At 44.9% G+C, this 56,636-nt stretch carries 57 protein-coding genes and 1 pseudogene (1 of these 58 running past the window's edge); 35 read left to right on the top strand and 23 right to left on the bottom strand.

Annotation, left to right across the window (positions count from 1 at the left end; translation table 11 throughout):
• The 3 genes in view from HQM15_03465 to HQM15_03455 are tightly spaced (at most 27 nt apart) and all read left to right on the top strand, a layout consistent with a single transcriptional unit that may run on beyond the window.
• Positions 1 to 1,592, top strand: the 3' portion of a protein-coding gene (locus tag HQM15_03465; GenBank protein ID MBF0491818.1) for a hypothetical protein. The gene continues 97 nt to the left of window position 1, outside the view; the window shows 1,592 of its 1,689 coding nt (coding positions 98-1,689); its start codon lies off the left edge, out of view; it ends in the stop codon at positions 1,590 to 1,592.
• 9 nt (positions 1,593 to 1,601) lie between these two features.
• A complete protein-coding gene (locus tag HQM15_03460; GenBank protein MBF0491817.1) occupies positions 1,602 to 3,518 on the top strand; it encodes a serine/threonine protein kinase in 1,917 nt (638 codons plus the stop codon).
• Between the two features lie 27 nt (positions 3,519 to 3,545).
• Complete coding sequence (locus tag HQM15_03455; protein MBF0491816.1) at positions 3,546 to 3,953, top strand: hemerythrin family protein; 408 nt, start codon at positions 3,546 to 3,548, stop codon at positions 3,951 to 3,953.
• Positions 3,954 to 4,031: 78 nt separating this feature from the next.
• Here the strand turns inward: HQM15_03455 and HQM15_03450 are convergent, their stop codons facing one another.
• Positions 4,032 to 6,464, bottom strand: a complete 2,433-nt coding sequence (locus HQM15_03450) for an enoyl-CoA hydratase/isomerase family protein (protein ID MBF0491815.1) — start codon at positions 6,462 to 6,464, stop codon at positions 4,032 to 4,034.
• A gap of 149 nt (positions 6,465 to 6,613) precedes the next feature.
• Positions 6,614 to 7,756, bottom strand: a complete 1,143-nt coding sequence (locus tag HQM15_03445) for a thiolase family protein (protein MBF0491814.1) — start codon at positions 7,754 to 7,756, stop codon at positions 6,614 to 6,616.
• A gap of 168 nt (positions 7,757 to 7,924) precedes the next feature.
• Here HQM15_03445 and HQM15_03440 point away from each other — a divergent pair, with 168 nt between their 5' ends.
• The gene (locus tag HQM15_03440) at positions 7,925 to 8,275 is read left to right on the top strand and encodes a cytochrome c (protein ID MBF0491813.1); all 351 of its coding nucleotides are present in this window, start codon (positions 7,925 to 7,927) and stop codon (positions 8,273 to 8,275) included.
• 297 nt (positions 8,276 to 8,572) lie between these two features.
• Here HQM15_03440 and HQM15_03435 read toward each other — a convergent pair whose 3' ends face one another.
• On the bottom strand, positions 8,573 to 9,223 hold the full coding sequence (locus HQM15_03435; protein MBF0491812.1) for an MBL fold metallo-hydrolase: 651 nt from the start codon (positions 9,221 to 9,223) through the stop codon (positions 8,573 to 8,575).
• A gap of 50 nt (positions 9,224 to 9,273) precedes the next feature.
• Between HQM15_03435 and HQM15_03430 the strand changes: the two are divergent.
• From HQM15_03430 to HQM15_03410, 5 genes and pseudogenes are all read left to right on the top strand, one after another.
• Positions 9,274 to 9,473: pseudogene (locus HQM15_03430) on the top strand (type II toxin-antitoxin system HicB family antitoxin).
• A gap of 105 nt (positions 9,474 to 9,578) precedes the next feature.
• Positions 9,579 to 9,800: an addiction module protein gene (locus tag HQM15_03425; protein MBF0491811.1), complete on the top strand. Its 222-nt coding sequence runs from the start codon at positions 9,579 to 9,581 to the stop codon at positions 9,798 to 9,800.
• On the top strand, positions 9,790 to 10,083 hold the full coding sequence (locus HQM15_03420; protein MBF0491810.1) for a type II toxin-antitoxin system RelE/ParE family toxin: 294 nt from the start codon (positions 9,790 to 9,792) through the stop codon (positions 10,081 to 10,083). The genes HQM15_03425 and HQM15_03420 overlap by 11 nt, the downstream gene beginning before the upstream one ends.
• A gap of 21 nt (positions 10,084 to 10,104) precedes the next feature.
• Entirely contained in the window at positions 10,105 to 11,787 is a 1,683-nt protein-coding gene (gene ilvD, locus HQM15_03415) for a dihydroxy-acid dehydratase (protein ID MBF0491809.1), read from the top strand.
• A gap of 130 nt (positions 11,788 to 11,917) precedes the next feature.
• The gene (locus tag HQM15_03410; GenBank protein ID MBF0491808.1) at positions 11,918 to 12,331 is read left to right on the top strand and encodes a twin-arginine translocase TatA/TatE family subunit; all 414 of its coding nucleotides are present in this window, start codon (positions 11,918 to 11,920) and stop codon (positions 12,329 to 12,331) included.
• Here the strand turns inward: HQM15_03410 and HQM15_03405 are convergent.
• A complete protein-coding gene (locus HQM15_03405; protein ID MBF0491807.1) occupies positions 12,328 to 12,960 on the bottom strand; it encodes a hypothetical protein in 633 nt (210 codons plus the stop codon). The two genes, HQM15_03410 and HQM15_03405, sit on opposite strands and share 4 nt — an antisense overlap.
• 50 nt (positions 12,961 to 13,010) lie before the next feature.
• Positions 13,011 to 14,429, bottom strand: coding sequence for an Asp-tRNA(Asn)/Glu-tRNA(Gln) amidotransferase subunit GatB (gatB, locus tag HQM15_03400; protein MBF0491806.1), 1,419 nt, complete (start codon positions 14,427 to 14,429; stop codon positions 13,011 to 13,013).
• 132 nt (positions 14,430 to 14,561) lie between these two features.
• Here gatB and nth point away from each other — a divergent pair, with 132 nt between their 5' ends.
• From nth to HQM15_03385, 3 genes are all read left to right on the top strand, one after another.
• The gene (nth, locus tag HQM15_03395; GenBank protein MBF0491805.1) at positions 14,562 to 15,191 is read left to right on the top strand and encodes an endonuclease III; all 630 of its coding nucleotides are present in this window, start codon (positions 14,562 to 14,564) and stop codon (positions 15,189 to 15,191) included.
• Positions 15,192 to 15,256: 65 nt separating this feature from the next.
• On the top strand, positions 15,257 to 15,532 hold the full coding sequence (locus tag HQM15_03390; GenBank protein MBF0491804.1) for a type II toxin-antitoxin system Phd/YefM family antitoxin: 276 nt from the start codon (positions 15,257 to 15,259) through the stop codon (positions 15,530 to 15,532).
• Positions 15,516 to 15,914, top strand: a complete 399-nt coding sequence (locus HQM15_03385; protein MBF0491803.1) for a type II toxin-antitoxin system VapC family toxin — start codon at positions 15,516 to 15,518, stop codon at positions 15,912 to 15,914. The genes HQM15_03390 and HQM15_03385 overlap by 17 nt, the downstream gene beginning before the upstream one ends.
• 4 nt (positions 15,915 to 15,918) lie before the next feature.
• Here the strand turns inward: HQM15_03385 and gatA are convergent, their stop codons facing one another.
• Genes gatA through HQM15_03370 form a run of 3 tightly spaced genes read right to left on the bottom strand, consistent with a single transcriptional unit; the run spans position 15,919 to position 18,038 of the window.
• Entirely contained in the window at positions 15,919 to 17,379 is a 1,461-nt protein-coding gene (gatA, locus tag HQM15_03380) for an Asp-tRNA(Asn)/Glu-tRNA(Gln) amidotransferase subunit GatA (protein ID MBF0491802.1), read from the bottom strand.
• Between the two features lie 14 nt (positions 17,380 to 17,393).
• Positions 17,394 to 17,678 (bottom strand): Asp-tRNA(Asn)/Glu-tRNA(Gln) amidotransferase subunit GatC, encoded by a 285-nt coding sequence (gene gatC / locus HQM15_03375; GenBank protein MBF0491801.1) that lies wholly within the window; start codon positions 17,676 to 17,678, stop codon positions 17,394 to 17,396.
• A 36-nt stretch (positions 17,679 to 17,714) separates the two neighbouring features.
• Positions 17,715 to 18,038, bottom strand: coding sequence for a zf-TFIIB domain-containing protein (locus HQM15_03370; GenBank protein ID MBF0491800.1), 324 nt, complete (start codon positions 18,036 to 18,038; stop codon positions 17,715 to 17,717).
• A gap of 29 nt (positions 18,039 to 18,067) precedes the next feature.
• On the opposite strand from HQM15_03370, the gene HQM15_03365 reads away from it, so the two are divergent.
• The 11 genes from HQM15_03365 (at position 18,068) to HQM15_03315 (ending at position 27,487) form a co-directional block, all read left to right on the top strand.
• Positions 18,068 to 18,871: a prepilin peptidase gene (locus tag HQM15_03365; protein ID MBF0491799.1), complete on the top strand. Its 804-nt coding sequence runs from the start codon at positions 18,068 to 18,070 to the stop codon at positions 18,869 to 18,871.
• Between the two features lie 170 nt (positions 18,872 to 19,041).
• Positions 19,042 to 19,299 (top strand): XRE family transcriptional regulator, encoded by a 258-nt coding sequence (locus HQM15_03360; GenBank protein MBF0491798.1) that lies wholly within the window; start codon positions 19,042 to 19,044, stop codon positions 19,297 to 19,299.
• Positions 19,292 to 20,461 carry a chorismate synthase gene (gene aroC / locus HQM15_03355; GenBank protein MBF0491797.1) on the top strand — a complete coding sequence of 390 codons (1,170 nt, stop codon included), beginning with the start codon at positions 19,292 to 19,294 and terminating at the stop codon, positions 20,459 to 20,461. The genes HQM15_03360 and aroC overlap by 8 nt, the downstream gene beginning before the upstream one ends.
• A gap of 6 nt (positions 20,462 to 20,467) precedes the next feature.
• The gene (locus HQM15_03350; protein MBF0491796.1) at positions 20,468 to 20,995 is read left to right on the top strand and encodes a shikimate kinase; all 528 of its coding nucleotides are present in this window, start codon (positions 20,468 to 20,470) and stop codon (positions 20,993 to 20,995) included.
• A gap of 21 nt (positions 20,996 to 21,016) precedes the next feature.
• Positions 21,017 to 22,078: a DUF1016 family protein gene (locus HQM15_03345; protein ID MBF0491795.1), complete on the top strand. Its 1,062-nt coding sequence runs from the start codon at positions 21,017 to 21,019 to the stop codon at positions 22,076 to 22,078.
• A 26-nt stretch (positions 22,079 to 22,104) separates the two neighbouring features.
• Positions 22,105 to 23,196: a 3-dehydroquinate synthase gene (aroB, locus tag HQM15_03340; GenBank protein MBF0491794.1), complete on the top strand. Its 1,092-nt coding sequence runs from the start codon at positions 22,105 to 22,107 to the stop codon at positions 23,194 to 23,196.
• Between the two features lie 96 nt (positions 23,197 to 23,292).
• On the top strand, positions 23,293 to 23,754 hold the full coding sequence (locus tag HQM15_03335; GenBank protein MBF0491793.1) for a hypothetical protein: 462 nt from the start codon (positions 23,293 to 23,295) through the stop codon (positions 23,752 to 23,754).
• Positions 23,755 to 23,768: 14 nt separating this feature from the next.
• Positions 23,769 to 24,191: a type II 3-dehydroquinate dehydratase gene (aroQ, locus tag HQM15_03330; protein MBF0491792.1), complete on the top strand. Its 423-nt coding sequence runs from the start codon at positions 23,769 to 23,771 to the stop codon at positions 24,189 to 24,191.
• Between the two features lie 3 nt (positions 24,192 to 24,194).
• Positions 24,195 to 24,968: a hypothetical protein gene (locus HQM15_03325; GenBank protein ID MBF0491791.1), complete on the top strand. Its 774-nt coding sequence runs from the start codon at positions 24,195 to 24,197 to the stop codon at positions 24,966 to 24,968.
• A gap of 60 nt (positions 24,969 to 25,028) precedes the next feature.
• On the top strand, positions 25,029 to 26,291 hold the full coding sequence (locus tag HQM15_03320; protein ID MBF0491790.1) for a histidine--tRNA ligase: 1,263 nt from the start codon (positions 25,029 to 25,031) through the stop codon (positions 26,289 to 26,291).
• 50 nt (positions 26,292 to 26,341) lie between these two features.
• Complete coding sequence (locus HQM15_03315) at positions 26,342 to 27,487, top strand: ATP-binding protein (protein ID MBF0491789.1); 1,146 nt, start codon at positions 26,342 to 26,344, stop codon at positions 27,485 to 27,487.
• A gap of 10 nt (positions 27,488 to 27,497) precedes the next feature.
• Here HQM15_03315 and HQM15_03310 read toward each other — a convergent pair whose 3' ends face one another.
• Positions 27,498 to 28,571, bottom strand: a complete 1,074-nt coding sequence (locus HQM15_03310; protein ID MBF0491788.1) for a right-handed parallel beta-helix repeat-containing protein — start codon at positions 28,569 to 28,571, stop codon at positions 27,498 to 27,500.
• 151 nt (positions 28,572 to 28,722) lie between these two features.
• Complete coding sequence (locus HQM15_03305; protein MBF0491787.1) at positions 28,723 to 29,646, bottom strand: ParA family protein; 924 nt, start codon at positions 29,644 to 29,646, stop codon at positions 28,723 to 28,725.
• A 101-nt stretch (positions 29,647 to 29,747) separates the two neighbouring features.
• On the opposite strand from HQM15_03305, the gene hemW reads away from it, so the two are divergent.
• The 4 genes from hemW to HQM15_03285 all read left to right on the top strand — a co-directional run bounded on the left by hemW (position 29,748) and on the right by HQM15_03285 (position 32,283).
• Entirely contained in the window at positions 29,748 to 30,950 is a 1,203-nt protein-coding gene (gene hemW / locus HQM15_03300; GenBank protein ID MBF0491786.1) for a radical SAM family heme chaperone HemW, read from the top strand.
• Positions 30,951 to 30,966: 16 nt separating this feature from the next.
• Positions 30,967 to 31,554: a nucleotide exchange factor GrpE gene (grpE, locus tag HQM15_03295; protein ID MBF0491785.1), complete on the top strand. Its 588-nt coding sequence runs from the start codon at positions 30,967 to 30,969 to the stop codon at positions 31,552 to 31,554.
• A gap of 68 nt (positions 31,555 to 31,622) precedes the next feature.
• A complete protein-coding gene (locus HQM15_03290) occupies positions 31,623 to 31,853 on the top strand; it encodes a hypothetical protein (GenBank protein MBF0491784.1) in 231 nt (76 codons plus the stop codon).
• A 10-nt stretch (positions 31,854 to 31,863) separates the two neighbouring features.
• On the top strand, positions 31,864 to 32,283 hold the full coding sequence (locus HQM15_03285) for a tyrosine-type recombinase/integrase (protein ID MBF0491783.1): 420 nt from the start codon (positions 31,864 to 31,866) through the stop codon (positions 32,281 to 32,283).
• 93 nt (positions 32,284 to 32,376) lie between these two features.
• Here the strand turns inward: HQM15_03285 and HQM15_03280 are convergent, their stop codons facing one another.
• From HQM15_03280 to HQM15_03250, 7 genes are all read right to left on the bottom strand, one after another.
• A complete protein-coding gene (locus tag HQM15_03280) occupies positions 32,377 to 33,129 on the bottom strand; it encodes a hypothetical protein (GenBank protein ID MBF0491782.1) in 753 nt (250 codons plus the stop codon).
• A 12-nt stretch (positions 33,130 to 33,141) separates the two neighbouring features.
• On the bottom strand, positions 33,142 to 33,753 hold the full coding sequence (locus HQM15_03275) for a YdcF family protein (GenBank protein ID MBF0491781.1): 612 nt from the start codon (positions 33,751 to 33,753) through the stop codon (positions 33,142 to 33,144).
• Positions 33,754 to 33,801: 48 nt separating this feature from the next.
• Positions 33,802 to 34,884 (bottom strand): glycoside hydrolase family 3 protein, encoded by a 1,083-nt coding sequence (locus HQM15_03270; protein MBF0491780.1) that lies wholly within the window; start codon positions 34,882 to 34,884, stop codon positions 33,802 to 33,804.
• 161 nt (positions 34,885 to 35,045) lie between these two features.
• On the bottom strand, positions 35,046 to 35,432 hold the full coding sequence (locus tag HQM15_03265; protein ID MBF0491779.1) for a type II toxin-antitoxin system VapC family toxin: 387 nt from the start codon (positions 35,430 to 35,432) through the stop codon (positions 35,046 to 35,048).
• On the bottom strand, positions 35,429 to 35,659 hold the full coding sequence (locus HQM15_03260; GenBank protein MBF0491778.1) for a type II toxin-antitoxin system prevent-host-death family antitoxin: 231 nt from the start codon (positions 35,657 to 35,659) through the stop codon (positions 35,429 to 35,431). Before HQM15_03260 ends, HQM15_03265 begins: the two co-directional genes overlap by 4 nt.
• A 65-nt stretch (positions 35,660 to 35,724) precedes the next feature.
• Entirely contained in the window at positions 35,725 to 36,033 is a 309-nt protein-coding gene (locus HQM15_03255; protein ID MBF0491777.1) for a hypothetical protein, read from the bottom strand.
• A gap of 303 nt (positions 36,034 to 36,336) precedes the next feature.
• Complete coding sequence (locus tag HQM15_03250) at positions 36,337 to 39,912, bottom strand: thrombospondin type 3 repeat-containing protein (protein ID MBF0491776.1); 3,576 nt, start codon at positions 39,910 to 39,912, stop codon at positions 36,337 to 36,339.
• Between the two features lie 369 nt (positions 39,913 to 40,281).
• Here HQM15_03250 and HQM15_03245 point away from each other — a divergent pair, with 369 nt between their 5' ends.
• From HQM15_03245 to HQM15_03220, 6 genes are all read left to right on the top strand, one after another.
• Positions 40,282 to 41,193, top strand: a complete 912-nt coding sequence (locus HQM15_03245) for an alpha/beta fold hydrolase (protein ID MBF0491775.1) — start codon at positions 40,282 to 40,284, stop codon at positions 41,191 to 41,193.
• Between the two features lie 10 nt (positions 41,194 to 41,203).
• The gene (locus HQM15_03240) at positions 41,204 to 42,586 is read left to right on the top strand and encodes a YchF/TatD family DNA exonuclease (protein MBF0491774.1); all 1,383 of its coding nucleotides are present in this window, start codon (positions 41,204 to 41,206) and stop codon (positions 42,584 to 42,586) included.
• A 105-nt stretch (positions 42,587 to 42,691) separates the two neighbouring features.
• Complete coding sequence (gene lepA / locus HQM15_03235; protein ID MBF0491773.1) at positions 42,692 to 44,488, top strand: elongation factor 4; 1,797 nt, start codon at positions 42,692 to 42,694, stop codon at positions 44,486 to 44,488.
• Positions 44,489 to 45,107: 619 nt separating this feature from the next.
• A complete protein-coding gene (gene lepB, locus HQM15_03230; GenBank protein ID MBF0491772.1) occupies positions 45,108 to 45,908 on the top strand; it encodes a signal peptidase I in 801 nt (266 codons plus the stop codon).
• 21 nt (positions 45,909 to 45,929) lie between these two features.
• Positions 45,930 to 47,261: a phosphoribosylamine--glycine ligase gene (gene purD / locus HQM15_03225; GenBank protein MBF0491771.1), complete on the top strand. Its 1,332-nt coding sequence runs from the start codon at positions 45,930 to 45,932 to the stop codon at positions 47,259 to 47,261.
• A gap of 5 nt (positions 47,262 to 47,266) precedes the next feature.
• On the top strand, positions 47,267 to 48,583 hold the full coding sequence (locus HQM15_03220) for a DUF1015 domain-containing protein (protein MBF0491770.1): 1,317 nt from the start codon (positions 47,267 to 47,269) through the stop codon (positions 48,581 to 48,583).
• 6 nt (positions 48,584 to 48,589) lie between these two features.
• On the opposite strand, the gene HQM15_03215 is transcribed toward HQM15_03220, so the two are convergent.
• Complete coding sequence (locus tag HQM15_03215) at positions 48,590 to 49,990, bottom strand: aldehyde dehydrogenase family protein (GenBank protein MBF0491769.1); 1,401 nt, start codon at positions 49,988 to 49,990, stop codon at positions 48,590 to 48,592.
• A gap of 44 nt (positions 49,991 to 50,034) precedes the next feature.
• Positions 50,035 to 50,361 (bottom strand): DUF721 domain-containing protein, encoded by a 327-nt coding sequence (locus HQM15_03210; protein ID MBF0491768.1) that lies wholly within the window; start codon positions 50,359 to 50,361, stop codon positions 50,035 to 50,037.
• A 192-nt stretch (positions 50,362 to 50,553) separates the two neighbouring features.
• On the opposite strand from HQM15_03210, the gene HQM15_03205 reads away from it, so the two are divergent.
• Complete coding sequence (locus HQM15_03205; GenBank protein ID MBF0491767.1) at positions 50,554 to 50,919, top strand: TraR/DksA C4-type zinc finger protein; 366 nt, start codon at positions 50,554 to 50,556, stop codon at positions 50,917 to 50,919.
• Here HQM15_03205 and gshA read toward each other — a convergent pair.
• Genes gshA through HQM15_03185 form a run of 4 tightly spaced genes read right to left on the bottom strand, consistent with a single transcriptional unit; the run spans position 50,907 to position 56,230 of the window.
• Complete coding sequence (gene gshA / locus HQM15_03200; GenBank protein ID MBF0491766.1) at positions 50,907 to 52,148, bottom strand: glutamate--cysteine ligase; 1,242 nt, start codon at positions 52,146 to 52,148, stop codon at positions 50,907 to 50,909. The genes HQM15_03205 and gshA overlap by 13 nt on opposite strands.
• 4 nt (positions 52,149 to 52,152) lie before the next feature.
• Positions 52,153 to 53,664, bottom strand: a complete 1,512-nt coding sequence (ppcA, locus tag HQM15_03195) for a phosphoenolpyruvate carboxylase (GenBank protein MBF0491765.1) — start codon at positions 53,662 to 53,664, stop codon at positions 52,153 to 52,155.
• A complete protein-coding gene (locus HQM15_03190; GenBank protein ID MBF0491764.1) occupies positions 53,661 to 54,812 on the bottom strand; it encodes a hypothetical protein in 1,152 nt (383 codons plus the stop codon). The genes ppcA and HQM15_03190 overlap by 4 nt, the downstream gene beginning before the upstream one ends.
• Complete coding sequence (locus HQM15_03185) at positions 54,809 to 56,230, bottom strand: hypothetical protein (protein MBF0491763.1); 1,422 nt, start codon at positions 56,228 to 56,230, stop codon at positions 54,809 to 54,811. Before HQM15_03185 ends, HQM15_03190 begins: the two co-directional genes overlap by 4 nt.
• A gap of 176 nt (positions 56,231 to 56,406) precedes the next feature.
• On the opposite strand from HQM15_03185, the gene HQM15_03180 reads away from it, so the two are divergent.
• Positions 56,407 to 56,636, top strand: a 230-nt coding sequence (locus HQM15_03180) for a hypothetical protein (protein ID MBF0491762.1), incomplete at its 3' end; no start/stop codon positions are given.

Below are 56,636 nucleotides of genomic sequence, written 5' to 3'. Positions count from 1 at the left end.
ACCCTAGTTTCACAAAGCCTGGCGAAGCGCTTGAGGCTTTAGTGTTAAAAAAAATCGATTTAAAACAAACCTACTTTGAGGGGGCAATTTTTAATGGGCCTCTCAATTTGCGTGAGAAAATTTTTGAAGATTTTGCCAATTTTGAACATTGCCAATTTTTGGGAAAGGAAACGAGTTTTTACAAATGCCAATTTCTAAAAGGGGCTTTGTTTAACAATTCTGTTTTCAAAGGCAACCGCACTAATTTTGCTCGAGCCCAATTCGAGGGGGATTTTGCTTTATTTAATGCCGTGGAGTTCGAATCTTTCGAAACCCATTTTTATGACACTCAATTCAGGGCCAAACACGTTAGCTTTGCAGGGCTTCGCAGTAAAAGTCAGGAGCTCAGTTTTAAAAAAGCCTACTTTTCAGGAAGTACTTTTTTCAATGAGTCTCAGTTTAACGGGGATCAACTTAACTTTGACGATTGTAAGGTAGAAGGGAACTTGTTTTCCTTTTCGAAGTCAAAAATCGGCGGAAAACTGGCTTCGTGGAATAACTCCATTATCAATTGCCAACAAATTGATTGGAGTGAAACCAACTTTAACAGCGACGAAGTCCTATTCAAAAACCTGCGCTGGACCAGCCCCGAAATTATTTTTCACCACAGTTTTTTTAAAAATCGCTCTCTTTCTTTTTTACAGGCCGAGTTTCAATTTAACTTGCTCAATTTCTGCCATACTTCCTTTCAGGTGCATGAATTCGATTTTTCCGAGACCAAATTTTTGAATGGCGTGGCCGATTTTTCTTATGCCTATTTTCAATCCAAATTTTTAAAGGCTTATCCTTTGTATTTGGAAAATCAGCTTCTGCGCTTTGACAGGACAGAATTTTCTGGAGACGAAAAAAGTATTTATTTTATTAGCTCTCAAAAAACACAAATTTCATTCGTGGGTGTTTTTTTTCACGGAGGGACCACCAAGCTCAAGGGAAACCTCGAAGCGGCTTTCTTTTCAGAATCTTCTCTCGATCAGGTCAACTTTAGTGAGGCTATCTGGGAAAAAAAATTTTCACGTGCTATTTGCATGGACGAGTTGAATGCCATCCAAAGTGCTCAAAAAGAAGATTTTCAGAAGGCGGAAGAAGTGTGTCGTAAAATTAAGAAGTGTTATGAGAATAGTGGAAATTATGAAATCTCCAGCGATTTTTATTATGGAGAAATGGAATGTAAACGCAAAGCCACTCCCCGCGCGGCTCAGAGCGGTTTGCAATTCATGCGCTTGGCTTGCGGTTATGGGGAGAAACCGATTCGAGTGATTTTAACTTCCTGGATAGTTATTTTATTGTGTGCCTTTTTATTTCTTTATGGTGGAGTGAAGACTCCCGATAGAATTATTAACCAGGATTTTTTGTCTGGTTTTCATAATCTCAAGGCACTCTCGGTTGACTTTTTTAATTGTGTTTATTTTAGTGTCGTTTCCTTTACAACTCTGGGATACGGAGATTATCATCCCATAGGTTGGAGTAGGATCGTAGGTGCTTCCGAAGGATTTATGGGGGCTTTTTTTATGTCGATGTACGTATTGACCATTGGTCGTAAACTAAACCGTTAGGAGCAAAGAATGAGCACCACCTTACCCGCCCCATTTGGAAAATATTTTCTTCTGGAAAAAATCGCCACCGGGGGAATGGCGGAAGTCTTCAAGGCCAAAACGTTTGGAGTAGATGGCTTTGAAAAAATTGTCTGCATCAAAAAAGTGCTTTCTCACTGGGCCTCCGACCCGGAATTCATTCAAATGCTTATCGACGAGGCCAAGCTTTCTGCGGCACTGAGCCATCCGAATATTGTTCAGGTGCTGGATTTAGGCTCTTTCGAGAACGCGCATTTCATCGCCATGGAATATGTGGAGGGCTTCGATTTAAAAACCCTCATGTCCCAGGTGGCTGAAAAAAAGGAAAAGATTCCCACGGACATCGCCTGCTTTATTGCCCTGCAAGTATTGGCAGGCCTCGATTACGCCCATAAGAAAACGGATGCGGAGGGAAACTCCCTGCACATCATCCACCGTGATATTTCTCCCCACAACGTTTTACTCTCTCGCAACGGGGAAGTAAAAATCACCGATTTTGGGATTGCCAAGGCCGCTCAGAAGCAAAGCTTCACCACCACCGGAATGTTGCGTGGGAAGTACAGCTACATGTCCCCCGAACAAGTGCGCTCCGAAAACTTAAACGGTAAAAGCGATGTTTTCTCTTTGGGAATCGTGCTGTTTGAAATGCTTACCGGTCAAAAGTGTTTTCCGGGCGATTCTGAGATTATTATTTTAGACAAGATCAGAAGCTCTCAGATGAAACTGGAAGATATTCCTGCCGAGCTTCCGAGTCGATTAAGGGAAATCCTGGCCAAGGCCTTGGCTCAAAACCCGCAGGAACGTTACGATGCGGAAGTCATGCAAATCGACTTGGCCCAATTCCTGGCCACCATTCGTCCTGGCTTTTTAGCCAAAGATTTATCCGATTATTTAAAACCTTATAAGAGGCCCATTATGGTTAGCAACGAAAGTTCTTCTTCCAACACCCAGGCATCTTCTCCCTCTAATAAGACTTTGGCCACTGGAATTGCTCCCCCTCTGGGTGGTAATTCGGGGCAAGTTTCCGTTGCAAAAAAAAGCAATACCCTTGTCTGGATTTTGCTCATTTTATTTATTTTATTTTTCATGTTTGTAGGAGGCGGTTATGCGGCGTGGGTCTTTGTGGTGAAACCGAAATTAAGTCCCAATCTTCAAAATACGCAGAAAAGCATCGATGACATGCTGAAAAAACTACCTGCCAATAACCCCGATTTGCAAAAGCAGATTGATGATGCACAAAAAGCGGCTCAAGGTCTGCTTAATAACCCTGCGCTACAAAAACAAATTGATGATGCACATAAGGCCGCCAACAATCTTTTAAATCAAGTGCCCAATGTAGTGAATAATCCCAATATGCCCGCGAATACAAATGCTCCTGTCAATCCCGTAAATCCAACGCCACCTTTACCGCCAAGTCAGCCAAGTCAACAGACGAACTTGGGCTTAAGCAACAATGGGAACTTGAATCCTGCTCAGCCCACGACTATGCCCAGTTCGCAACCTATCATGATTTCTCAAACCCAGGCGGAAAGCCAGGCTACACCCCCTGTGAATGCGATCAATCCGGTGCCATCTAATCAGGCTCAGGCGTTGATTTCCAGCAATCCTCAAGGGGCCAAGATTTTCATCAATGACCAGCCCACCGGGCTTACCACCCCGGCCAGTGTAGATAAGCTTGTCGTGAATACCCAATATAAAATCCGACTAGAAAAAGCGGGTTACTATAATTTGGAAGGATTTCTTACTCCAACCACCACGGCATTGCAGGATGTGACGTTCCCCTTGAAAGAACTCCCCGCACAAAAGCCAAAACCCAGGTATCGTGAAGAAGGGGATTTCAGGCTCAAGCAACGTCCCCCTCCCGGGGTTGGTGGCTATAACAACAGCCTCCGTAATGGTTATTATTAACAAGGGCAAAGCAAGGAAAGTTTTTATATGGCTCTTATTGTATGGAATTCAGAATATAGTGTTGGCGTCAAGTCAATCGACGAACAGCATAAAAAACTGGTCGGTTTCGTCAACGAGTTGAACGATGCCATGTTGACAGGCAAAGGGCGACCGGTCCTGGATAAAATCCTCCAGGAACTTATTACCCACACTGCAGCTCATTTTGAGGACGAAGATCTGTTCATGCACCAGGCTGAATGTTCAGACTATTTGGCTCACATTGCTGAGCACAAACAGCTTGTGAAGGAGATTCTTGCCTATCAGAAGAAGTTTAGGGAAGGGGGAGTCACGATTAATCCTAACATCATGGAATTTTTTAGAAATTGGCTGACCACTCATATTCTAAAATCGGATAAAAAATCTTTTGCTCAAATGAACAGCAAGGGAATTGTATAGCCGAGTCAAATTCAGAAAGTCTAAAAAAAAACGCCCCAGAAATTGGAGCGTTTTTTTTGATATTACGCGTATCACGAATTAATTCCTCAACGGCTTTCCCGTCATCAGCAGCGATTGCATTCTGGCCTGTGATTTCTCAGTGCCACACAAACGCAAGAAGGCCTCACGTTCCAAATCCAGAATATTTTGTTCACTCATCAAACGCTGGGTAGGGACATCTCCCCCGCAGAAGACGTGAGCTAGCTGTTCTGCGATTAATCCGTCGTGTTCGGAAATCATCCCTTGAAGGATGAATCCTCGAATGGCTGAGAGCATGGCCATTTTACCCCCCACGCCGGGGACCAGAATGTCTTCTCTGGGTGTGCCTTGTACATAATTTTTAGCCAGTTCCAAAACATCCTGTTTGGCATCAAACAACAAACTGTCTTTGTTCAAGGTGATTTTATCTGTAGGTTTCAGATAATCAAACTCAATGCCTTCTTTGGCAGAGGTGGCCACTTTGGCGAAGCCGATTTTTTCAAAGGATTTCTGTACCTTGGGGAAAGGCCCTCCATCGCCTTGAGAGGCCCATACCTTCTGGCCTTTGCGACGAAGTGAAGCTTCCGAATTGAGTAACATGTTTTTACATCCACCACCGCCTGGGATAAGCCCCGCGCCTACTTCCACCAAACCAATGTAAGTTTCGGCATAGGCACGAACGGCGTCAGAACCCATACACACTTCACAACCGCCACCCAGGGTCATGCCGAAAGGGGCAGCGACAATAGGTTTGGAAGAATATTTGAAGGCCATGCAGAGGTCTTGAAAATCTTTCACCATCTTTTCGATGTTGCTCCAGTTTTTCTGCTGAGATTCCAACCACAACATCATCAGGTTGGCCCCTACCGAGAAGTTTTGGCCTTCGTTGGTAATCACCATTCCCTTGTAACCCTCTTGCTTGATGATTTCCAAACCCTTGAGACCCATCTGGCCGATGTCGGCATCGATGGCGTTCATTTTGGAGTGGAATTCGAGGCAGATGACCCCATCGCCAATGTCAATCAGCGAGGCAGAATCATTGCTGGCCAGTACCTTGGTCTGTTCTTTAATATCTTTTAAGAACAACACATTTGCTTTTTTGGGGATCGCTTTATGGCTGTTACTCTTCAACTCAAAATACAAAGTGTTCCCTTTTTCGCGCTTGTAGAATTTGCCCTCGCCTTTTTCCAACACTTGTTTGAAGAGGGGAGGGACTTCCAGGCCGTCCTTCGCAATTCGATCGGCCACTTCTTTCAGGCCCAAGGCATCGAGCACTTCAAAAGGTCCAATATCCCAGTTGAAACCCCATTTCATGGCATTGTCGACGTTCACAATGTCATCGGCTATTTCAGGAATTCGTTTGGCGGCATAAATCAAGGTGTCTCGTGTGACTTTCCAGGCCAACTCTCCGCCTCGGTCTTTACTGTTGATGAAGGCCTTGACGCGTGCACGAACATCTTCAATATCTTTCACCGCGCCAATCGATTCAATTTCCACTTTTTGTTTGGGTCGGTAATCGCCTGTCTTCAAATCGAAGGAGAGGAGTTCCGTTTTGCCCGCTGCATTTTTCGTTTTCTTGAAAAAACCCTGCTTGGTCTTATCGCCCAGCCATTTGTTGGCGATCATTTTATTGACCACTTCAGGCATCTTAAAGAACTCGCGGGAATCGTCGTCGGGACAGCCATCGTAGTTGTTCTGAACTACATGGGCCAGGGTATCGATGCCCACCAGATCGGCGGTTCTAAACATGGCCGATTTGGGTTTGCCGAGTGCAGGGCCCAGAATTTTATCGGCCTCTTCAATGGTGTAGCCGCCCCCAATGACATTTTTAAAGCCACTCATGAAGGCGAAGGTTCCAATGCGGTTGGCAATAAAATTGGGCGTATCTTTCGCATACACCACGCCTTTGCCCAGCACATCTTCCAGAAAGTGCACCATGGTGCTGATGACTTCGGGCTTGGTGTCTTTCGAGGAAACCAGTTCCACCAATTTGAGATAGCGAACCGGATTAAAAAAGTGGGTGAGTAAAAAATTCTTTCTGAATTTTTCGGAACGACCTTCCGCCATGGCCTTGAGCAAAATTCCCGAAGTGTTTGAGCTGATGATGGTGCTGTCTTTCATCACTTCTTCCACCCGCGCAAATACCTTTTGCTTGATGTCCAGGCGTTCTACAACGACTTCCACAATCCAATCGCAGTCTCTTAATTGATTCCAATCGTCTTCAAAGTTTCCGGGAGTAATGAGCTTTAAATCGCGTTGCGAATAGATGACAGAAGGTTTTGATTTTTTGATGGCCTCAATTCCGGCCAAGGCAAATTTATTTCTAAATTTTGCATCGGATGGTTTGAGCCCCAGCTTTGCATCTTCCTCGGTAAATTGGGGAGGGACAATATCCAGGAGCAAACTGGAAATTCCAGCGCCCGCAAGATGAGCGGCAATTCCATGCCCCATGACGCCTGCACCGAGTACGCCTACTTTTTTAATTTGTGTCATATGAATAGACCTCTTTATTTCATTAATCCCCCCCTCTTAAGCTAAGAGGGGGATGGGGGGGTGTTATGGCCAATTGGAATCCACTTGATCATAACTCCTCCCGACCTCCTCTTAGCTTAAGAGGAGGAGATTAGGAGTTAAAACGACAATTAAAGCCTCTCAATAATGCAAGCAGCCCCTTGGCCACCCCCAATACACATAGTCTCCAAGCCCCATTTTTTATCATAGGTGAAGAGGTCGTTGACCAGGGTTGCCATAATACGGGCACCGGAGCATCCTAGAGGATGTCCTAGAGCAATGGCACCTCCGTTGGGGTTTACTCTTTTTCTATCGATTCCCAATTCATGCAATACGGCCAGCCCTTGCGCGGCAAAGGCCTCATTGAGTTCTACAATATCAATGTCATTTACGGTTTTTCCGGCACGCTTTAAAACTTTCTGAACCGCAGGCACAGGTCCAATCCCCATCAGCTCTGGGGCACAACCGGCAACGGCCATCGCATGGATACGAGCCAGGGGTTTAATCCCCAAGGCCTTTGCTCTTTCTGCACTCATCAGCACCACTGCGGCGGCACCGTCAGTAAGAGGAGAAGAGTTTCCAGCGGTGACAGAACCCTCTTTTTTGAACACGGGTTTTAAGGTGGAGAGTTTTTCAAGCGTAGAGTCGGCGCGAGGACCTTCGTCTTCGATCACCAATTTTCCATTCACATCAATGCCCACAATTTCGTTTTTAAATTTGCCGGCTTTGATGGCCGCGACTGCTTTTTGATGACTCTCTGCAGCGAATTCATCCATAGCCTGACGGGTGATCTTATATTTTTCAGCCACGTTCTCTGCTGTAATTCCCATGCTGATATAGGCCTCAGGCATACCGGCCTGCATGAGTTTTGGATTTAAAGAAGGATTGAAGCCCCCCATAGGCACATGAGACATGCTTTCGACCCCCGCCGCCACAAACACCTCGCCATCGCCCACCATAATGGCTCGCGCGGCATCCATAATCGCTTGTAAAGAAGAAGCACAGAAACGATTTACCGTGACAGCCGAAGCAGTAATGGGAAGGCCTGCCAGGAAACTGATGTTACGGGCCACGTTCATACCTTGCTCACCCTCGGGCATCGCACAACCCACAACGACATCTTCAATCTCGTTGGGATTCAGGTTCTTCACCCGAGCCACCGCTTCTTTTACGACCGCAGCACCCAGGTCGTCGATTCTCAGATTAATAAAATTACCCTTATTGGCACGGCCCATAGGGGAACGCACCGCACTGACGATGACTACATCTTGCAATTGTTTCATAGGGATCCTCCATAAAAAATGAATGACTATTCAGTGCGCGCACTAACTTGGGATGTTGGGTGTGTCAAGACAGTTTCCTTGTTTAAAACTAAAAGCTAGGTTGGCTCTTGACGGCAACGGGATTTAGGAGGCAAAAAAAATCACAGAAGGAGGAAATTTATGAAAAAAATTATTCTGAGTTTTTTAATAGTGGGGGTGGTCAGTTTTAGTATTTCCTGTGAGAAGACTGCTGATGTAGCTGCGGGAAAGGCCAAGTTTGATCAGAACTGTGCCCCCTGTCATGGGTCTAGTGGGAAAGGGGATGGGCCTGCAGCGGCCGTACTCAATCCAAAACCCAGAAATTTTACGGATCAGGCCTATATGAGTAAAAGGACGAATGCCCAACTGAGTGCAGTAATCAAAAATGGTGGAGCCGCCAACGGATTTTCAGCCATGATGGCGCCTTGGGCTGGCGTTCTTTCGGATGCAGATATTGCCAATGTGGTGGCTTATGTTAGGACATTGAAGTAATGTGCTTTGGTACAATTCAATAAGGTAATCGATGAAGGTATTAAAAAGTGGGTACCACAAGTTTTGATCCGTTACTCCACCGACGAGTCCTATACCAGGATCTAATTTTTTTTCAGCCACGAAAATAGAGGGGAATAAGATTTAACTTACCAGCTTGAGTTCCGCAGATTTTAGTAAGAAGCCACTCTGAAAAGTCCTCTCTCCCTTGAGGGGAGAGGGGAAATGCTTTATAGATGGGTACTTGCCAAGAATGAGCAAAAAATGATTCTTAAAATCTGCGGAACTCAAGATAGTTTCTTAATTTAAAAAAGGGTTGCTCTGTTTTTCCTGTCCAATATTGGTGTTGGGGCCATGTCCTGGAACTACAATAGTTTGATCAGGCAAGATTAAATATTTCTTTTTGATGGATTGAATTTCCTGATCGTAATCCCCCTGCCATAAATCGGTGCGACCAATGCTGCCTGCAAATAAAGTGTCGCCGGGAAACAAAATCCCTTTTTGATCGAGGTGAGGAAAGTAAAATCCGCAAGAACCGGGGGTGTGGCCTGGCGTGTGGAGAACTGTCCCTCGGATGTTTCCCGCCTCGATTTGCTGGCCCTCCTTCAAAAATTCATCTGGGGCCACGGGTGTTTGAATTTTGCTGGGAGGAAGTCCTAAAAACCTGCCTTGCATGTCCATTTTTTCATAAAGAGGGAGATCTGCCTTGTGCAGCATCACACGGGCGTTGGTGGCCTTTTGCAAGGCAGTGGTGCCGCCGATGTGATCAATGTGGGTGTGCGTGTGTAAAATATTTTTGACGCAGAGCCCATGTTTTTTGACGCGGTCCAAAATCGCTTCCACTTCATCTCCGGGATCAATCACGATGGCTTCTTTGGTTTGAGGGTCTCCCAGGATAATGCAATTGCATTGAAAGGGCCCAACGGGAATGATTTCGAGAATTTCTTGCATAAATATCAAGTTATTGACTTATATGACTGTGTTGGGTTGAAGTAAAATTTATGTCCTCTTTTGAAAAGACAGTAGATACGAAAAATAAATATAAAATCAATATTATTTGGGATCCAGAAGACGACATTTATGTGGCACTGTGCCAGAACTGGATGGATGCATGTCTCACGGGAAGACAGAAATTCAGGCCTTAAAAAATGTTAAGCAGGCGATGGCAGGTTGGATCAAAACAGCAAAAGAATTGGAATAATTCGCGACACCGACTCCTGGTAAAAATCTGCTAGATTTTCTGAAAAAAATTAGCAATAACAAGTTTGGCTTTTGAAACGGGAACCCCTTTATTTTAGGACTTTTTATGAGATCTACTCATTTGTATCATTTGGAAAACTTAAGTACGGCTGAAAAAATTCAGCTTGTGGAAGATCTCTGGGATGAAATTGCAGAGCACTCCGAAGAATTTCCTTTAAGCGCTTCACAAAAAGAAGAATTAGATAGACGCATTGCAGAGCATGAAATGTATCCTGAGGAAGGTTCGAGCTGGGAGGAAGTAAAGCAGAGGATTAAAGGTGAAAATTAAATTAAAAGCCTCTGCTGAAAAAGATTTATTAGAAATTTATAGCTGGTACGAATCGCAGCGTCTTGGTTTGGGTAAAAGTTTTCTTATTGCCTTTGAGGCTAAACTGAATCTAATTGCCAGGAATCCTTTTCTGTTTCAAAAATTTTACAAAAATGTTTATCGAGTTTTTCTAGATAGATTTCCCTATCAAATTTTTTATTCTAGCCAGGACAATCTTCTTACAGTCCTTGGCGTATTTCATTTCAAACGCAGTGAAGCGTATTGGAAACAAAGAGTTAAATAATATTTAAACCAAGAGGAAGTGATGTCTAAAATTTTAAACAAATACAGTTCCCGTCTCACCCAAGATAAAAACCAACCCGCCTCCCAGGCCATGCTTTATGGCCTTGGGCTGACCGAAGAAGACCTGGCTAAACCTTTTATCGGCATTGCCTCTACAGGTTATGAGGGAAACACCTGTAACATGCATCTGAACGATTTGGCGAAACTCTGCAAGCAGAGTTGCACGGATGCCGGTCTGGTGGGTTTGATTTTCCATTCTATTGGAGTGAGTGATGGAATTTCGATGGGGACTGAAGGGATGAATTTCTCTTTGCAATCGCGAGAAATTATTGCGGACTCGATCGAAACCGTGATGGCCGCGCATTGGTATGACGCCAATATCTCGGTGGTGGGTTGTGACAAAAATATGCCTGGGTCTATCATTGCGGTGGGACGCCTCAATCGTCCCTCCATCATGGTTTATGGTGGGACCATCAGCCCGGGAAAATTTCATGATAAAATTTTGGATATTGTTTCGGCCTTTGAAGGCTTAGGCGAATATGTGGCTGGCAAAATCGACGAAAAAGAATTGAAAGGGGTATTGCAACATGCCTGTCCCGGCGCAGGCGCTTGCGGCGGCATGTACACGGCCAACACCATGGCTTCGGCCATTGAAACGTTGGGGATGAGTTTGCCTTATTCGTCTTCTTATCCTGCCACCAGCCCTGAAAAGAAAGAGGAGTGTTTAAAACGCGTGGGCGCTGCGATTCGTGTTCTTTTAGAAAAAAATATTACCCCTTCTCAAATCATCACCCAAAAATCCATGGAGAATGCCATCACCATGGTTATGGCCCTGGGAGGATCTACCAATGCGGTGTTGCACATGATTGCCATTGCAAAATCGGTGGGCCTCAAATTGACCCTCGATGATTTTCAGCGCATCAGCGACAAGACGCCCTTTATTGCCGATCTTAAACCCAGCGGGAAATATGTGATGGAAGATTTATGTAAAGTGGGTGGAGTGCCTGCCGTTCAAAAACTTTTGCTCAAAGAAGGATTTTTACATGGCGATTGCCTGACCGTTACGGGAAAGACCCTGGCTGAAAATCTGGAAACTTGTCCGGATTTGCCCGAGGATCAAAAGGTGATTGTTCCCTTGTCGGACCCCATTAAAAAAACAGGGCATCTTCAGATTTTATACGGAAATATTTCTCCTGAAGGATCCGTGGCCAAGATTACAGGGAAAGAAGGCTTGTCCTTCACGGGCAAAGCCAACGTCTTTGAGAGTGAAGAGGAAGCCTGCGAGGCATTGCTCGCCAAGAAGATTAAAAAGGGCGATGCGATTGTCCTTCGCTACGAAGGCCCCAAAGGTGGGCCAGGGATGCAGGAGATGTTAAAGGTGACGGCACTCGTGATGGGGGCTGAGTTGGGAAACGATGTGGCTTTAATTACCGATGGCCGCTTTTCTGGTGGAACCCACGGCTTTGTGGTAGGGCACATTACACCGGAAGCCCAGGTGGGTGGGGTGCTTGCTGTGATCAAAAATGGAGATGAAATTGAAATTGATGCGGAGAAACGTGTGCTCAATTTGAAAGTGGATGCTCAAGAAATTGAAAAACGTCTTCGAGCCTGGAAAGCCCCTGCCTACAAAGTTTCGAAGGGGACACTTTATAAATATATTAAATTGGTATCCTCTGCTTCAGAGGGTTGTGTGACGGATGAGTAGATTTATAAGGCCTCAATTCAGGTGATCACTTCAGTATTCCCCCTCTCCCTCGACGGGAGGGATGACATCAAAATCTTGTAAGGATAGGGACGCAGCCAGAAAGATACTCTGGTTGCGGCTAGGCCGCGTTATGAAAAAAATATTTCTTCTCCCTTTACTTTTGCTCAGTGCCTGTCACGTGACTGGATCTAATCAAACTCAATCCCCTCAAACTCAGCCTCAACCGCTTATTCCTGCACCTGTGACGGCCCCTTTGCTCGAATCAAGACCTGCCGAAAAAATCGGTCAGCAAATTGATCAGGGTCTGCAGCAAATGGGTTCAAAAGTAGGAGAAGGGCTTAAATCCCTGGGGGATGCGGTCCGTGAAAGCAGACAAAAGATTGGTCAGGGAGTTCAACAGCAGATTGATTCTGGAAAAATCAACCAAGTGCTTCAAAAGGCGGGCGACGAAATGAGCCAGCAGTTGAAGGAAGCTGCGGAAGAAATCAGAAGAACAGGAGATGAAATCCAACATGATCTAGGCGAGACTCAGAGAGCGGACTAGGGCTTGACCTCCGAACCGATGTAACACCAATGCTCGTTGTAATAAATAGTTTTTAGGTCGGAGTATTGAGAACAGTTTTCCCGGGTGGGGACATAAAGATAAGCATAACTTCGAAATTTGGTTTTGTAGTCGGGAAAATAAACTACATAGGAGCCATTTCCTTTTGAAGTTAAGGTAATTTTGTTTCCTGCTGAAACATATCCAAAATCACTAAAGGGTAACATAATGGATTGGTTCAGTTTATCAAACAGATTCCTATTTTTATCGATATAGGTGATGGCACTTTGTCGGTTCTTGCTGAAAACTCGGTAATTCAAATTGGTGAATTGTTCTTCGAAGGGCATAAAAAGCACAATAAGAGCGATGAGATTAAGAGTCATGGGAATTGCATCGTATTTCTGTTTGTGAGTTTTATGGCGATTGTATTGAATAGAAAAATAAAAGGAGAGCGGTAATAGGATGACGAGCAGAATCCAGTATAAAATTTCCAGGAGAGTGGGAAATATCAAATCATAGGGTGAGACAAGGAAGGCCCACAAAGAATAAATGGCATGTTTGTAAACGGGGAAGAGTGAAATAATAAATAACAAGATGGAAACTCTAAATGTCCTGGAAAAATTTTTCACCATAAAACTCCATTGTTTTAGAAAGAGAGCAAACCCGAGAAATGCTAGCAGATTTAAAGCTTTTTCTTCAACAAGTCATTCACCATCTGCGGATTAGCCTTTCCTTTGGATTCCTTCATCACCTGTCCTACGAAAAATCCAAAAAGCTTGTCCTTGCCTGCCTTGTATTGGGCCAGATTGCCAGGGTTTGCGGCAATGACCTGATCGATGATGGCTTCCAAAACGGAGCCGTCCGAAACCTGAGCCCCCATCTTATTAATGATACTTTCGGCACTGGCCTTGCTGTTGTTCATCTCTAAAACCACATCCTTCAACATCTTGCTGCTGATGGCCCCACTCAACATTTTCTGAATCGCCACTGAAAGTTCAGAGGCGGGAATGTTTTCGAAAGGAGTTTCCCCTTTAGCGGCCAGTCCCATCAGTTCGGTCATGATGATGTTGCTAGATTTTTTGGCGTCTCCTGTGGCTTTGGCGACGGTCTCAAAATAGTCGGCGATTTTTTTCTCAGCAGTGAGCACCCCGGCATCGTATTCGGGAATTCCATATTCCTCCACAAATCGAAGGGCTTTCTGGTGTCCGAGTTCTGGTAAGGTCTGATGCACTTTTTCGATGTGGTCTTCTGTCAAAATAAGAGGAAGCAGGTCAGGGTCCGGAAAATAGCGATAGTCATGGGCCTCTTCTTTAGAGCGCATGGACTCGGTGATATTTTTTGCATTGTCATAAAGACGGGTTTCTTGAACCACTTGCCCTCCATCCGCAAGTACCGCCTTCTGACGTTCCACTTCGTAGTGGATGGCTTTTTCCACGAACTTGAAAGAATTGATATTCTTCAGTTCGGTACGTGTTCCAAATTTTTCTTGTCCTACAGGGCGAATGGAGACGTTGGCGTCACAACGAAACGACCCTTCTTCCATGTTTCCATCACACACATCGATATACATCAGAATATCGCGAAGGCGCTTCAGGTAAGTGGCTGCTTCAGAAGCAGAGCGCATCTCCGGTTCACTCACGATTTCAATCAGGGGGGTGCAGGCCCGGTTGAGATCGATGTGCGAATAGGCATCGTCGCCAAAATCATGCAGCGATTTTCCGGCATCTTCTTCCATGTGAATGCGGGTGAGATGGATGCTTTTTTTCACTCCATCGAGTTCAATGTCCACTTGTCCGCCCAGACAGAGGGGGAGTTCATACTGGGAAATCTGGTAGCCCTTGGGTAAATCGGGGTAGAAATAATTTTTACGGGCGAACACGCTTTTTTTCTGGATGTTGCAATTCAAGGCGAGTCCCGCTTTAATCGCATATTCGACGGCCTTTTCATTCAAGACCGGCAGCACACCCGGCAGAGCCAGGCAGACCGGGCAGGTGTGCGAGTTGGGTTCTGCGCCAAAAGTAGTGGAGCAGCTGCAAAAGAGTTTGGTTTGTGTTTTAAGCTGGGCGTGGACTTCGAGTCCGATGATGGTTTCGTAGTTCATACATAATCCATGTTGATGAGTTGCGAAAGATTCGATTTTGCTTCATTGATTTCTATTGAGTTGTTAACCAAATTACGCATGGATTTACCGTAGGATTTTTGATCTGGAGCGTCAATACGAAATGGGGATATTATGCTAGAAAAACAGAGAATTCAAAGGATCCTCAAGATCCTGAATCACCTCTATCTCAAGCCGGTTACTGCCCTCCAATATACCCATCCCCACGAGCTTTTATTTTCCACCATTCTTTCGGCTCAATGTACGGATAAGCAAGTGAATAAGGTCACTCCCGCATTATTTGCCAAATACAAAACCGTGCAAGACTTTGCGGAGGCGGATTTGAAAGATTTGGAAAAGCTCATTCGCAGCATCGGTTTTTTTCGCAGCAAGGCGCTTGCCATTCAATCGAGTGCTCGAACTTTGATGGAAAAATTCAAAGGGAAAGTTCCTCAAACTCTCGAGGAGTTGACTCAGCTTCGAGGAGTAGGTCGTAAAACCGCCAATGTGGTGTTGGGAGATGTTTTTAAGGTGGCGGGGGTGGTGGTGGACACGCATGTGAAGCGTCTGGCTTATCGCTTGGGACTGACGGAAAATACAGATCCGGTAAAAATTGAACAAGACCTGATGAAGCTTATTCCTAAAAAAAACTGGACCGCATTTTCTCATCAACTCATTCTGCATGGGAGAGCGGTTTGCAAGGCGCGGAGGCCTTGGTGTGGGGAGTGCGAGTTGAAGGCTTTGTGTCCGAAGAAGGGAGTGTAGATTATCGGCGCAATTGAATACAAATGCCGTTTGACAGATTGGGAGTGGTCATTTATATTGACGATATGACCACAATGAACGCCACTGAATTTAAGGCAAAATGTTTAACCTTGATGGACCATGTACAAAGTACAGGCGAAGTCATTTCCATCACCAAGAGAGGCCAAGAAGTAGCCCGTCTGGTTCCCTCCCCAAACCCAAAACGAAGACAGAAGTTGCTGCAACAGCTCAAAGGTTCTGTTCAAATTCACTTCGATTTAACCCAGCCCACACTGTCTGAACAAGCGATAGAGAATGTGCTTGTTCATTCTGAAAGAAAAATTCATGGCTCGGCTCATTGATACTCATATCTGGATCTGGTGGCTTACAGGTTCTAACCTCTTGTCTCTCAAAGAGAGACTGGCTCTAGAAAATGAGGATGAGCCTTTGTTGCTCTCGAGTATCTCCTTGTGGGAAGCAAGTTTGTTGCATGAGATGGAAAGAATAAAATTATTACCGAACGCTCAGGCTTGGGTGAAAATGGCAACTTCTCCGGATCTAGTGCAGGTGCTTGATTTAAGTCCTGAGATAGTTTCAGAAATCTTTTCCAAGAAAATGAAAACCCTTCATAAAGATCCTGCAGATCGTATTATTGTAGCAAGCGCTCGGGCCTTAAAAATTCCTCTTCATACTCACGATAAAAAGATTATCCAATCGGGACTAGTAAAGATTTGGAAGCCTTGAAGTTTTAAATCTTCGCCTTCCTCAAATGCCACTCCGTGTTTTGTTCGTAAGCATAAGCGGCCTGAAAAATTTTTTCTTCTGCAAAGGGTTTTGCAAGCAGTTGCATTCCAATGGGAAGCCCGCTGCGGGTGAATCCGCAGGGGAGGCTCATTCCGGGTAATCCTGCCAAATTCACGTTGATGGTAAAGATATCAGAGAGGTACATCGCTAAAGGATCGGAAGTTTTTTCTCCAATTTTAAAGGCGGGATTAGGGGTGACGGGTGTGAGTAAGACATCAAATTTTTTAAAGGCCGCTTCAAAATCCTGCCGAATGAGAGTTCGTACTTTCTGTGCCTTGATATAGTAGGCATCGTAGTATCCCGCCGATAAAACATAGGTGCCGAGCATGATACGGCGTTTCACTTCTGCGCCGAAGCCCTCACTGCGGGAAAGCCTGTACATCTCTTCCAGAGTATTGGCCTTGCTGCTGCGATGTCCATAGCGGACGCCATCGTAACGAGCCAGGTTTGAACTGGCCTCTGCGGGGGCAATAATATAATAAGTGGCTACGCCGTATTCGGTGTGGGGTAGCGAGACTTCTTCGCAAACGGCCCCCAACTTTTCATACACTTTGATGGCCTCCCGTACTGACTCTTCAATTTCTTTGTCCATCCCGCTCACGAAATATTCTTTGGGAATGCCGATGCGCACACCCTTCACCTCCCCCGTTAAGGCTTTTGTGTAATCGGGCACGGGCGTGTTCACCGAGGTGGAGTCCTTTGGATCAAAACCCGCAATCGCATTGAGGACAAGGGCTGCATCGCGCACCTCTTTGGTCATGGGGCCTACTTGATCCAGAGAAGAGGCAAAGGCGATGACGCCATAACGCGAAACCCGTCCATAGGTAGGTTTAAGTCCCACTGTAGAAGTAAGAGCCGCCGGTTGACGAATAGAACCTCCGGTATCCGTTCCCAGAGTGGCAAAACACAAATCGGCTGCAATGGCGGCGGAACTTCCCCCGCTGGATCCTCCAGGAGTACGCTCTAAATCCCAGGGGTTACGTGTCTTTTTGTAAGCAGAGGTTTCAGTGGAAGAGCCCATGGCAAATTCATCCATGTTCAATTTTCCAGTGAGCACAATGCCGGCATCCAGTAATTTTTGAACCGCGGTTCCATTATAAGGGGGGATATAATTTTCTAAAATTTTAGAGGCACAGGTGGTTTGGATCCCTTGAGTGACAAAAATATCTTTTAAGGCAAAGGGAACTCCGGTGAGAGGTTTTACTTCCAGGCCTTTTGAAATCTGGGAATCGAGGGCCTCGGCTTGTTTGAGCGCTGCGTCTTCACAGAGAGTAAGATAAGCTTGCACCTTGGAATCCAAGTCTCGAATGCGTTTAAATTGAGCCTGAGTCGCCTCTTTCGAGCTGACCTCTTTGCTTTTAATTTTTTCGTGAAGTTGAGCGAGTGTGAGTTGGGTGAGCGACATTGTTTATCCTTAAATTATCCAATTACCTTCGGAACCATAAACAAATTTTCTTCCTGTCTGGGAGCCCCCTCAAACACCTGTGCTTGAATTCTACTTTCTTGAACTTCATCTTTGCGAAAGGCAGAGGCCAATCCCAGGGCATGGGAAGTGGGTTCAATGTTTTTGGTATCGAGTTTGTTCAAATTTTCGATGAAACCTAAAATTTGATTCATTTGTTCGGTGAACTTGTCCAGCGCATTGGCGGAAATTTCAAGTTTTGCAAGTCCTGCAATTTTCCGGACGTCTTCGTGGTTGATCATGATTCATTCCTGTTTTTGTAAGGGTAGAAAAGAATTTTAAGAAAGTTTAAACAAACTCAAAATGGCTTTCAGTAAACCCGATTCTTCCCCGATCATCTTTTTTAAATCAGTATTGTCGAGAAAAACCCCCCCGCAATGAAAGCATTTGTCTATTGTGTATCCATGAAAGAACATTTCATGGAGTTCGTGACCACATTTTGCGCACCTCATCCAATGAAGTTGTTTGAGTTTTTGCTCTTCATTGGCCGAAATTTTACTTTTTTTATCGTCAGCCAGCTTTTTAAGCTTTTCAATTTCTTCTTGAGCAAAGTATTGTTCTTCGGGTGTAAAATGTTTGTTGTGCATGTGCGCGCTTTTCATTCGTCTCTCCTTATTAATAAAGGGCTAATATGAATTTGGAAACTCTCTATGCAGTCTATTTTTTTATTTTCGGGCTTGTCTTTGGTTCTTTCCTCAATGTCTGTATTGCAAGAATTCCAGAAGGGGAATCCATTGTAGCACCGAGGTCCAAATGCCCGGGTTGCCAGTCGGCCATTGCATTTTACGATAATATTCCTCTGCTCAGTTTTCTTCTTTTACGGGGGAAGTGCAGACATTGTCATGCTAAAATTTCGTGGCTTTATCCTTCTGTGGAATTTTTAACAGGTTTGCTTGCTTACTTTTGTTTTATAAAACTTAGATTGCCTCTTCCTTCTCTTCTTTGGTTTTTATTTTTTATTTCTCCTCTCATCGTCATTAGCGTTATCGACTTAAAACATTATCTCATTCCGGACATTCTCAGTCTTCCAAGTATCGCTTTGGGTTTTCTCCTTCATGCCTACAGCAACGGTAGTCTTCATTGGAAAGAGGCCTTGTTGGATTCTTTTTTGGGGGCCTTGCTTGGTGCAGGCATTTTATTTCTCATCGCTTTTCTTTATGAATATCTTCGTAAACAAGAGGGCTTGGGGGGAGGCGATGTTAAATTGGCGGCTATGTTGGGCGCTTTTTTGGGTTGGAAATCCATTTTTTTTATTTTCTTTTATGCCTCCTTAACCGCGTCTCTCCTGGGTTTGAGCTTGATTTTGATCAATAAATTTCGTTTTCAATCGAAGTTACCTTTTGGCCCCTTTCTTTCATTTGGGGCAATTCTGTATTTTTTTAAGGGATCACAATTCCTTTTTCATTTTATACGCTTTCTTCATCCAATGCGTTAATTATATATAATTATATATATTTTATATTTAAAATTTAAATTTTATTGCTGAATGATTATTTTTTTATAGTCTTTATTTGATTTTTAAGGTGAAGAATGTTTAGACCTTGAGTCTCGAGGCTTAGCCTCGGGCGAAGATTTTAATAGTCCTGAAAAAAAGGTTTGTTGGATATGACGAATTCCGAAAATAATAATCCTGTCCCCATTGTCCCTGTAAAAAACTTTGTCAGAAAGTATCGCGAAAGCTTGTTAGTCAGTAAGGCCGAGCTTGCTCGCAAAGCTAGTTTATCCGCGTTGACTATTGATCGCATCGAGTCGGGCATGAGTTGTCGCATGGACACCAAACGCAAAATTTTACTGGCATTGGGTTTGCAGCTTTCCGATAAAGAAAAAGTTTTTCCTGAATCTGAAGAAAATCAAAATGGCTAATTTAAGATATTTGACAAGTGGGGAGTCCCACGGTCCGGCGCTGACGGTGATTCTTGAAGGAATGCCGGCCGGGGTTCCCGTTTCCTCCGAAAAAATCAACATTCAATTATGGCGGCGCCAACAAGGTTATGGTCGGGGTGGCCGTATGAGCATTGAAAAGGATGAAGTTCAAATTCTTTCGGGCATCCGCTTTGGTCAAACCTTGGGTTCTCCTATTACCTTGCAAGTACACAACAAAGATTGGGTGAGTTGGCAAGAAGAGATGGCGATAGAGGGAAAGTTTGGGAAACTCAAGCGAGTAGTCACCAAGCCCCGACCTGGTCATGCCGATTTAGTCGGGGGGATGAAATACAATCACCGCGATCTTCGAAATATTTTGGAGCGTGCCTCGGCTCGTGAAACTACCGTGAGAGTTGCCTGTGGGGCTCTTGTCCGGCAATTACTAGAAGCTTTAGGTGTTCCTCTCACTTCTTATGTGAAGTCTATTGGAAGAGTAAAGGTAAGCGCGGAGCCCCCTGCTTTTGATAAGCTCGTGGCACGTTGTGAAAAATCTCCTGTTCGAACTTTCGATGCAAAAGCAGAATTGGCGATGATCAAAATCATCGATCAGGCCAGAAAAAGCGGAAACAGCTTGGGTGGAGTTATTGAAGTTTTGGCCTTCAATTTGCCGCCGGGTTTAGGCTCTTATGTTCAGTGGGATAGAAAGCTGGATGGAAAACTGGCTCAGGCCCTGATGAGCATTCAAGCGATTAAAGGCGTCGAGATAGGTCTGGGTTTCGAGGCCGCTCGTCTTTTGGGATCGGAAGTCCACGATTCTCTCTATTATAATTCCAAAGAAAAAAAATATGTTCGCAAGTCCAATGGCGCCGGAGGTCTGGAAGGCAGCATGACCAACGGGGAGCCTTTGGTTTTACGTGCGGCCATGAAACCGATTTCAACTTTGTACAAACCTCTGGACTCGGTGGATATTGAAAGCAAGCAAGCTTACAAGGCCTCGATTGAGAGATCGGATGTTTGTGCAGTGCCGGCCGCTGCGGTTATTGCAGAAAATGTGGTGGCGATTACCTTGGCGGATGCCTTCCTCGAAAAATTTGGAGGGGATTCTCTTTTGGAGTTGAAGAAAAATTTAAAGGGATATTTGAAACAGGTACAAAATTTTTAGGTTATCATGGCATCTTTTCCATCCTTAATCACACTCTGCGGTTTCATGGGTACGGGTAAAAGTGCAGTAGGCAAATCGCTTTCTCTGGCACTGAGATATCAATTTTTTGACAGTGATCGAGAAATTCAGGCGCGTGAAGCGCGAAGCATCCAGCAGATCTTTGAGACAGAAGGGGAGGAGCATTTCCGTAAGATTGAAAAAGAAACCCTCTCCAAGTTTCTTTCCAAAAATGAAAAAACAGTTTTATCCGTAGGGGGTGGCGCTATTTTGGATAAAGAAAATTTTCAGCTTTTGGCTTCTTCCAGCGTCATGATTCTTCTCTCTGCGAATGTCGATGAAATTGTAAGGCGTTTAGGGCATGAAAATGAACGGCCACTTTTACAGGGCGGAGATAGACGAAAAAAAATTGAGAAATTGTTGCAGGATCGAAAAAAAATTTATTCCAAGGTGAAGATTCAAATCGATACGAGCGGCTTGGCTATTGATGAAGTCGTTCAAAAAATTATTGAGCGACTTAAAAAAGAATATCCATGATTCGCCCCATGGAGGTAAGCGATGAGTAAAAGTTCGATTGGTGTATCTAGATTGAAAGACTATTCGGGTGCCATCAGGAAAATCAAAGACGCCATTTTGAAAAGTCGCTACACGGCGGCGGCGCTTGCCAATCGAGAACTTCTTTCTCTCTATTTTTCTGTGGGCAGGTATGTTTCTGAGAATACTCGCAATCATCAATGGGGCATCGCTGCCATCGAAATTATTTCTGATCGGTTGCAACAAGAACTTCCTGGTCTGAGGGGATTTTCTCCGAGTAATATCAAGAATATGCGTCTTTTTTACGAGGTCTGGAAAGGCCATTTTAAAAATCGCCAGTTGGCAACTGGCGATTTGGAGACAGCGAATTTTACACGGGTTGGTTTCACTCACCACATTGAAATTATCTCAAAAGTCAAAAAAGAAGAAGCTCGTCTGTTTTATGTCGAGCAGTGCGCTACAGATTTTTGGAGTGTTGAAAAATTGAAATATCATATCAAAGAAGATCTGTTTTCCCGAAAGGGTATGTTGCAAAACAATTTCCCAAAAACGATAACCGACAATGCATTTCGGACGAGAGCGCTCCATTCCTTCAAAGACGAGCTGTTGCTTGATTTTGTCAACATAGAAGACCCTGACGAAGAACCTGATGAACGGGTTTTGGAACATGCTATTGTAAACAACCTAAAAAAATTCATCATGGCACTTGGGTCAGATTTCAGTTTTATCGGCAACCAGTACCGGTTGATTGTGGATGGGAATGAGTTTTTTATTGATCTGCTTTTTTTTAATCGTAAACTTCAAAGCCTTGTTGCCATTGAAATCAAAAAAGGTAAATTCAAAGCCGAATATGCAGGAAAAATGAACTTTTACCTGTCAGCTCTGGATGAATTGATAAAAATGCCTCACGAGAGTCCTTCTATTGGTATCATTCTGTGCAAAGAAAAAAATCATAGAATTGTGGAGTTTTCTTTTCGGGACACCAGCAAGCCCATGGGAGTTGCTCTCTACAAAAGATCTGCCAAGCTTCCAGCCAAGTACAGGCATATTTTGCCGGATGCTGAAAAACTGAAAACTTTTTTATAAGAAATCGTAACATTCAATATTAAAATATGACCCCTCTGCTTCATTTAAAACTCTCCGGCAATCCCTACTCCATTTATTTTGTAGAAGGTCGTTCTAAAGAATTGGAAAAGCTCTTTTCTTCTTTTTTTAAAGCCAGAAAATGGGTGATGGTCAGCAATCCAAAAGTGTATCGTTTGCATGGTAAACAGCTGGAAAAGAAGCTTTCTTCTTTGGGCGAAGTGCATACGGTCTTCATGCCCGATGGAGAAAAATATAAGACCTTGGAGACCCTGCAAAAACTCTATAAGGCTTTTTTAAAACACAAAGTAGATCGCAACACGCCTGTGGTGGCTTTGGGTGGGGGCGTGGTGGGAGATGTGGCGGGTTTTGCAGCGGCCACTTTTTTAAGAGGGCTTCCCCTCATTCAGATTCCAACCACATTACTCGCTCAAGTCGATTCCAGCGTAGGTGGCAAAACCGCTGTAGATCTGCCGGAAGGAAAAAATCTGGTTGGTGCTTTTTATCAGCCTCATCTGGTGTATATTGATACTTCTTATCTGAATACCTTGCCCCAGCGGGAAATCCTTTGTGGTTCTGCAGAAGTGATTAAATATGGCGTCATAAAAAGCCCTTCTTTATTCAAATTGCTGGAAGAACAAATTCATTCCTTCTTAAAACTGGATCCCGGGCTACTCGCGCGCATTGTACGGGAATGTGTGGAGATTAAAGCCAAGGTGGTTCAGGGAGATGAAAAGGAGACCAAAGGTTTGAGGATCATCCTCAACTTTGGACACACCTTGGGGCATGCCGCCGAAACTTTAATGGGCTATAAAAAGATGAGTCATGGAGAGGGTGTTGCAGTGGGAATGGCCTTTGCCGCACAGCTTTCACAACGCATGGGTTTTTGTTCGCTGCAAAGTGAGCAGCGTTTGAAAAATTTGATAATAAAAGCGGGATTTTCTATCCAAATCCCTTTCTTCAAGGCCTCTCAATATTTACAGGTGATGGCACGTGACAAGAAGATGCAACAGGGGCAGATACAATATGTCCTGATGAAAAAGATTGGACAGGTGTTTAGCCAGAAATTAGCGCTGGACTTTGTGGAGAAAGAATTGAGACACTGCTTGAAAAACAGTTAGCAGTTGGCAGTTATTAGTTACTAGTTAACAGTAAGGGGTAATCCAACCTTTGCTGGCAGCTGCGAACTAGTAACTGCTAACTAGTAACTAATAACAATGGCCTTCGAACTCGATCCCCTATTTCATAACAAAACCATGGTGAAGATTTTACTGGCTCAGGGGCACTTGCTGCATGCGGGTAAGATCTGCCAGAAATTGTTGGCAAGAGATTCTGAAAATGAAAGTTTGAAAGAGCTCTACGAAAAGACCCGAACCAATTTCATGAAAAATTTTGCGGGAGTGGCAGCAAAGGCTGCTGAAGAAGTGCTTGAAGAGGAAGAGGAAATTACGGAACCGGGCTTGAGAAAAGAAAGATTAGAAGCGGCTTTGGCGGCAAAAGAGGAACAAGAGAAGGCTGAAACAAGGGTAGAAGCTGAGGTCCAGGAAGAATTGAAATCAAAATCGGAGGGAATTGCAGAAACAAAAACTTCGGCTGCAGAGGTCGTGAAAATGTCTTTGTCCGATAAAGTTTTCAATCTGGAATTTTTACTCCTGAAAGTGCAAGAGAGGCGTTTGTGAGTCCAAAGAGAAAAATTTTAGTGATTCATGGCCCAAACCTCAACCTCCTGGGAGAACGAGAGAAAGGGGTTTACGGCGATTTGACCTTAGAAAAAATTAACCAGAAAATTTCCAAGGAAGCAGATTCTCTCGGCTTGGCAGTCAATTTTTTTCAAAGTAACCACGAGGGAGAGCTTGTTTCCAAAATCCAGGAAGCTCGTCAAAATTTTCAGGGTCTTATTTTAAATCCAGCGGCCTATACCCATACTTCTGTGGCTTTGCGGGATGCCGTGGCGGCGATTTCCATTCCGGTCATCGAGGTGCATTTGAGCAATATCTATTCGCGCGAAGATTTTCGTCATCATTCTTTTATTGCCCCTGTTGCAAAAGGGCAAATTGCGGGTTTTGGGGTGCTCAGTTATTTGTTGGCTTTGCGGGCTTTGAAAGAAATTCTGTAAATTATGAGTGATAAAGCAAAACAATTTTTTACTACGTTGAAAGGCATTTTTAATAAAAATCCCTTTGAGAAGGAACTGAAAGAGGCGCTACTAAGTTGCCAGGCAAATCCTAACGATCAGCGTGCCAAGATCCGCCTGGGTGAAATTTATTTCAAGCGTCGAGAATTGGCCTTGGGTTTACAACTTTTCACAGAAGTGGCTGAGGCCTATGTTCGGGAGGGTTTTTTTCTCAAGGCAGTTGCCATCTACAAGAACATGATTCGCATGTCGCCTGGGAGTGTGGAATACAATGAAAAGTTGGCTGAGATTTATCCTCAATTAGGAATGGTCAAAGATGCCATTAATCAATACCTGATTGTGATCAATTATTATCAAAGCCGGGCGGAGAAAGAAAAAGTATTGGAAGTGGCCCAAAAAATGGTGCTACTTGATACGCAAAATCCCATGCATCGTATGCGTTTAGCCGAAATTTATTTAAACCAGGGGATGGTGGATGCGGCTTTGAAGGAATACGAGCAAATTAGCGAGCAGCTGAAGCAGGAGGGTGCAAAAGAGCTTAAGCTGTTGATCGAAGTGCTGGAAAAAATCTATTTTCGTCGTCCCAAAGATCTGAATGTACTTAAAGAACTTTGCATTTTATATCTCAGAAAACACGACCCTGAATCGGTGATGAAAAAAATTGAGCGCTCAAAATTGGAAAAAGAAGGCGATTTTGAAAAGATCTATCTGAAGGCCAAAGAGATTTTTGAGTACGATCAGAAGAAAGTAGTTGGTTAGTGTCCCTTTCGAAAATCCAAATGATTCGCTTAGCCAGTTACAGAAAAAAAGAGTTTGAATATGCGTTTTTCTGCCATCAAAGGCATGCACGATGTAGGCCCCCCCGAAATCAAAACCTGGAATTTCATTGAAAAGATCGCGCGAGAAATTTTTGAGCAGGCGGCTTTTTTTGAACTGAGACCTCCGCTTTTGGAAGAAGAAGCCCTCTTTCAACACGCCGTGGGAAACACCAGCGATATTGTCGAAAAAGAGATGTATGCCTTCGAAGATCGCAATGGCAAGCGTATTGCTTTGAGACCCGAAGGGACTGCTTCCCTGGTAAGAGCCTACATTGAACGTTTTGCCGGGGCTGGAGGCCAGTACTCCCGTTTTTATTATCTGGGGCCGATGTTTCGTCATGAACGTCCTCAGAAAGGTCGCTTTCGTCAATTTACTCAAATTGGGGCAGAGGTATTTGGAGCGACTTCTCCTTATGTGGATGCAGAAGTCATCGCCTTGGCGAATCAACTTTTCAAAAAGTTGGGGCTTGATTCTATCCGACTGCAACTGAACAGTTTGGGTTGTAAAGATTGTCGACCGGTTTATCGCCAGGAATTGTTGAAAGTTTTGGAACCTCTCCGAGAGCAACTTTGTGCGCAATGCCAGGATCGCCTGGGGCGAAATCCTTTGCGCGTCCTAGACTGTAAAAATCCCTCCTGCCAGAATTTACTTCAGGATATTCCTAAAAGTTTGGATTCTCTTTGTGAGCCTTGCGTCGATCATTTTAATGGGGTGCAAAAATCTTTAAGAGATTTGAATGTTGCTTATGAAATCAATGATCGCCTGGTTAGGGGATTGGATTATTATGTCCGAACGGCCTTTGAGTTCGTGAGCGGTGATTTGGGGGCGCAAAACGCAGTCGCAGGAGGTGGGCGCTATGATGGTCTGGTTGAAAATTTGGGAGGAGCGCCAACCCCGGCCATCGGCTTCGCTCTGGGAATGGAACGTCTGGTGAGCCTGCTTGAAAATCAAACGCTTCCTTTTTCAAATCCAAAAAAAATATTCATTGCAAGCCTGGGGCAAAAGGCCTTTCAAGCTTTATATCCCTTTCTTTTTAAGCTTCGAGACCTGGGCTATTGGGTGCATACCGATTTTGAAGGTCGTTCCCTCAAGGCTCAACTCCGCGAGGCCAATCGCTGGGAAGTAGACTGGACGCTGATTGCTGGGGAATTGGAGATTGGGCGAGGTCTGTTGCAGCTAAAAAACATGAAAGAGAGCGGGGAAAATAAAGAAATTCCCCTAGAAAGCCTGCTGGGTTTTTTTGAAGAGATGAAGAGAATATAAATTTATTTTATTTGACCCTTGGGCGTTTTACCGCGTAATTTGCACAGACTATGATAAAAAGATCAATTGCCTCTGCCTTACTAAAAACCAAAAAAAGTGTTTTACTTCTGGGGCCCAGGCAGACTGGGAAATCCACACTCATTCGGGAACAGATCAAGCCTGAACTTCAAATCAATCTTGCCCACGAGGCCACTTATATGGAATTCGCCCGCAATCCACTAGAGTTGGAGGAAAGGCTTGCGGCCAAAACCTATAAAAGCGTTTTCATCGATGAAGTCCAGCGGCTTCCCAGTTTGCTCAACACTCTTCAATATCTCCTCGACGAAAAAAAATGGGCCCCCAAATTTTACCTCAGCGGCTCCAGTGCCAGAAAATTGAAAAGAGGAAATGCCAACCTCCTACCGGGCAGAGTTCAGGTCTTTCATCTGGGCCCGCTCTGTGCTCGTGAATTGGATTATCATTTGAATAGTAAACAATGCCTTGAAACGGGCTGTCTTCCGGGAATCTATACGGAAGCAGACCGGGAGGAGCAAACGCAAACCCTGTCCTCTTATGCGGGCACTTATTTGAAAGAGGAGATACAGGCCGAGGCCCTCACCCAGAATCTCGAGGGTTTTTCCAGATTTTTATATTTGGCCGCCCATTATTCCGGGCACTTTTTGGATTTTACCAAACTCGCATCCGAAGCCCACATCAGCCGTCAGAGTGCCACCCGCTATTTTGAAATTTTGGAAGATACCTTGGTGGTGAACCGCTGCGAAAGTTATGGAACGAATACCAAAAAAAGGCTGATCAAATCTCCCAAGTATTATTTTTTCGATACCGGTGTACTGAATGCCTTGCTCAAGAATTTTAATGCCTCGGATGATCGCAAGGGCCTTTTGTTCGAGCATCTTTTCTTTAATCAGATTTTGAGCAGTGCCCAGGCTTCCGGTCAGGAGGCTTCCATTTTTACTTATCGTACCGAACATGGGGCAGAAGTGGATTTTATTGTGGAGAAGGAAGGCAAAACCTGGGCAATCGAGCTGAAGGCTTCCGTAAATGTAGGTCCCTCCGATCTGCGCGGCTTACATCATTTTGAGGAATGCCACCCGAAGAAGGCCAAACTTTGTGTGGCTTACCTGGGCAGTACGGTTAAAAAGCAGGGCGAGATTTTTGTTTATCCCTGGCAGGAATTATTGAGGAAGATGGAGTAGAGTTTTTCTTTTAAGGCACCGAAGGAGCATCCAAGATTTCTACCTTGAAAAAATCGGATGGCCCCGATTTTTTATTACTCTGAATATTGATTTCTGATTTTTTTTCACTGCTGGGTGTGGGTAGATTTTCAAGACCTGGAAGCTTGTTGCTGTTGAGCAAGGGGTCAATTTTAGGAGATTCCTCCTGAGATTCGGGGACAGTCGTTGCAGGATGCTCAGCGGGCAGGGCTGGAGCAGAAGCGGGGCTGCTTTCAGACTTTGAAGTGGGAAAAGGCAGGGCATTGGAAAACTCCGAAGTATTTTTTCGAAGAGTTGTAGCAATAACCGCAAAGGTGCTTTGCAAAGGGATGCCCGAGACATTGAAGCTGATTCTGAATTCTCCTGAGTTGGGCTGCACTTTTTTCTGCTGCAAAGGCAGCCATTGTTTTTCGTTGCTGGAATAATAAAGCTCCAGCATTGCCTCTTCGTTCAAGTTCCCCAAAAGTTCTATCTCCGAAGTGTTTCCGGAAATCTGTCTTAAATTGATTTTGGGGCTATCCCAACGGGAGGCCCTGTTCATTATTTCTCTTTGATTAATTTGCTTGAATTGATTTTGGCTGAGCTCATTCCCCCAACCACTATTTGAACTCAAGTGAATGGCTTCGTCCAGGTTTTCAAATTGGCAATTTTTTATTTTATTAAGCGATGCTTGAGGCCCTAAAACTAGGGCAGAGGATTTGGGTGATTGGGTAAAGTGATTTCCTTCAATGTTATTTTCGTTCCCCAAAATAAGGATGCCTGTCTCAGGAAAATGCGTGAGCTCACAATTTTTAATTTGATTTGCCTGGGAGTCCAAAACAAAAATGGCCCCCTTCTCCTGAATCAGGGAGGCGTCGAGGATGACATGGGAGCCACAGTCGATGCTCACAAAGCCGAAATCCAAAGAAGGGAGGGGGTTCTTCTGCAGGTTTATTTTTTTTACCTGATTTTCAAATTCTATTTTAATCACGCTGAAGGCGTTCTGATGCCTTAAAGTTGCGGCTTTCAGCAAGACTGTTCTCAGGCTGCCTTCCGCAAAAGTGTCTGCCTCGGAGCTTACTTTCAAAAGGTGCTCTGTGAAAAAAATGTTGAAGGGAAAAGGGTCTTTAGTCTCTTGGGTCCCCTCCCGGGCGAAAGAAAAATTGCTAAAAAGGAGGGTGAGGAGAAAGAAAGAAAAGATCAATAGTTGCATGGATGAATCTTTTAAAACTGGCCTTTTAGGCTGAAGCTACATGGGCCAGGCGTGGGCTATTGTCAGCGTTTTCCAAGGAATTGAGTTTTTTCAATTTTCTAACAAGTTCATCTGCCAGTTCTCTATAATCTGCTGCACCGCTGGAAGAAGCCTCAAATTCAAACACGGGTTTGCCTTCCAGCTGGGCCTTGTTTAAAGCGGTATTGATATGGACCTTTGTTTTAAAGATGCGACCCTTGAAATAATTACCCAGATTTTCTTCAATGACACGGTTCATGGCCTGATTGCGGACATCCACGCGGGTCATGACAACACCTAGTAATTTGAGTTTTTTGTTCAAACGTTCATTTACCGTTTCTAAGGTTTCAATGAGGTCATTGACCCCTTCAAAGGCCAAGACACTCATTTCACAAGGGACCAAACAGTAATCCGAGGCCACCAAGGCATTGAGAGTAAGGTTTCCCAGGTTGGGAGGGCAATCGATCAGGACGATATCAAAATGTGTGCGTGCGGTTTGAATGGCTTCTTGTAGAATGAATTCCTTTCCGATTTTTGTCGAAAGCAAACCCTCTGTTTCGTAGAGATTCTTGTCGCCGGGGGTGATGGAGAGGTTGTCCAAATCGGTCTTGACGATGGCATCCATCAGGTTCCCTTTTTTGGAGACCAAAATGGCCGAGAGAGGGCTATATTCGAGGCCCTCCGGGATGATGCTTCCGATAGATTTTTCCACATGGCCCTGAGGATCCAGGTCGATGACTAATACTTTTTGGTTAAAAAATTTGGCCAGGGTGGAACCTAAATTGACAGCAGAGGTTGTTTTTCCAACTCCCCCTTTTTGGGAACAGATACTCACCACCACTGCAGATCTATCTCCCTTGCCGTATTTAAGGGATGGATTCTTGGAATCCACCGAGATAAGTTCTTTGATTTTATCGGTAAGTAACGACATAAGGAACTCCGTTGCAAGAGGATGAGTTTTGAATAGTGTGATTTTTATTGATAAAAGATTTTACCTTATTTTACAAGATTGAAGTGAGGCTCTTCTAAAAAATGTTTAACGCGGCAGGCCATAAATATGAAAATATGAAACTCGCGCTTTACCTGCATTTCCCCTACTGTGAATATAAATGCCATTATTGCGATTTTAATTCTTATGTTTTCGAAGTGAATGATCGGCTTGAAAAGGACTACGTGCAGGCCTTGAAAGGGGAATGGTTAAAAATTGTTTCTCAATTAAAGCCCTTTCAGCTTTCGTCCCTGTTTTTTGGAGGGGGAACTCCTTCTCTGTTTTCGGCCTCTTCTTATCAGGAGATTTTTGATTTTCTGAGGCCTTGCTTCAGTGAGGCCGTCGAAGTGAGTCTCGAAGCCAATCCAAAAAGTTTAAGCGAAGAAAAGATAAAGGCCTATCAGACCCTTGGGGTGAATCGTTTTTCAGTAGGGGTGCAAAGTTTTAAAGAGGCTTATCTTAAACCTTTAGGGAGACTGCACAGTGCCCAGGAGGCGAGGCAGACCTTGGGTTTGTTTGAAAAGCTTCAAGTGAGTTCTTTTAATATCGATTTGATGTATGGCTTTCCCGGGCAAACTTTAGAAGAGGTGGAGGACGATTTAAGCGAGGCCTTGTCTTTTCAGCCCGAACATCTTTCCTTCTATCAACTCACGTTAGAAGAGGGCACACGTTTTTATAAAGAGCAGCAAGAGGGAAAGTGGATATTGCCCGACCCGGAAACTTTGGCAGATATGCATCAATTGGGGGAAAAAATCCTTGGGGAATCGGCTTACAGCCATTATGAGATTTCCAATTATGCAAAAAACTCTCGTTATGCCCAACATAATCTTGCCTATTGGAACTATGAAAATTATGTGGGATTAGGGGCGGGGGCCGTTTCGTTTCTGAATAAAAATTGCTTCAAGGAAGTTTATCCGGATACCGAATTGTATGGTCTGCGTTGGACCAACCCCAAGGCCCCTCGGGAATATCAGTTGAAGGCAAAAGAGGATTTTTCTGCCAAAAAAGTGGAGCAGATTAATATTGAAACTGCCTTGAAAGAGGCCTGGATGATGGGTCTTCGTTTGGAACAGGGGATCAGTTGGAAAAGTTTGAGTGAAAAATTCAGGCAAAAGGATTTGGAAAAAAGCTTGAAAAATGTGAACAAGCTTTTACAAAAAGGCTGGCTTCAACAGGAGGGGGAAAACCTATTCATTCCCTCAAAGTATAGGTTGATAACTAATGAGATCGTTGCGGAATTTTTTTAGCATGGAGGAAAAAAATATGCATAGCGGAAACAAAATCGAAGAACTCAAATCGGTGCTTCAGGGGAGAAAAGAAGCCGAACTACAGAAAAAAAAGGAGGCCACTGAAGAGGGTGACAAAAAAAGGGAAGAATTGGAGCTGAAACTCAGGGAGACCGAAGAAAATTTAAAGAAGGCGGAGGAAACAGCCCGTGAAAATCAGGATAAGTATGTTCGTCTTTATGCAGAATTTGAAAACTATCGAAAACGTGTTTTGAAAGACAAAGAAGACTTGAAGTATTCGAGTGAAGAAAAAATAATTCGGGAAATTTTACCTCTTTTGGATGATTTGCAACTGGCTTTAAAACATGCCGAACAATCTACCGATTTAAATGCCTTGCTCGAGGGGATGCGCCTCATTCAAAAGCAGACTCAAACGACAATTGAAAAATTAGGCATCGAGGCCTTTGCCAGCGCAGGATATGCTTTTGATCCGCACATCCACGAAGCCGTGGCTCATCAGGAATCCGATCAGCACCCAGCAAATACGGTGATCCAGGAATATCGTTCGGGCTATAAATTCAAGGGAAAATTATTGCGGCCCTCGATGGTGGTGGTGGCAAAATAGTGAAGTTGTTTAGATTGCGGAGCTTTGAAGCTCTGGTGTCTTGCTAGCTTAGAACGGATGGTGTCATTTTGTCCGAACAACAAACCCGAAAAGAAATAATCGACAAAAGGCTCCTCAAAGCCGGATGGCTTGTTGATAATCCTCTTAGTGTGCAAATTGAACATCAAGTCTTTGATCAATTTGGCCATAGTGAAGGTGTTGGATATTGTGACTATGTTTTACTTGGAAATGATTTACGTCCCATAGCGGTGGTAGAAGCTAAGAAATCCTCGGCTGAAGCTGAAAAAGGTCGAGAATAGGCAAAGCAATATGCAAATGGTCTGGAAAAAATGTATGGTCACCTTCCACCGCCTGCGCCACAGCTACGCCACTTCTCTGCTCACAGGAGGGCTCAGCATCGTCTCCCTCATGAAACTCCTGGGCCATAGAAGAATCGAGATGACCCTTCGTTACGCCAAGGTGACTCCTTCTCATTTACGAAACGAATACCTCAAAGCCATCCAAATCCTCGAACAACAATCGCTTGAATATCCTATCGCCTCAAAACAAAAATCCAGATCCAACAGACAAGAGCACCCGCAAATACTCATACAACAAGCCGCAGCACTGATTAGAAAATCTGCGCTGCTTCCCACTTTCTCTAAAAAAAATCTCCTCCTCAAACTCAGCAGACTCTCAGAACAACTCTCTCAAATAAACTTCTCTCAAAAATTTAGCCAAAACCACTAGACGTTATCCCGTGAGCCGATTAGCCGGTTAATTGCTAAGATTATTCTAAGAAAATAATTAAGGAGGATTTCAAATGAGTGACACTTGAAGCAATCAATCAAATTTTTCCTGATCTTCTATTTCTTCCCGTCCTGCTTTGTTGTAATCCAGAATTTCGATGTGTTCGCTGTAATACCAATCAAACATGTCTCGCCTCAATTTGGCCATCCAGGTTTGGTTTGCTGCGCGGCGTTTGAGGTTGTAGAAAATCACTCCTTCGGCAAATACTTTTTCCTGCAAACCCAGTTTGGAAGCGCGTTTGGTGAAATAGCGAGAATGCAACCAATCTTTAAACCAGGCACTCCAGTTGTCAAAGGTGCGGGCATGTTCATCGAAAGATTTATAGCGAAGATCGGTAGTGGCTTTTTCAAAGGGGTACCATTCGTGCAGATCGAGTTTATAGGGGTTTCCCTGTAGCTTGGGGCCAATCACTTCGCCTGTTTGTTCTCCATTTTCTTGTACATATCCTTTTCCCACCGAGCGAAGAATGCCTTCGATGATAAAAGTTTTCCCATGCATCACTTGCAAAGGATCAATGGGATTCTTGCGATTTTGCACGACCAGCAGGCGGCCTTTTTCAGTGAGAATTTTCACATTGGTTCCATCCAGTTTTTCTACCGCAAAGGTGTCTGGATCTTCAAACACCCACTCGTAACCAGGATTGATGCGATCAATCACGAGATAGACTTCAGGGTTTTTGAGTTTTAATCGCGAACCCTGTTTTTTCCATTGCTCTTTATTGGCGGCAAAGGTCTGTCGAATGAATGGGGAGTGAATTTTTGGGAAGTCGCTTAGAAGGGTATTCATGATATTTTCCTTTTAAGATATTGAATCAATTTCTTTGTTTTGCAATACCAAAATATCCCACAAGGCCTTCCAGGAGGCAAAGGCCTCACGAATATTCCATTTTAATTTTCCATAAAAGGGATAGGGGCTGATGTCCGCAGAAAGGCCTAGCGCTTTGATTCCCAATTTATCACAGAGATATAAACTCCGTGGCAGATGAAAGCTTTGGCTGATGACAATCACTCGATCTAGTTTGAAAATTTCTTTTGCATTCTGGCAGCTGTCAATTGTTCGAAATCCATATTCGTCCAAAAGAAGCTGATCGGGACTTGCTCCAAGTCTGAGGGCATAACTTTTCATGGCCTTCACTTCATCGTAATAAGGAATTTTTTTGCCGCTCAATAAAAGTTTTTGAACTTTTCCTTCTTTCAAAAGATTGACTGCGGTGACCACTCGGTCGGCTAAAACTAAACTGGGCTCATTTGCTTTTTTTAAGCCAGCACCCAAGACTAAGGCGACTTCAGTTTTATCTTTGATATCCGAGGAAGATTGGAAAATCTGATTTCGAAAACTCCATTTGAAATAAAATAGGGGTAGAATGAAAAGAAGTAAAAATGTTAATATTTTGCGTTCAAACCTTTTCATAAGAATGGCGAATAACAGGGCCTTATTTTCTATACCGATAATGTCCCGTCATCGTAAACTCAAAAAGTGTCTTGTGAGATATTTTCTGCTTTGATTCAATCTCTCCTCACTTTTTCCCAGCTGTGCAGTATGCAGTTGATTCTGCTCGAAGGCCTTAATGAGGCCGTGCATCACTTCATAGTAAAGATCAGGATCGTAAGAGATCAGAATCATATCCAAGCCGGCATTCAGGGCATCCACCGCAGCCACTCCCACCCCTCCATTACGCGAATAAACCGGGCCCATGCTGAAATCGTCGCTGATCAAAACCCCTTCGTGTTGCCATTCGCCGCGAATCAGTCCCTGAATCACTTTTGGGGAAAGGTCGGCCAGCTCGTGCGCGTCAATCGCTGTAATTTGGGTGTGGCCCATCATGATCCAGGCCTTGCTGGGAGAGAGATTTTCTTTGAAAGGCAGCCAATCTTTTTCCTGAAGTTCTTGTTTGCTCAAATTCAAAATACCACTTTTGAAATGGGTGTCCTGCTGGATGCGTCCCATACCGGGGAAATGTTTCAGGGTGGGGATTACACCAAACTCATTATAGGCTTCCAGGTAATATTTTGTGACCTGGCTTACTTCTTGGGGATTGCTCGAGATAGACCTCAAATCGAGCAGACTGTGGGTATCGATAAAATCTTTGGGATGCTCATTTTTCAGATCGACCACCGGAGCAAAATTCACATTAATGCCCAAATCGAAAAGCTCTTTGGCTTGGGTAGAGGCATAATCTTTTACACGAAAGGCCAGTTGTTCGGTAGAGGGTCTGTCTTCCAGAACTTGTGACAGCGGAGGCAGGTGAGTCAGCAAAGGAGAGAGTTTGCTGACCAGTCCTCCTTCCTGATCCGTGGCAATAAAGAGGGGATCTCGGCCCGCCTGCTTCTGAATTTCTTGCAGACTTTCGATTTCTAGTTGCATCTGTTCGAAAGTTTTTCCGCGCAAATTGCGTTGCGAAATAAAAACCCAGCCCACTGCGCCTTTTTGAACCAGCGTTTTTAATTCTTCGAGATCGTGATAACCAACGATGGTATGTCTTCCTAAAAGTTGAAGTACTTTGGGTGACGCGTGCATGACGAATTCCTTTCGTTGATTCATACAGAACATTTGAAGACAGGCGCATAAACCCAGGAACAGAAAAAATCCCATGCGCCATAAGTGATGGCGATACTTATAAGTGAGTCCAAAACTCAGTGCAGCAAGGACACAGCCTGTAAACCAGAAGTGAGGATGAAATCGAGATGAAATTTTGTAGCTATCTAATAAAGGAGCTCTACTGCATATTTTTTGAATAGTGAATCATCGGAGAGAAGCGGAATCCCTTCTACCAAGGCTTGAGAGACAAGCATTCGGTCAAAGGGGTCACGATGGTAATGGGCGAGTTTGTTTACATGCAGGGCGTGCTTCAGTTTAATGGGTAGCAAATCAATATTATTTTTTTCTAATTCTTCAGAAATCAGGAATTCCAGATCTTGATACAACTCAATTTTTCCTAACGCCAACTTGATAGAAAGTTCCCAGACGCTTGCAATACTGAGAAATAGGTCATTGTTTTCGTTTTCGATGTAAGCCCTGGCTTTTTTGGACAACTGGGCATTGTCGTGTATCCACCAAATAAAGATGTGAGTATCGAGAAGAATTTTCAAGATTCAAACTCCCGGATCATCGATAAAGGAAGCGGTTTTTCAAATCCCTTTTTTAATTTGATTTTATTTTTTGCCGTGCCTGCAACGCGTTTTCGTTTTATTTTTTCTGGAATGAGCCTCGCAATAGGAAGATTATTTTTAGAAATAACCACCTCTTCTCCATTTTGAACTTCTACCAAAATGGCAGAAAGATAAGTTTTGGCTTCATGAATATTAACTGTCTTCATAAAAACTCCTAATTAGTCATAGTGTTGACTAATGTAGGAAAAGAGTCAATAGACGAATAATATTCTCAAATCTTGAGGATAACCTTGCAGCCAGGATTTTTATTCAAGAGACTGATTTGTCCTCCGTGTAAATTTACCACTTCTCTTACAAAGCTTAAGCCCAAGCTTGTACTCTTTTTTCCCGTAGAGGGCCGAGAAAGTGAGAAAAACTTTTCAAAAACTTTTTCTTGGGCGTAATCAGGAATACCGGGGCCTTCATCCCATTTTGCTGGATGGGTGCCGCGACATGTAAAATAGAGCTGCTGAGATCTTCCGGATTTTTGCTGCTTCGAGAGCCATATTGGCCGCGCTTGGTCAGTACAAAATCCCGCCATTCCGAATAATCTTGCCCTTCCTGCTTTCCATTGTTGGAATCGAAAATTACTTTTCCATAAAAATCGGTGATCAGTACCTGCGAAGAGGTTTTGCGAATTTCCTTACAAAATTCGAAACCATTTTGATCCGGCAGGCCGACATCAAGAAGCAACGCGTCCACTTTTTCTTTTTCTAGCACCTCTCTTCCTGCCTTGACACTGGAGGAAACAATCACCCCAAAACCCTCCGTTTCTAAGGCGTAACGGAGGGTGTCGCTAATGCTGGGTTCATCTTCTACTAGCAGAATAATCGGTTTGCTCATCTCAATCGGCGGCGCCGTTATCGATGACGATTCTTTTAATTTTCTCCAAAATCTGAAGGGTGTTCAGATTTTTTACGTTGAAACCGTAACGCAGGCCTGCCGCCGTAAAGTTGAAGGCATCTCCTCCAGCGTAGGTGCTGAGCAAAAAGCTGCCGGGTTCAAGCCCCTTGCTGATCAGGGTGGTAGGTTGGAGGGCCTGCCAGAAGTCCCAGAGTGGAATCTGGTTTTCCTGAGCCACCTGGGCCACAACTGCATTGTAGGCGCCGATACGGGCGTTGAGCGTGCTGTCATCCAAACGGGGAGGGATACTCGAGATTATTGGGATTACCCCACGGTTCATCGCCATCTGAACTATGGCCGTCAGGTTGTTATGAAAAGCCGTCGTGTCATTGCTGGCGAGGTCATGGGTTCCCAGCATAATAAAGGCAATCGCCGCCTGGCTGTTGTCCAACTCTTGTTGGGCGAGAGTCAGGGCGTTCGAGGCACTCAAACCCTCTCGAGCGGCCAGGCTCGTATGGGTAAAGGAATTGTCAGGACAGCCGGGACCGACTTGTAAGCCGGAAAGGAGAGCCTGGCTGAAGTAGTCTAACGTTGGGTTTAAGGCCGTATAGGTGCTGATGTTTCCCCATCCGCATCCCACGTTCATTAGATATCCCCAGGTGGGGCCGGTATTGTCATCTCCGATTTTTGAAAAAACACCGGCATGGCGTCCGGCAGCTTGTCCGCTGGTCAAGAGGCTCCGAAGGTGACTTTTTAAGGTTGCGTTAATGCTGGGAAGTACCGTGCTGCTTGAGGGGGTGGTGACAGGGACGCTTCCCACAAAGTTCAACCCGCTGCTTGTAGCACTGAAATTGAGAGAAGTGGGGCTGAAGGTGTAGCCCGATTTGCTGGGACTGACCCGATAGGTGGTGCCGGTCTGAAATCCAGACTGGGAGTAGTTTCCACTGGTATCACTTTGAAGCGCAGCAGGAAGAGTTCCGGTTCCGGAAACCCGGGAGAAGGTGAGGGTGACACCGCTTATGGCCGTCCCACTTGAATTACTGATTCTTCCCCCTGCATTGTAAGAGGTGGATGTGGAAGTTGTTGTGCTACTGGGGATGACGTTTGAGACCACCAGGTTGTTGTTTTCATTTGTTTCGACAATGGTATTGTTGGGGTCAATGCGAGCGAGTAAATATTGCCCTGCGGCGCTTTGTCCCGCCGCCAAGGTGTTGGAGAGAGTTACGCTGAGGGTTTGATTGGCTCCGACATTGACTGTACTTTGACTCAGCAAGGTGTCTGTACTTTCGTAGCTGTTGTTTGCAGAACGATAAAAATTGACCAGAACTGAGTTTGCCGCCTGGCTGCCACTATTTAGCAAAGAGAGGGTGGCGCTGACGGTACAGCGCTGGGAGGTTCCGGAACCCGTACAAGTCTGTCGGGCATTGGAAATACTTCCCGAGAGTTCGCGGGTGATTTCGCAGGCATCCCCCACCCCATTGGCATTGCTGTCTGCCTGATTGGGGTTTGGAACGGTGGGGCAATTGTCACAGGCATCTCCGACTCCATCTCCGTCACTGTCAGTCTGTGCAGGGTTTGCTACCATCGGACAATTGTCGATGCTATCCGGGATTCCATCCCCATCGCGATCCGCGCTGACAGTGGTATTTTCGGTCGCCGAGTTGTTGCTGCTGTTGGGATCTGAGCTGCTTGCGACAATCCCCGAGAAAGCGACGCCAGTGCTTGTGTTGGGATTTACGACCACCGTTACGGTGGCGGAATCACCAGGTCGTGTATTGCTGAGACTTCCTATCGAACAGCTGACACTGGAGGTCGTGTGGCTACAAGTTCCCAAGGTGCTGCTGACAGAAACAAGGGTGGCTCCCGTAGAAACTGTCCCCGAGAAGGCCACGCCAGTAGCGCTAGCGGGGCCAGCGTTGCTGATGGAGGCGGAATAAGTGACCGTGTTTCCGCTGATCACAGGATCTGGAGTGTCACTCAGGCGCAACACCACGTCAGCACCAGTGGGTGCGGGAGGAGGGGTTCCAGTTCCAATGTACGCCCCGGCAATGAGGCTCGTCCCGCGCGCATTTCCAGCTCTATCCAGGAGAACATCATTCAACAAATTACCGATAGGGGCTTGGGGATGTGCTGGATAGTCTGTCCCACTGAAGTCCGGAATATCGTAAGTTCTTGCCCCAAAAAGATTGCTTCCTGCTATGGGTTGATAATTTCCTGTCGAAGGACTGATGAGCTGAGGTTGAAGCGTATTAATTGTATTTTCAGCAGCCAACTGGGTGGCATTACAGGTGGAATTACTATTGGCACAGGTTTCAGTTCCAATTCCCAAAGGCAGGTCTGCGCCAGCATTCCAGAAAATATTGCCCCGAATTTGCAAGTTGTTGTCGGGTCGTGTGGGAAGCGGCAACATCGTCGCATGATGAATATAATTAGGATCGGCTATTTCTAAAATCTTGGTACTGCTATTGGTTGCGCTAGGATTATAAAAGAGATTGTTATAGATAAAAACATTCTGATCAGGAATAAAGTCATATTCAGCCAAGCCATATCCTTTGAAAGCATAAGAAACCCCCCAGGCACCTAGATTAATATTGGCCTGACAAATACCAGTGGCTCCAGGGCTATCAAAACAAGGCCGTCCACCCAGCAACACCTCAATCATCTGTCTGTTTTGTCCCATGTTGTAACAAGTATTGTGAGCCAGCAAAATATCAAAGCCGCCCTCAACCCCAAAGCAGGCACCCGGGCTGTCATGAATCACATTATTAATAAATTTCAATTCATAGGCTTCGTAATGGAGCCAAGGAGAAACGAGATAATCTAGTCCTGAAGCATTCCCGGCCTGAAACCCTCCAACCGCGCAGGCATAAATTTCATTTCCCTCAAAATGAAGATAGGCAGAGCCTCCCTTAAAGTACATGCAGTAATTATCAGATCCGTGGATGATTGAATTCAGGATGTGACCGTACTGAACACTAACGTAATCGATCACCGCATTACTGGCCCCCGTCACTTCACCATTTTCAAAATAAATGTACTGAGACTGGTTAACTTTAAGCGCTTCTTGAGGAGAATGATCCGAGATAATTTTGCTTCCTCTCAGGAGGATGTGATCTCCTTGTTCAATGTGAATGGTGTTGCCTCCTCCCGGGCTACTGCGAAAATCGAGATTGATAAAATAGAGGTAGGCGATATGGTAAAGGTTGAGGGGTGTGGTGATATTGACGGTACCGGCTCCCCCACTGGCTTCAAGAATGACTGGATGGGCAGCGCTTCCCTGAATATCCGGAATCCAGTCCCCACCCATGGGAAAGGCCGCAGCGCCGTAAGTTCCTGGAGCCATGAGAATTCGGTAGCCGGTGCTCGCTAAATTCATGCGATTGAATGCCTCGGTTACTGTTGCCAAAGGGGCAGCACTGCTGCCATCATTGGTGTCTCTTCCTGTGGGAGAAAGGTAAAGCGTGGTGAGCGTGGGACTTCCGATGTTGTAGGGGCTTTCAGCATGGGAAGTTTTTAGAAAGGAAAAGAAAACGAAGAGAAACAGAGCGAGGCAAATCTCCCTCGAGTGTTTATTCATAGGGCCCCCTTATATTTTGGATAATCGAAAAATATGTAATATGTTTTTTTATTTGCCAATCTGTACCGAGACGACACCCAGGCACAGACCTCCAGCAGCTTATCGGCATGTCCACAGCAATAGTTGCGCCTGTGTCTCTTCTTTTTGCAGACAAAACACTTTTATTTTTTTATGTTGTTCCCGGTTTGCCTCACCGCAACAGAGCGTTTGGTGAGGCTCAATGCTTCAGCCCCCTGAAGAATATAGTTCAACGGGATGGAGCAAAATTTATTCCAGAAAGAATTGTTTAGTCCAGTCTATTGTTGATAATTTTTGTTAAGGTTTTATTCCAAAAATTGGGTAAAAATTATGACTCCTGGTGTCAAAAAAATGCCCATCCTTTCCACTTCGGTTCAACAGGAATCGCTGGAAATTGGGTTGGGCGATAAAAACAAATTGCATCTCCAAAGATTTTTTTTGAAAAAAAAGTTGGGGACGCCTGTCTTGATGCTGCATGGCTCCATAGAAAATGGCCGGATTTTTTATTCAGAAAATCGAAAAGGTTTGGCGCCCTATTTGGCGGCCCAAGGGTATGAGGTGTATGTGGCAGATTTGAGGGGTCGGGGGAAGAGTCATCCCAAAATTTCCAGGCATTCCCACTTTGGCCAAACCGAGGCCATCTGCGAAGATCTTCCCGCTTTTATTGACGAGATCATTCGGCGGCGAGGAAAAGTAAAACAGCATTGGATTGCCCATTCCTGGGGTGGAGTTCTGCTGATGTCGATGTTGGCTCGTTTTCCCAAATACGCGCCTCTCGTAAAAAAAATAGTCTGTTTTGGAACGAAGCGTAATGTGCATGTGCAAAATCTGGATAAGTTTTTGATTATTGATTTGTTCTGGAATTACACCGCTTCTTTACTGACCAAAGTGCTCGGTTATCTCCCAGCAAAAGAATTAAAAATTGGGTCGGACAATGAAACCAAAAAATTTCATCATCAAGTAAGGCTTTGGGTGAAATCCGGTTATCCCTGGGTAGATTCTCAAGATGGCTTTGATTATGCGCGGGCCATTCGCAAAATAAAACTTCCTCCAGCCTATCACCTCACCGGCATTGCGGACACCTGCCTGGGGCATCCCAACGATGTCTTTGCCTTTATTCAGGAGTGCGGGTCAAAAAATTATCGTTTCAAGATTTTGTCGAAAGAGAACGGAAATCTTCACGACTACGATCATGTGAATATCTTAACGCACCCCGATGCGGTGAAGGATCATTTTGTTGATGTTTCCAGGGCTTTGGCCTAGGTGTTTTTTTATGCTTCTCGATAGTCATACCCATCTTAGTTTTAGAGATTTCAAAACCCAAGAAATGGATGCTGTTTTGCTTCGTGCCCAAGAAGCTGGCGTAGAAACATTGATTAATATTGGGGCCGGGGAAGGCTGGGAAGGAAATCCTCGGGCCGTTGATATTGCGGAACAATATCCCCAAGTTTATGCGACTGTGGGGATGCATCCTCACGATGCCAAGTTTGTGACGGAAGGAATTTTGCAGAAAATCCGTGAGCTGGCTCGCCACGAAAAAGTGGTGGCCCTTGGAGAAGTGGGCCTAGATTTTTTTTATAAAAATTCCGAACCTGAAATGCAAAAGCAGGCCTTGCGCCAGCAGATTGCGCTCGCGAAAGAGTTAAAACTGCCTTTAAGCGTGCATATCCGCGATGCCTACAAGGATCTGCTTCAAATTTTTGAGGAAGAAAATGCCTGGGATGCGCGAGGGGTCATTCACTGCTTTAGTGGCGATTGGAACTTTGCCCGCCGCGTGATGGACAAGGGATTTAATATTTCTTTTTCGGGGATTGTGACCTTCAAGAAGGCGAAAGCACTTCAGGAAGTGGTTCGAAAAATTCCTACCGAATATTTGATGATCGAAACCGATGCACCTTTTCTCGCCCCCGACCCTTTTCGCGGCAAACGCAACGAACCTGCCTTAATCAAATACACCGCGCAAAAAATAGCCGAACTCAAAAAGCTGTCTTACGAAGATGTGGCGCGTATCAGCACCCTCAACGCCAAACGACTTTTTGGAATTGGAGAAATTCAGCAAGAAGTGAAACTTGCTTATAAGATTCGCAATTCGCTTTATCTCAATATCACCAACAAATGTACACTCGCCTGTGTTTTCTGCCCAAAGTTTAGCACCTTTGAGGTGAAGGGATATTATCTGCGTCTACCCAAGGCGCCAGAGTTTGAAGAAATGCTGAAGGCGATGGGAGATTTCTCCGATATGGATGAGGTAGTGTTTTGTGGATTTGGGGAATCCACTCAGCGTCTGGATCTGCTAAAACAAGTGGCACAGTATGCGAAATCGAAGGGCAAGAAGGTAAGACTGGATACCGATGGCTTGGGAAATCTGATCCATCAACGCAATATTTGTCCCGAATTGGGCGAGGTGCTGGATGCTATTTCGGTGTCGATGAATGCCCAGGATGCCGCAACCTATGCCAAGGTGTGTCCCAATAAATATAAAGAAAAGGCCTATGAGGCCGTCAAAGATTTTATCCGTGAAATCAAGAAATACGTCCCCGATGTGACCGCCTCGGTAGTGGGTTGTCCGGGGGTGGATATCGCGGCGGCGCGCAGGATTGCCGAAGAAGAGTTGGGCGTGAAATTCAGGCATCGCGAGTATAATCAGGTGGGCTGATTGTGTTTATTGTTAGAGCACTCCGTGGGAATTTCGGCTTGCGTTAGAATGACAAATCATTTTCTCTTTTACATCTCTAAAAAAATCCTCTAGTCACCCTTTCCTGTGAATCCTCAATTGATCCGAAATTTTTCTATCGTGGCCCATATTGATCATGGCAAATCCACCCTTGCCGATCGCCTGCTCGAATTCACCGGTGCACTTTCTCAGCGGGAGATGCAGGCGCAATTTTTGGATAAAATGGATATCGAGCGCGAACGCGGAATTACCATCAAGGCGCAAACGGTTCGCCTCAATTACAAGGCGAAAGATGGAAATAACTACGTGCTCAATCTGATCGATACCCCCGGGCATGTGGATTTTAACTATGAAGTATCGCGTTCCTTGTCTGCCTGTGAAGGGGCTATCCTCGTGGTGGATGCCTCCCAGGGGGTACAAGCCCAAACGCTGGCCAATGTCTATTTAGCCATTGATGCAGGACTGGAACTCTTTTGTGTCCTCAACAAGATTGATTTACCTACCGCCGATCCCGAGCGCGTGAAGGCCGAAGTGGAGGAAGTGATAGGAATCGATACCTCCACCGCCGTCGCTGCCTCTGCAAAACAAGGCATAGGTATCGAAGAGATTTTAGAAAAAGTGGTCGAGTTGATTCCCCCGCCCAAAGGCAATCCAGACGCTCCCTTGCGGGCCCTTGTTTTTGATTCTTGGTTTGATGCCTATCAAGGCGTGGTGGTCATTGTCCGTCTGGTGGATGGAGAATTGAGAAAAGGTCAAAAAATTAAACTCATCTCTACCCAAAAGGAATACCTCATCGATAAAATTGGGGTGATTGATCCCCATTTTCGGGAAGTGAGTGCTTTGGGAGTAGGAGAGGTGGGTTTTATCATTGCGGGCATCAAAGAAGTGGCCGAAGTGCATATCGGGGATACAGTCACCGATGTGGAAAGGCCCAGTACAGAAGCCTTGCCTGGTTTTAAACAAGTGAAGCCCATGGTGTTTTGCGGCATCTATCCTATTGAGCCGCATCAGTACGAAAACTTGCGGGCAGCCCTGGAAAAATTAAAATTGAACGATGCCTCTTTCACCTTTGAACCCGAAACGTCTCTGGCCTTGGGCTTTGGCTTTCGTTGTGGATTTTTAGGTCTGCTGCACATGGAAATTATCCAGGAACGCCTGGAACGGGAATATTTTTTAGATCTTATTTCCACGGCACCCAGCGTGATCTACCAGGTGAGAAAAACGAACGGCGAAGTGATGATGGTGGATAACCCTTCGCACCTTCCGCCGGTTCAGGAAATTTCGGTGATTGAAGAGCCCTATGTGAATGCGATGATTCACTTGCCTAACGATTTTTTAGGCGCTGTAATCCAATTGTGCGAAGGCAAGCGTGGCATTCAGAAAAAAATAGATTATCTTTCTACTCAACATGTGTTGTTAGTCTATGAGATGCCTTTTTCAGAAATTGTTTTTGATTTTTACGATCGTCTCAAGAGTATGTCCAAGGGCTATGCCAGCTTTGATTACGAAGTCATCGATTTCCGACCCTCGGATTTATCGAAGTTGAATATTATGGTGAATGGGGATGTGGTGGATGCCTTGTCGATTATTGTGCACCGGGAGAAATCCAATCAACGGGCGAGGTCTCTCGTTGAAAAACTCCGGGAACTGATTCCACGCCAGCAATACGAAGTGGCTATCCAGGCGGCGATAGGCAGCAAGATTATTGCCAGGGAAAGCGTGAAGGCCTTGCGCAAGAATGTGACGGCGAAGTGTTATGGTGGCGACATTACACGAAAACGGAAGTTGCTGGAAAAACAAAAAGAAGGAAAGAAACGCATGAAACAGGTGGGAAGCGTGGAGATTCCCCAAGAGGCTTTTTTGGCAGTGTTGAAGATTGATTGATTTTTCAAGGCTCTCTCTCCCTTGACGGGAGAGAGTTGGAGAGAGGGTGATAGTGGTTTCAATTTGATTTCCAATTGCCCCCTCACCCTGACCCTCTCCCTCCAGGGGAGAGGGGATTTGATGGATTAACAGTGGAGCACCTATGCCTCAAACAAAACATGCAAAAAAATTTCGTTGTGAGTCCTGTGCTACTTTGAGCGATTTTGAACTTTTGGACGAAGAGCTGATTTCAAGAATTGAAAAAGAACATAGCTGTCCTCGCTGCCATGCCACGGGGAAAATGGAACTCTTGTTTCAGGTTTTTTGTTCCAGGTGTAAAAATGAAAATCTGATCAAGGAATCAGTTTATAAAAACGCACAAAATTATAAATGCGAAGCTTGTTTAGCCGAAGAAGCACGGCTTCGTCACGAAGAAGAGGAAAGAAAACGCAGGGAAGAGCAAGAGCGAAAGCGTCGCGAGGAAGAGGAACAAAAAAGGATTCAAGAAGAACTTAAACTACAAGCAGAAAGGGAGCGCTTGGAAGAAGAGCGTGAAAGAGCGGAAGCCCAAGCCCGTGCTGAAGAAGAATTGCGCCTTGTTCAAGTAGCTGTTCAAATTCAAGTTCAAGCTGAGAGTAATATGAAATCTAATCCAATCATTAAAAAAAAATCGGAATCTCGCGAATACCTCGAGGCCTTTTTCACGGCTCTCCTCATCGCCTTGTTTTTGAGAGCCTTTGTCGTCGAGGCCTTTAAAATTCCCTCCAAGTCGATGGTGCCCAATTTGTTAGTGGGGGATCATTTGTTTGTGAATAAATTTATTTATGGAATCCGCCTGCCTTTCAGCAAAATATGGCTCACTCATTTTAAAGCACCTCGGCGAGGGGAAGTGGTGGTTTTTAGCTGGCCCAAGGATGAAAGTATGGATTTCATCAAGCGCGTGGTGGGTCTCCCTGGGGATAAAATAAGGGTAGACAAACGGGACCTGTATGTGAACGATCAAAAAATGAGTTTATATCCTGTGCAGGTGGAGGGCGTAGATCCTCAAAATATTCAGAAGCTAAAAATCACTCAAATGGATGGAGCGGTGCAGGGTAAAAAAATTACCGATCTCCCCTATATGGTGGAATGGAAAGACTATGACTATTTCGTAGAAGATCTCCAAGGGGTAAAGCATTTCACCCAATACATGAAGCCCCTTTGGCCCCATCCCGAAAATGAATGGGTAGTTCCTCCAGGCTATCTCTTTGCGATGGGAGATAACCGAGACAATTCGAGTGATTCCCGGGAATGGGGTTTCGTGCCGATGGAAAATTTACGAGGCCGTGCCCTCTTTATCTGGTTTTCCTGGGATTCCGAATCCATTCAATCTCCCTGGTATGCCATTCAAGATTGGCCCAAGAAAATTCGTTGGGGCAGATTTGGGAAGGCGATTGAGTAATAATTCATCAAAATAAATCTTATGAATATCCTCCTCATCGGCTCCGGCGCTCGCGAACACGCCTTAGCCTGGAAAATTTCTCAAAGTCCAAAATTGACTAAACTCTTTGCTATGCCTGGCAGCGCCGCTATTTCAAGGTTTGCGGAATGTGTGAATCTGAATTTTTCCACACCTTTCTCTTTACTCGAATTTGCCCAAAAAAATAAAATTGCTTTGGTCATTGTAGGCCCCGAGGCCCCTTTGGTGAAGGGCCTTGCGGATGCCTTCCAAAAAATAGGAATTCCTGTTTTTGGGCCTCTTGCAAGTGGAGCGCGTCTGGAAGCCTCAAAAGCCTTTACAAAAAATCTCTGTAAAAAATATCAGATTCCCACTGCGGCCTATGAATGTTTCGAAGAGGCGAATGCCGCTTTAAGTTTTCTGAAAAATATTGCCCCCTCTCCCGAAAACCCTGCGGCTTTTCCTCATCCCTCAAGGGGAGAGGGAGCCTTCTCGTTTCCAATTGTCATTAAAGCCGATGGTCTCGCCGCAGGCAAAGGAGTGGTGATTTGTGAAGATCTGCATCAGGCCTCAGAAGCCATTGAAAGTATTCTGGTACAAAAAACTTTAGGAGAACAAAATTTAATCGTGATCGAAGAATTTCTCAGAGGCGAAGAAGCCTCCTTCATGGTGATTAGCGATGGGAAAACTTATTTGCCTTTAGCCACCAGTCAAGATCACAAGCGCGTGTTTGATGGCGACCAAGGCCCTAACACCGGAGGTATGGGGGCTTACTCTCCTGCGCCGGTGGTGACTCCATCTGTCTTCGAAAAAACGCTCCAAACGATTATTGAACCCACTTTGGCTGGTTTGAAAACTGAAGGGATTCCTTACCAGGGGGTGCTTTATGCCGGTTTGATGATAGAAAAAAATACTCCCGAATTGTTGGAATACAATGTGCGTTTTGGAGATCCCGAGTGCGAAGTGATTTTACCGCGCATGAAATCTGATCTGATCGATTTGATGCTGGCAACGGTTGAAGGAAAGTTGTCGGAATTCAAATTGGAATGGCATGAAAAATCTTGCGTTGGCGTGGTGCTGGCCGCTGAGGCTTATCCTGCAAGCCCTGTAAAGGGGGATGAAATTTTTGGTTTGGACGAAGTGGAAAAATTGAAAGACGTTGTGGTGTTCCATGGAGGAACCGTGTTGAAAGAAAATAAGTGGTTCACCCATGGGGGGAGAGTGTTGGTAGTCAGCGCCTTGGGGGATGATTTAAAAGCAGCACAGTTGCTGGCTTACGAGGCGGTTGCAAAAATTTGTTGGCGCGGGATGCATTATCGAAAAGATATTGCAGCAAAGGCTTTAGTTAGGAAATAAATTTTATGTCCAAAAAAATTATCAGCCCCTTTCGCGGGCTTCATTATAATCCTTTAAAAATCAAAAATTTTGCCGAAGTGATGGCTCCTCCTTATGATGTCATCGACGAGGCTTATCGTGAAAAACTTTATGCGCGTCATCCTCAAAACGTCGTGAAACTCATCCTCACCCAAGAAGAGGATGGAAAAATACTTGGATTAAATAAATACGAAATGGCCGCAAAATATTTGCAAGATTGGCAGAAACAGGAGCTGTTGGTGCAAGATGCCCAGCCCCAGCTTTATCTCTATCATCAGACCTACACGTTAGCCGATGGGAGGGCCCTCACTCGAAAAGGCTTTATAGCCCGCAGAAGACTGGAACCCTTTGATGAAGGAAAAATCCGTCCGCATGAATATACCTTTGCAGGTCCCAAGGCTGACCGCTTACAGCTGATCAAATCCACCCAAACCAATCTGTCTGCCATCTTTGGAATATTTTCCGATGCCCAGCGCCAGGTGATGAAAAATTTTGACAAGGCCCTGACCCAAAAACCCTTAATGGATTTGGTGACGGATGACGGCAATCGCCACCAGGTCTGGGCCGTGGGAGATCTTCAAATACACGAACAAGTAAATACCTTGATGCAAGATAAAATCACTTTTATTGCCGATGGGCATCATCGCTACGAAACAGCCCTCAATTACCGTGACTATTGTTTGCAAAATGTCCCTTCTTCTCAATCTGACCCAGCCTACAATTTTGTAATGATGTACCTCTGTCCCATGGAAGACGAAGGCTTGGTGATTTTGCCCACTCACCGTGTGCTGGATGTTGCTGTGCCCTTGAATCTGGAGGCTGCGCTTCAAAAGCTTTCTCAAAATTTTGAGATCAAAAAATTTGCAAAGGCGAACAAGGCGGCAGCCCTTCAAGAATTGCAGCAGGTCGGCGCAAACAAATTGGGATTTATACTTTCCAGCAAAGAGGCTTTGAATCTCATTCAAATCAGTTTTGAGAAACTGGCAAAAATTTCTGCTCTAGCTTCACTCTCTGCCCCTGTCCGAGAATTGGATGTGACGGTATTGCATCACTATTTATTGCCTGAAATTTTTGAAATTAATTTGCATGAGGGAGACGAGGTCAAGAAAATCCACTATGTAAAAGATACTCAAGAGGCCCTGGAAGCCCCTGAAAAAGGGCAGGCCAGCCTGAGCTTCATCTTGAACCCCACCCAAATGAAACAAGTGGAAGCGATCTCCAACATCGGGGAACGCATGCCGCACAAGTCGACTTTCTTTTATCCCAAACTGCTTTCAGGATTGGTATTTAATCCCTTAGATTGAAATATTTCACAACCACTTCGTGGCCAGATTGATTATCCTTCGTACTTTGGGGGTGTAGGGGGGGTAGAACATCTTGAGGGTATCCAGGCACCTTTGATGGAGGACGGCGCGTTCGTGGGAGAAAGTGCGGAAGCCGAAAAATCCGTGGTAATTGCCCATGCCGCTATAGCCCACCCCTCCGAAAGGCAGGTCAGGATTGGCCAGATGGATGATCAGGCTGTTGACACAGCTGCCGCCAGCGCTTGTGTTTTTCAAAATATAATCGACCGTATTGGAATCTTTGGAAAAAATATAGAGTGCCAGGGGCTTGTCTCTTTTCTGAATGATGCTGAGGGCGTCGTCCAGGGAACGATAGGCAATCAAAGGGAGTATGGGCCCAAAAATTTCTTCGCGCATGATGGGTGAGTCGTTGGTGACATGGGTTAAAAGTGTGGGGGATAAGAATCGCGTGTCTTGGTTGCTCTGTCCTCCATAAGCGAGGGTGGCTCCTTTTTGGACCGATTCATCCAGAAGACGTTTCAGTGTTTTGAGAGCCCCGTCGCTGACAAGACGGCAAAAATTGGGGCTGTCTGCCTGTTTTGACTTTTCTCCATAACGGCTTTCGATGACTGAAATGGCTTCCTTGACAAAATCTTCCACGCGATTTTCGTGAATTAAAACATAATCAGGCGCCACACAGGTTTGACCTGCATTGATAAACTTTCCCCATAAGATGCGTTCAGCGGCCTTTTTGATATCGGCGGTTTGATCGATCACGACGGGAGATTTGCCGCCCAACTCCAGAGTCACGGGAGTCAGATTTTTCGACGCTTCTTCCATGACTTTTTTCCCAATGCGCGGACTGCCAGTGAAGAAAATATGATCGAAGGGAAGTGTGAGAAGCTGATCGGCGATCTCGGAATTTCCTTCGATGAGGGCAATTTCATTTTCGTCGAATAATTGGGAAATGAATTTTTTCAAGAAAGCGGAGGTATGAGCTGTTTTGCTGGACGGTTTGAGGATGGCACAATTCCCCGCGGCAATGGCGGCAATCAAGGGGGCCATGAGAAGCTGAAAAGGATAATTCCAGGGTGACAGGATGAGAACAATCCCTTTGGCTTCATAATGAATTTCACTTTTTGTCCCAAAGAGTGTGAGTGGCGTTTTGACTTTTTGAGGTTTCATCCAGCGGGTCAGATGGGAAATGGTATGATTGAGTTCGGAAATGGTCGGGTAGATTTCGGTTAAATCCGTTTCTCCAGGATTTTTTCGGTAGTCCGCATAAATGGCTTTCTGGATTTCTTCCTGATTTTTGAAAATGGCTTCCCTTATTCTCTTTAATTTTTTGATTCGTTCCTGGGCTGTGCTTTGGGAGATTTTCCAACGGTTTTCTTTTTGTGCTGAAAAAATTTTTTGAATGTTTTGCATATAAGTAAAATCGTAACAGAAATATTTTTTTTATCATCCTCTTTTCAATCCGGAATGAAAAATTTTTTAGTTCCCAGTTCCAAACGAAGATGTTTGATAGGGCAATCGGGAATTTCTGTCTGAATTTTTTCCAAAATTTGTTGTTTCATAAACGAGAGTTCGTTCATCCAGGAAGCGTTAATCACTTTTACCACCAACGTGTCTTCCATAAGACGCGAGGGCCAGGCCTTTTCGGCGATAGTTTTTCCGACAATCTTGTCCCAGTGACTCCATACAGAATGCCTCTTAAGCTTCGATTCCAAATTGAGGCCTTTGAGCGTTTTACTCAGTAAACTGGCAATGCCCTCCGGTTTCTGGTTTTTTCTCATCATGGGGACCTCAATAAGTGCTTTGCCTGCGAAGATCAAGCCTCTACAAGTAGATTGACAAAAACCTTGTTCATGACCAGTATCGCCGCCTTGTTTTCGCGAGGGGGGCTACGCAGGGCGTCAAAATAAAGGGTTTTCTAAAGTGAAGAAATCTTCTATAGTGTTAGTTTCTAAATCTATCGATAGGGGGAGTCTATGAATAAAAAAGACCTCAAGCGTTTTAAAGAAATATTAGGTGAAAGAAGGAATGAATTGATAAAAAGTGCTCAAGCTACTCGCGAGAGGGGCCTGGTACTAGATACCGACGATTTACCCGATGAGGTCGATCTGGCTTCTTCTGAATCCGATCAGTCAATGAGTCTCCTATTGCGTGACCGGGAGCGCGTATTACTCCGAAAAATTGAAAAAGCCTTGGCTAAAATTGAGGCGTCAAATTATGGAATTTGTGAATCTTGTGGGGAAGATATAGATTTGAAGCGTTTGGAAGCCCGTCCCGTGACGGATCTCTGTATTCAGTGCAAAGAAGAGCAGGAGCGTATCGAGAAAAACTATGCGGAGTAGGCCTCTCGTGCGGCTGCCAGTACGGCGATTTTTCCTAGTAAAAAAGAAAGTTTTAACAGGGTCTGTTTTTCCGGGCATTTCAGATAATGGCCCTCATGGGGTTCGTCCAGTTTGTGCAGACACAAACAGGAGAAGGCCATTCCTTTGCTGTTGAGAGAGCTCCATTCATCTTTCAGTTCGTTGATGCGAAAAAAACCACCGATTTCATTTTCACCCACCATATAAATCACCGGTTCTATGGGATAACCGCTGTAAGAATCAGCCGTGACGATGCCTTCCTGAATTAGGAAGGAGCCCACCGGGTTGTTTCCTTTAGCGGACAACAGTTTGTTTCGGGTGCGTCGGTTCATCTCCAGAATTTCTTCTGCACTGCTGAAATACTCAACGCCCATGCCATAAGTACCAGAGTTATTCTTTACGAAGACATAGGGAGGGTTTTGAATGCCATAGTCGAGGTATTTTTTTTGTATTTTTTTTAGCGTTTCATCCACAATCAAAGCCAGTTTTTCAATGCCTTGCCTTTCATTCAGCTTTACTTCATTTGCTTCAGTAAAAAAGCAAGAGATAAGCCAGGGATCTAAATCTGTCACTTGGCCAATTTCAGTGGCTATCTGATTGTAAAATTCAAAATGAGTACTTTTTTTACGCTGGAACCAACCGAGCTGAGGAGGCGGAATAATCTTTTGAGAAATATTCCTGAACTCTTCTGGAAGCCCATTTGAGAAGTCGTTGTTGGAGAGAATCAGTTCAGGTTCCCAATCTTGGGCGATATAAAGGCCTTTCCCTTCTTTTTTAATTCGAAATAAATCCAGATTTTGAGAGGAGAGCGGAATGCTTAATGAGTCTCCTGAAATTTCTTCGGATACAGTGCCCACTTTAATTTCATAACCTGCGTCTGTAAGCATCTGGGAAAGGCGTGCAACGTTTTCAAAATAAAATTTGTTGCGTGTGTGGGCTTCAGTAAAGAGCAAAATTTTTTTTATTTCAGGATAAGTATGAGTGAGATAATTTTTAATTTCTGCGGTGGCTAAACGGGAAAAGGAAGCGCATAAATTGTTGAACCCTGCAGGAAATACATTCGTGTCAACGACAGCTGTTTTGAATCCAGAATTTCTAACATCACAAGACACGTAAAAGAGCGCCGGAGTTTTTTTGAATTGCTCTTCAAAATACCGATTCAAGGCCTTGTGGTGTCCGATGAAATGTTCGTTGAGTTGATGGAGGTTCATGATATTAACCAATACTGTGCCTTATTTTTGCGGCCTGGACTATGTCTTCTTGCAATTCTTGTTTCATAAAAAAACGACGAAGTACATTACTGGTATAATTGCGATGTAAGAAATCTTCGTGTTTTCGGGGGCCCAGTTTTGTCCCTAAATAATTTTCGACATGAACCATGCCCTTTTGCACTTCTTGAAAAGGCTCAATTTTTTTGGCGAGCTGCTCAAGATTTTCACGGTTCAAGTAACAGCTAATATTTTGAAGATCTTCTTTTAATTGAGGGTAAAGTTTTTCAAGTGCTGGAGTGAGTCCACGATCTTCTGCTTCTTTTAAACCGCGTCCCAGCCCAATCAGCTCGGGAGGGACACCAATCGAATAAAAAACAGCAGTGAAGGTAATGGCTCGAGGGAGTTTGATGCCCGCCTTTCCCACCTGTCGGGAGTAACCAAAATGCCCCGTGTGTTGAATACGTTCGCGACGAGCAGGAATATGCCTGGCAATGCTATTCACAAACTCGCTGAGTTCTTCAATGGTGTTGCGATAATGTCTTACAAAGATGGCATCCAAGGTATGCAATTCGCGCATTTCATGCTCGTTATAAATGCAGCGCCCACTGTCGGGTAATTTTTTATTGAGCCACGCAATGGCCTTTTTGACTTCCTCGAGAGGATAATCGTAGCGAAAAGCAGATTGCAAGGTGACAGTAGAAATTCCGGGATAGGTTTTGATAAATCCAGAAATGCTTTTTGGATTTAAGCCTCCCCGGAAAGGTAAAGATCCCGTGCCAATCATCGGATAGACTTTGATTCCTGTGTCGCGTTCAAATTTAAAATATTCCGAAAGTGCTGCCTTGGCGCTGAGCACGGCGGCCAGGAAACCTCCGTCCAGGGCAGGATCGCTGCGGGCAATGAAAGGGCGTATCCAGGTGGGGCGTTTTCCGCTGAGTTTGTGCATGAATTGGGTGTATTGCTCCAATATTTTCCGACTTTTCAAAAGGGAATCGGTCCCTTCGATGAGGGGGATAATTTCCAAATGGTCGGGGTTTAGTTTTTTGACCCCAAAAATTTTGGCCTGAAACCGGGCGGTTTCCATGAATTTTTTTTGAAGTTGAATGAGCTCGGAAGAACTTTGAGTCATGGGGTGGATGACTTCAAAAATAGGCGGAGAATAGAGTTTGAGTTCGCTGGCCGAGTAAGAAGCAGAAAGTATTCCGCTAAAGGCACGAGAAAGACGGGAAGGGCCTTCCTTGGAAATATTAGGCACCCGGAAAGTGAGGCGCTTCTCTTTGCCCAGAGGGTGCGTGTAAAAATAGTCATAATACTTGCTGTACAACCTGTCGACTACCGCTTCATCCACAAACTTGCCTTCCCAATCCCACATGTATTCATCGCAGGCAAGGTCGGCAAAAGATCGGTAACATTCTTCCACCTCTTTTGCAGTGGAGACAAAGGCGTCGCTATTCCAGTAGGGAATGTTGGCGTTGTCTGGATGTTGAGTGGCCAGGGTTCTGGGAATTTTTATCATAGATTTTCCACCTGTAAAATTCTCAAATAAGTTTGCCTCACTTTTTTTCGATACCCCGTAAATTCATTCATCAGCAGTTTCCCATTTTGATAGCCCATCACTTCGGCGATATTTTCCAGCAGGGGAGTTTGAGGGTCAAGATAGCCTTGCCGCAGGTCGAAAAAAACCTCCAGGCGCGTTTCGAGCAGGCGATAAAAAAGGTAGGCGTCTTTCAAGATTTCGTATTCCGGAGGACGCAGCACTTCCCGTTCGCCCATTTTTTCTATGGCTTCCAGGGTGTTTTCGCAGACGATGCTCTCAAAAATTTTTCCCATCTTCAATTGTAGATACTGAACCGCAAACTCAATGTCGACAATGCCTCCTGGGCCTTGTTTGTAGTGAAGCCGTCGGGCACTTTCTTTGGCCAGTTCTTTTTCCATGCGTAAGCGCATGCGATGAATTTCTTCATTTAAATTGTTCGGAAATTCGGTAGAGAAAATAAAACGCAGGGTGTGTTCCTTCAAAGTTTTGCCAAAGCCTTCATCGCCACAAACAAAGCGGGCCTTCAGCAGGGCCTGTTTTTCCCAAATTTGCGCAAAGTTGCGTTGGTAGTCCGCAAAGGCATCCAGCGAAGAAATCAAGGGACCCTGGTTCCCCGAGGGACGTAGCTGGGTATCGACTTTAAAGGCATAACCGCGAAGGGTGTGCACGGTAAGATAAGAAATTAATTTTTGAGCCAGCAGGGCGTAAAATTCCTTATTGGAAATTTTCTTGCGGCCTTCTGTATCGCCGTTGCGGTTGTATAAAAAAATCAGATCAAGATCCGAATAATAATGCATTTCCCGGCCACCGAATTTTCCCATGGCGACAATGGCAAATTCAGCCCGCATCAAGTTCCCCGAGTTGTCGATAAAACTGGGGAAACCATAGGTAGGCGTCAGGGAATCGAAGGCTATTTGATAAGTGGCCTGCAGTACGCATTGGGCGACGCTGCTCAGATTTTGAAATACCTCGGGTAGTGGGGAGTGATTTTCGGTGTCCTCTTTTTGAATTTGCGAAAAATAATCCCGTTTAAAAGAGCGGATTTCATCCAGCCTTAATTCCAGGTCGCTGAGTTCCTTCAGGCGATTTTGAAGATCGTGTTGAAGTGTGGACAAGGAATAAATCATGATTCGCCATCCACTTTCATTTCCTGATCGAACAAGTTTTTGAAAATATTTTGCACCATGCTGGTGGTGTGGGTCAGGTCATCCATAAAACGGGCATGGGCCTTTTCCAGATCTTCATCATAATATCCCATGCGACGGGCGAGGGCCATCTGTTCACTAATGTTTTGAGGGATATTGTGCGTCTGCGCTTCGTGAACGAGTTGCAAGCGATGTTCGACGCGTCTCAAAAAAAGGTAGGCATCCGTCAGTTGACTTTCATCCTGTTCGCTAATCCGTTTTAATTGGGTCAGGTTTTTTAGAGCCTCGAAGGTGGAAGGGGTTTGCAGGGAGGGCTGTTGGCCGCCAAATAAGAGTTGCAAGGTTTGTACGAAAAATTCAATTTCGCGAATGCCCCCTTCGTCCAGCTTTACATTAAAACCCCTGGCGAGCTTTTTTCTGGACGATTCATGCACCTTGGCCTTCATGGCCTTCATGCGGTCAATGGTCGACAGGTCGACATGCTTCCTCCAAACAAAGGGATGTACCAGGCTTAAAAAATCTTTTTTCAGTTTTTCATCGCCAGCGATAGGGATGGCGCGGATGAGGGCCTGGCGCTCCCATTCTTCGCCAAAGGCTTCGTAGTAGTTTTCAAGGGCGTAGAGTGAGTTGACCAAAGGGCCACTTTTTCCTTCGGGGCGCAGATCCAAATCGACCCGGTAAAGAAAACCCTCGGGGGATTTTGAAGAGAGAGTTTGAGTGAGGCGTTCGGCCAGTTTGTAATAGAACTCGCGAAGGCCGAGCGGTTCGGGGTTTATTTCCTCGGGAGCCAAATCGTAAACGTACTGTAGGTCAATATCCGAAGAATAGTTGATTTCACGTGCGCCCAGTTTACCCATGGCGATCACTTGAAACCCGCAATGTTCAGGCTTCCAACGTTCTTCGTCTTTAAAGAAGGAAGGGGATTCTTCTTGAAGGCGTTTCAATTCGAAGCCGAGCGCCGCTTGCACGAGGGCGCAAGCCAGGTCGCTCAGTTCTTCCAAAATTATTTTCTGCCCCGCGGCCTGGGAAAGGTCTTTCACCGTAATCCGTAAAAATTCTCGATATTTGTAGTTTCTGAGTTGAAGTTTAAAATCATCCACATTGTGTGAATAGGTCTCAGAAAGGACTGAAAGCTCTTCCAAAAAATGCTCCATTTTTTTTTCGGTTTCAATGGCATTCGATTCAGTGAGTAGGTCAATTTCGGCGGCATTTTTAAGCAAGAATTGAGTCAAAAAATGAGAGTTCCCCAAGATGGAAAGCATGCGCTTGGTGTTTACAGGTTCCAAATCGAGGGCATGACCTTTGTATTGCAGATAGAGCTCTTGCAGCTGTTCGAAGGCGTGCAGGGCCGTGACGGGTTCGCCAGACCATTCCAAAATTTGTCGAATTTGGGCATCCATAAATATCCTCTTCCAAGGTGACTAATGGATGTGATTATCATATCGCGGCCCCGCCGCAACCAAAGAAAATGTTTCCTGGTATGCGATTTGTCATCCTTGGTAAAAAAAACCACACAACTTTCTCCTTCCTATGCCGATAAGCTTTTGGAACTGAGATTCTCCAGGGATTAAAGCTTATGGTAACCCTTAACAGATCTACACAACCTTTAACATTACTTGCAAACAATCCCCTACATCAGCCTGTTGAAGCTGTTTTGCCAGCAAGTGCCGTTTCTACAATTCCCCATTTGAGCCAAGCCGTTGCTGCCTTGCACGAAATCAAACATTCAATTTTTTCCTCCCTCTATTCCTCCGTAGGGTCGGGTCTCTGTGCCCGACCGGTATTGGAGTTTTTCGATCAGGAAAT

This window comes from Deltaproteobacteria bacterium, from assembly GCA_015233135.1.
Lineage (GTDB): Bacteria > UBA10199 > UBA10199 > JADFYH01 > JADFYH01 > JADFYH01.
The sequence above is the reverse complement of the archived record's forward strand: the minus strand, read 5'-3'. Positions and strand labels throughout refer to the sequence as shown.

Coding starts and splice junctions, on each gene's coding strand:
- HQM15_03190 (MBF0491764.1), bottom strand. CDS start 54,812: ATGATTTATTCCTTGTCCACACTTCAACACGATCTTCAAAATCGCCTG.
- HQM15_03425 (MBF0491811.1), top strand. CDS start 9,579: ATGAGATCTACTCATTTGTATCATTTGGAAAACTTAAGTACGGCTGAA.
- aroC (MBF0491797.1), top strand. CDS start 19,292: ATGGCTAATTTAAGATATTTGACAAGTGGGGAGTCCCACGGTCCGGCG.
- HQM15_03275 (MBF0491781.1), bottom strand. CDS start 33,753: ATGAAAAGGTTTGAACGCAAAATATTAACATTTTTACTTCTTTTCATT.
- HQM15_03440 (MBF0491813.1), top strand. CDS start 7,925: ATGAAAAAAATTATTCTGAGTTTTTTAATAGTGGGGGTGGTCAGTTTT.
- HQM15_03405 (MBF0491807.1), bottom strand. CDS start 12,960: ATGGTGAAAAATTTTTCCAGGACATTTAGAGTTTCCATCTTGTTATTT.
- ppcA (MBF0491765.1), bottom strand. CDS start 53,664: ATGATAAAAATTCCCAGAACCCTGGCCACTCAACATCCAGACAACGCC.
- gatB (MBF0491806.1), bottom strand. CDS start 14,429: ATGAACTACGAAACCATCATCGGACTCGAAGTCCACGCCCAGCTTAAA.
- HQM15_03345 (MBF0491795.1), top strand. CDS start 21,017: ATGAGTAAAAGTTCGATTGGTGTATCTAGATTGAAAGACTATTCGGGT.
- HQM15_03220 (MBF0491770.1), top strand. CDS start 47,267: ATGTCCAAAAAAATTATCAGCCCCTTTCGCGGGCTTCATTATAATCCT.
- HQM15_03280 (MBF0491782.1), bottom strand. CDS start 33,129: ATGAATACCCTTCTAAGCGACTTCCCAAAAATTCACTCCCCATTCATT.
- HQM15_03320 (MBF0491790.1), top strand. CDS start 25,029: ATGCGTTTTTCTGCCATCAAAGGCATGCACGATGTAGGCCCCCCCGAA.
- purD (MBF0491771.1), top strand. CDS start 45,930: ATGAATATCCTCCTCATCGGCTCCGGCGCTCGCGAACACGCCTTAGCC.
- hemW (MBF0491786.1), top strand. CDS start 29,748: ATGTTTAACGCGGCAGGCCATAAATATGAAAATATGAAACTCGCGCTT.
- lepB (MBF0491772.1), top strand. CDS start 45,108: ATGAAATCTAATCCAATCATTAAAAAAAAATCGGAATCTCGCGAATAC.
- HQM15_03260 (MBF0491778.1), bottom strand. CDS start 35,659: ATGAAGACAGTTAATATTCATGAAGCCAAAACTTATCTTTCTGCCATT.
- HQM15_03385 (MBF0491803.1), top strand. CDS start 15,516: ATGGCTCGGCTCATTGATACTCATATCTGGATCTGGTGGCTTACAGGT.
- gatC (MBF0491801.1), bottom strand. CDS start 17,678: ATGATCAACCACGAAGACGTCCGGAAAATTGCAGGACTTGCAAAACTT.
- HQM15_03390 (MBF0491804.1), top strand. CDS start 15,257: ATGACCACAATGAACGCCACTGAATTTAAGGCAAAATGTTTAACCTTG.
- HQM15_03450 (MBF0491815.1), bottom strand. CDS start 6,464: ATGACACAAATTAAAAAAGTAGGCGTACTCGGTGCAGGCGTCATGGGG.
- HQM15_03350 (MBF0491796.1), top strand. CDS start 20,468: ATGGCATCTTTTCCATCCTTAATCACACTCTGCGGTTTCATGGGTACG.
- HQM15_03370 (MBF0491800.1), bottom strand. CDS start 18,038: ATGAAAAGCGCGCACATGCACAACAAACATTTTACACCCGAAGAACAA.
- nth (MBF0491805.1), top strand. CDS start 14,562: ATGCTAGAAAAACAGAGAATTCAAAGGATCCTCAAGATCCTGAATCAC.
- HQM15_03210 (MBF0491768.1), bottom strand. CDS start 50,361: ATGATGAGAAAAAACCAGAAACCGGAGGGCATTGCCAGTTTACTGAGT.
- HQM15_03435 (MBF0491812.1), bottom strand. CDS start 9,223: ATGCAAGAAATTCTCGAAATCATTCCCGTTGGGCCCTTTCAATGCAAT.
- HQM15_03335 (MBF0491793.1), top strand. CDS start 23,293: ATGGCCTTCGAACTCGATCCCCTATTTCATAACAAAACCATGGTGAAG.
- HQM15_03410 (MBF0491808.1), top strand. CDS start 11,918: ATGAAAAAAATATTTCTTCTCCCTTTACTTTTGCTCAGTGCCTGTCAC.
- gatA (MBF0491802.1), bottom strand. CDS start 17,379: ATGTCGCTCACCCAACTCACACTCGCTCAACTTCACGAAAAAATTAAA.
- HQM15_03365 (MBF0491799.1), top strand. CDS start 18,068: ATGAATTTGGAAACTCTCTATGCAGTCTATTTTTTTATTTTCGGGCTT.
- HQM15_03455 (MBF0491816.1), top strand. CDS start 3,546: ATGGCTCTTATTGTATGGAATTCAGAATATAGTGTTGGCGTCAAGTCA.
- aroB (MBF0491794.1), top strand. CDS start 22,105: ATGACCCCTCTGCTTCATTTAAAACTCTCCGGCAATCCCTACTCCATT.
- HQM15_03205 (MBF0491767.1), top strand. CDS start 50,554: ATGAATAAAAAAGACCTCAAGCGTTTTAAAGAAATATTAGGTGAAAGA.
- HQM15_03305 (MBF0491787.1), bottom strand. CDS start 29,646: ATGTCGTTACTTACCGATAAAATCAAAGAACTTATCTCGGTGGATTCC.
- HQM15_03185 (MBF0491763.1), bottom strand. CDS start 56,230: ATGGATGCCCAAATTCGACAAATTTTGGAATGGTCTGGCGAACCCGTC.
- HQM15_03285 (MBF0491783.1), top strand. CDS start 31,864: ATGCAAATGGTCTGGAAAAAATGTATGGTCACCTTCCACCGCCTGCGC.
- HQM15_03250 (MBF0491776.1), bottom strand. CDS start 39,912: ATGAATAAACACTCGAGGGAGATTTGCCTCGCTCTGTTTCTCTTCGTT.
- HQM15_03360 (MBF0491798.1), top strand. CDS start 19,042: ATGACGAATTCCGAAAATAATAATCCTGTCCCCATTGTCCCTGTAAAA.
- ilvD (MBF0491809.1), top strand. CDS start 10,105: ATGTCTAAAATTTTAAACAAATACAGTTCCCGTCTCACCCAAGATAAA.
- HQM15_03240 (MBF0491774.1), top strand. CDS start 41,204: ATGCTTCTCGATAGTCATACCCATCTTAGTTTTAGAGATTTCAAAACC.
- HQM15_03245 (MBF0491775.1), top strand. CDS start 40,282: ATGCCCATCCTTTCCACTTCGGTTCAACAGGAATCGCTGGAAATTGGG.
- gshA (MBF0491766.1), bottom strand. CDS start 52,148: ATGAACCTCCATCAACTCAACGAACATTTCATCGGACACCACAAGGCC.
- HQM15_03315 (MBF0491789.1), top strand. CDS start 26,342: ATGATAAAAAGATCAATTGCCTCTGCCTTACTAAAAACCAAAAAAAGT.
- HQM15_03325 (MBF0491791.1), top strand. CDS start 24,195: ATGAGTGATAAAGCAAAACAATTTTTTACTACGTTGAAAGGCATTTTT.
- HQM15_03255 (MBF0491777.1), bottom strand. CDS start 36,033: ATGGCGGGATTTTGTACTGACCAAGCGCGGCCAATATGGCTCTCGAAG.
- grpE (MBF0491785.1), top strand. CDS start 30,967: ATGCATAGCGGAAACAAAATCGAAGAACTCAAATCGGTGCTTCAGGGG.
- HQM15_03215 (MBF0491769.1), bottom strand. CDS start 49,990: ATGCAAAACATTCAAAAAATTTTTTCAGCACAAAAAGAAAACCGTTGG.
- HQM15_03460 (MBF0491817.1), top strand. CDS start 1,602: ATGAGCACCACCTTACCCGCCCCATTTGGAAAATATTTTCTTCTGGAA.
- HQM15_03270 (MBF0491780.1), bottom strand. CDS start 34,884: ATGAATCAACGAAAGGAATTCGTCATGCACGCGTCACCCAAAGTACTT.